The following is a 57,671-nucleotide window of genomic DNA, read 5'->3' as shown; positions in this document are numbered from 1 at the left end:
TATGCGAAAAAAATCTTAGCATTAAACGACACATTTTTTATGAAGATCACGGGCAGTGCGGTGATCCACACGCTTCGTCTTGGTTTTCCTGAAGATCTGGCATCAGGGCAAGTTACCCCTACCCTTGCCGCCTTTATGCAAGCAAACCCCAATGTGCGCTTAGAAGTCACAAGTGGTTTAAGCCGCCAGCTACATCAGCGCTATCAACATGGGGAATTAGACTTAATCATCGTTAAACAGAAAAAAGGGGAATTTAAGAGTGATTACAGCTGGCCTGAACCGTTATGCTGGCTAACTAGCAATCAACGTCAATCACTCAATAGTGATTCTGTCCCGCTTATCGTTTTCCCTGAAAATGGCTTGTATCGCAATGATATGTTTAAGTTATTAGATAACGAGCAACGCCCTTGGCACATCACTTATACTTGTTCAAGCCTGGCAGGCATTCAAAGCGCCATTACGGATGGCTTAGGGATCAGTTTACTGCCCCAGCGTGCTAAGTTGCCACAGCACCGCATTTTAACGGAAGAGGAAGGTTTCCCTGCTGCTCAAGAAATGGAAATTGCGATGCACTTTCATCGTAATGCCTCAGATACTCTCACGGAACTTGCTGAAAAATTAGCACAACAACTGGAGCAACGCTAATCGTGGAAACGTTATTTAATATCCTGATTGAGTTAGAAAAAAAACTGCATTTTTCCGCTAATCGACAAAATATCGATTTTCTTCAAGATATCCTACACCCTGATTTTTTTGAATTTGGCCGTTCTGGTGGCACAACAGATAAACCCGATACCTTAGCCTCTTTGATTGATGAGGCCCCAAAAACGATTTATTCAGAAGGCTATCACTGCACATTATTGAGTGAGCACACGGTATTGATGGCTTATATGAGTTATGAATTACAACAAGGGGAAAAAATAAGGCAAACCAATCGTTCATCGATATGGTTAAAGAATTCAGCAAATCAATGGCAACTGAGGTTTCATCAGGGGACGCCAACAGATAATCAATAAAGTGGGAAATATCTCCCACTTTATTGTTAGTTCAGCATTAATTAACTCCGTTATTTTTTATCAAAATACCCTGCTCGAATAGATGCCCCTATTAAATTCACCACAAAGCGCCCAGCAGTAACGCCTGTTAGTTTAGAGGGGATATCTTTTGCAGGCGTGATTTCAACGATATCCATACCCACAACCCGACCTTTTTGCACTAAACCGTGAATTAAGCTACGCGCTTGTAAGTAAGTTACTCCACCTGGTGCAGGGCCATCTACACCTGGCATAATGCTTGGGTCGATACCATCTGCATCAATACTGATATAGTAATTTGAGTTATCTGGGATACGGTCTAAAATTGCCTGCATTCCTACTTCATGCAGTTCATAGGCAGGAATAACATGAGCACCATGATCTTTAGCTGCTTGATAATCTGCGGGACGTCCACTCCCTTGAGCACGTAAACCTATCTGAAAAATTTCACCGATATGTTTCATTTCCGATGCACGACGAATTGGACTAGACAAACCTGTATTTACACCATTAACTTCTTCACGCCAATCTAAATGAGCATCAATATGAACTAAAGTGACTGGGCCAACTTCATCAAATCCCTGTAAAATCGGCGTAGTTATACCGTGGTCACCACCTAAAATAATCGGCAACGCATTCACCCTTAATAATTGCCTGATTGCTTCTGCGGCTCTTTCATGATGTTCACCCAGTGGTTGAGATAAATCAGGGATAACGTCACCGCAATCAACGAATTTAATATCTTTACGTCCCTGCAATAGTGGACCATCAATATCAAAGTCATAATGATCTGGATGCCGAACAATTCGGTCACTCATATCACGTAAATATTGTGGTGCTCTTGATTGATCATTTGTAAAAGCATGAGCGCTATAGGCAGAGCTAAATGGCATTCCAAGTATCGCAATATCGGCTTCGATATTATTTAAATCGGTCGCAAGTTCAGAATATAAAAATGTTTTATGGCCAACATGTGGCGCTGTCGTTAATTTTTTCATCTACTTTTTCCTTATTAAACTTTAAATTTATTCTTTATTTTTATTAGCCGCCAAATGTATTGGCTAAAAATACAAATAGAGGGACACCGACAATGTCAGTTAATACTGTTCCTGCAATAGGAATAATAATGAATGCTTTCCTTGAAAATAGGCCATATTTATTACAGATAGCATCCATAACAACTAAGCCATTTGGTGTTGCACCTAATCCATGACCAATAAAACCAGCAGACATCACTGCCGCATCATAATTTTTACCCAATGCACGATACACGATAAATACAGCAACAAGAATGGTAGCAATAACCTGAGATATTAATATGATCGTTAATGGCAGAGCTAGCTCATAAAGCTCCCATAATTTTAATTTCATCATTGCCATTACTAAAAACATTTCTAATGAAATAGTTGAAATTAGAGCTACCGTATTTTTTGATATTTTTATAATCGGTTTTCTTTCATTAATTGAATGAAAAACAACACCTACAAATAAACTAAAAATATGCCCTGGTATTGTAAACCCTGTAATTTCACTTATCCATTTAGCAGTTGGCATTCCTATTGCAAGAATAGTTAAAATGGCTGCACCAGCGACAATACATTTCTGTGCGCTAATTTTATCTTCCTGGGCATCAACTTCAGCTAAATTATTTAAATCAACATGGTCTGTTTCAATTTTCAATTTATTTCTTTGGATTAGCCAATTACCGACTGGCCCGCCTAATATCGAACCTGCAATTAAGCCAAATGTTGATGCAGCCAACCCAACATTAAGCGCTTGGTCATAACCAAATGACTCAACGAGTGGTGCTAATGAAGCCGCCATCCCGTGCCCTCCCTGCATTGAGGCTTGTCCTGCCATCATTGCAACCAAAGGCTCTATATCTAATATGTAGGATAACCCAATGCTGACACCGTTTTGGGCAAATGCTAGCCCCCAGCAAATAACCATATAAATAAGTAATATTTTCCCACCACTGATTAATAATTTGACTCCTGTCATGAGTCCGATAGTGACAAAAAATACATACATAGCTAAATCATATAATGTATTATCAAATCCTAATTCTACAATATTAAATTGATACGCTAACCACATCATGATAGAAAATAAAAACCCACCAATAACAGGACTAGGTATTGAATACTTCATAAAAAATGGAAACTTCTTTATGATTATATTACTAGCAATTAACAACAAAGCACCTAATGCTGTAAATGTAATCATATCTAATTTTATTGTTAACATTTCATCTGTGACCATAAATTAGAATCCTTTTGTATTTATATATATTTGGATTAATTATTATTTTGGCGCCACCTTAGTAATAATTTATTAACAACTACAACTTTAAGATATACATGTTTTTTAATAATAAAAGTGATATTTTTGACCCCTTGGTTTCATAAAATGAAACCTTTTAAAATTAATAAAAACAATTTTAATCATTAAAATAAAACAGTAAATTTAGGCTATTTGTATCTAGTTAAAAATTGAGATAGATTAGCAATAAGTGATTGAATTCACGCAATAGGTAAAAATATGCATAATAAAAAACTAACAGAAAAAGATTTAAAATCATTACGTGTTTTTATTTCTGTTGCCGAAGCTGGCGGTTTTTCGATTGCTGAAAAAAAACTCAACATGTCCAAAGCATCTATCAGTCGGCATATACGTGAAATCGAAGAAAAACTAAGTGTTCAACTTTGTGAACGAGGACCATCCGGCTTTAAGCTGACAGAATCAGGGCTATTAGTGATTAAAAAAGCCAACACTGCACTTAAGGCACTCGATAATATAAAAACAGAAGTCGATGAACTACAAGGGATCTTATCAGGCGTGCTGGTTATTGGTGTTGTTGAACATATACTGACTAACCCACAATGTCACCTTTCTTCTGCTATTGCTAAATTCACTGAAGCGGCACCACATGTAAAGCTAGAACTCATTGTGCTCAATCATAATCAATTAAATCGAGCTTTGAGTGATCGGACAATTCAAATTGGTATACGTGGTCAATTTCATGAAAATAGCCGCTTCAACTATCAATTTTTATTTATTGAAAAGCATAAACTGTATACTTCAGAAAGTAGTGCTAAAAATAAGCATAATTTGGCATTGGTTTATCGCCCACATCCGTTCACTGAAAGTGTTCTAGCTTCTGGAGAGTTTAATAAGGGCCCTGATGCAGCAGGTTTAGAAGCTGTTGCAGCATTTATCGCTTCCGGACACTATGTTGGAATTTTGCCAGAAAACTATGCCTCTCATATTAATGCACGTCATGCCCTCGTTGAAGTAGCTAATTCCCCTGTTTTCCAAAACCGTATTTGTGCGATAACCGAATCAAGCAAACCACTGGCACAAAGTGAAGCATTATTTTTAAAATTACTTTCACAGGCCAGTGAAAAACCATAAAAAATCCCCCAGCAAGTCACCTTACTGGGGGATATTCAATTCAAAACTGAGTCTGTATTAATTACAGAACATCAACACAGTTCAGTTCTTTGAAAGCTTGTTCTAAACGAACAACCATTGAATCTTGTGCTTTACGCAGCCATACACGCGGGTCGTAGTATTTTTTGTTAGGTTTATCTGCACCTTCTGGGTTACCTAACTGACCTTGCAGATAGCCTTCGTTCTTTTTGTAGTACTGTAAAATACCATCCCAAGTTGCCCACTGAGTATCAGTATCGATGTTCATTTTGATAACACCGTAGCTAACTGCTTCTTTGATTTCAGCAGCACTTGAGCCAGAACCACCGTGGAATACGAAGTCTAAGCTGTTGTGTGGCAGGTTATATTTTTCTGAAACGTAGTCTTGTGAGTTGCGCAGAATTTTTGGCGTTAATTGAACGTTACCTGGCTTATAAACACCGTGAACGTTACCGAAAGATGCTGCGATAGTGAAACGTGGGCTTACTGCATTGAGTTTCTCGTATGCGTATGCAACATCTTCTGGTTGAGTATACAGTTCAGAGCTGTCCATACCTGTGTTATCAACACCATCTTCTTCACCACCCGTACAGCCTAATTCGATTTCCAACGTCATATCGATTTTAGCCATACGCGCTAAGTATTTAGCACAGATTTCGATATTTTCTTCCAGCGTTTCTTCTGACAGGTCAATCATGTGAGAAGAGAACAGTGGTTTACCTGTTTTCGCATAGTGTTTTTCACCTGCATCTAACAAGCCGTCGATCCATGGCAGTAATTTTTTCGCACAGTGGTCAGTATGCAGAATAACTGGCACACCATAGTGCTCAGCCATTTGATGCACATGATAAGCACCAGAGATCGCGCCTAAAACCGCTGCTTGTTGACCTTCTGCCTTCAAACCTTTACCTGCGATAAATGCTGCACCGCCGTTTGAAAACTGAACAATAACAGGCGCACGCACTTTCGCGGCCGCTTCGAGTACGGCGTTAATTGAATCCGTACCAACACAGTTCACCGCTGGCAATGCAAAGTTATTTTCTTTGGCAACTGCGAAAACTTTCTGTACATCATCACCCGTGATAACACCCGGTTTAACAAAATCAAAAATTTTAGACATGTGAAAAGGTCCTGTGGTAAACAGGCAGCCTACGCTGCCTGTTGTGTATGAACAATTAATTACGCTTTAGCACGTTCTTCTAGCATCACAACGGCAGGGAGCTTTTTACCTTCAACGAACTCAAGGAAAGCACCGCCACCCGTAGAGATATATGAAATTTTGTCTGCAATACCGAATAAATCGATAGCCGCTAATGTATCACCACCACCCGCGATGGAGAATGCATCACTGTCTGCGATGGCTTTTGCAACGATCTCAGTTCCTTTACGGAAGTTAGGGAATTCAAATACACCAACTGGGCCATTCCACAGAATGGTTTTGGCATTTTTTAGAATTTCAGCCAGACGCTGCGCTGATTCATCGCCTAAGTCCAGAATTTGCTCGTCGTCTTTGATTTCAGTACTTGATTTCAGTGTCGCTTCTGCGGTTTCAGAGAACTCAGTAGCAACGCGAACATCTGTCGGTACTGGAATTTGGCAGTTAGCCAGTAATTTTTTCGCTTCAGGAATTAGGTCATCTTCATATAATGAACGACCAACATTGTTGCCTTCTGCTGCGATAAAGGTATTTGCAATACCCCCACCCACAATTAGTTGGTCAGCGATTTTAGACAGTGAATCTAACACGGTCAGTTTTGTGGAGACTTTAGAACCTCCAACAATCGCCACCATTGGGCGCGCTGGGTCACCCAGTGCTTTACCTAATGCTTCTAACTCATTGCTTAATAATGGACCTGCACATGCAACGGGTGAGAATTTTGCCACGCCATGAGTTGACGCTTGAGCACGATGAGCCGTACCAAATGCATCCATCACATACACATCACATAATGCAGCGTATTGTTTTGACAGTGTTTCGTCGTCTTTTTTCTCGCCTTTGTTAAAGCGAACGTTTTCCAGAACGACTAACTCACCAGCGGCAATATCAATGCCATTTAAATAGTCTTTGACTAAACGAACAGGGTAATCGATTTTATCTGCCAGATAGTCAACAACAGGTTGCAGTGAAAACTCTTCGTTGTACTCGCCTTCAGTCGGGCGACCGAGGTGAGAAGTGACCATGACTTTAGCGCCTTGCTTCAGAGCAGCTTCGATTGTTGGTAATGAAGCACGGATACGTGCATCAGAAGTAACTTTGCCATCTTTGACAGGAACGTTTAAGTCAGAACGAATAAAAACGCGTTTACCCGCTAAGTCTAAATCGGTCATCTTAATTACAGACATGGTGAATCCTCTTGTTGATTCTCTATAAAGTTTCCATCAACTACTGGGCAGAGGCGAAAAGGTTATCATGCCCTGCTGTCTGTCAGTAGCCAATTAGTTTAAACCTGTTGCTGCCATCGCTAGCGTTGTATCTAGCATCCGGTTAGCAAACCCCCATTCGTTATCACACCAAACTAGGGTTTTTATTAAATGTTTTCCGCTAACTCGCGTTTGCGTACCATCAATAATAGCACTGTGTGGATCATGATTAAAATCCATCGAGACTAACGGCAGTTCTGTGTAGTCCACTATACCACGAAAATGCCCCTGTGCGGCGCTTCTCAGTAGTTGGTTCACTTTTTCAACACAGACATCGTCATGTACGGTAACACTCAAATCAATCGCTGTCACATTGGTTGTCGGTACACGGACAGAGATGGCTTCAAAATGATCTTTGAACTTCGGAAAAATTCGCGTAATTCCCGCCGCTAATTTCGTATCAACTGGAATAATAGATTGGCTGGCAGCGCGCGTTCTTCGTAAATCTTTATGATAGGCATCGATAACGGGTTGGTCATTCATTGATGCGTGGATCGTCGTAACGGTTCCTGACTCAATCGTAAATGCCTCATCAAGCAATTTAATAATCGGGATAATGCAGTTAGTGGTGCAAGATGCGTTTGACACGATATTGTCTGAAGCCGTTAAGCTTTCGTGGTTAACGCCATAGACAACAGTGGCATCAAGGTCATCAGTACCTGGGTGAGAGAACAGCACTTTTTTGGCGCCTGCCGCGATGTGCATTAAGCCATCATCACGGGAGCCATATGCCCCACTGCAATCAAGGACAATATCAATACCGAGTTCTTTCCAAGGCAAATCACGGATATCGGTTTGGTGAAATAAGCGGATATTATCATCGCCGACTTGCAAGAGTGAGCCATTAAGTCTCACATCCCACGCAAAACGCCCATGGCTGGAATCATACTTCAGCAAATGCGCGATACCTTCTGGTTCAGCAAGTTCGTTAATTGCAACAACGACGATCTCTGCCCGACGGCTCGATTCATATAACGCTCTTAAAACGCTTCGACCTATTCGACCAAAGCCATTTATTGCCACCCTGATTGCCATTCCACACCTTGTATATGAGCAAAATCACACGGTTGCTAAGGATAACTGACTCACACCAACTCTACTGCTCATTTTAGCAGTTAAAGGTTAAAAGTGTGCTGTAACCTACACTTTTTAAAAATTTTTTCATTGAATTTCATTTCACTGAAACGGTTCAGCTAATCTAAGGTTAGATTAAGGGATAAAGTAACAGAACGCAATAGAAAATCATTGATTAGTGCACAAAAAAACAACGCCTAATGATTAGCTAGGCGTTGTTCAGCAAAATAAGCACATACAGGGCATTCAACGCATGAATACCCCATCATTAACTTACTTATTTCAGAAGAGATTTCGCTGCTTCAACTGCTTTTTCTACGGTGATGCCAAACTCTTTGTACAGTTCTTCCGCTGGCGCGGATTCACCGAAGGTATGCATACCGATGATAGCCCCGTTTAAGCCAGTGTATTTGAACCAGTAGTCCGCGATACCCGCTTCGATAGCCACACGAGCGCTAACATTTGCAGGTAAAACAGCTTCACGGTACGCAGCATCTTGTTTATCAAATGCATCCGTAGATGGCATTGAAACAACGCGAACTTTGCGGCCTTCGGCAGTTAGTTGGTCTGCGGCTTTCACTGCCAACTCAACTTCAGAACCTGTTGCGATAAAGATAAGCTCAGGGGTGCCTGCGCTATCTTTCAGAATGTAAGCCCCTTTCTCGATATTCGCTAATTGCTCAGCGGTGCGAGGTTGCTGCTCTAAGTTCTGACGAGAGAAAATCAGTGCACTTGGGCCATCTTTACGCTCAACTGCATATTTCCATGCAACCGCAGACTCAACTTGGTCGCACGGACGCCATGTGCTGACGTTTGGCGTCACACGCAGGCTTGCCAGTTGCTCAACAGGTTGGTGAGTTGGGCCATCTTCACCCAGACCGATAGAGTCGTGAGTGTAAACAAAGATGCTACGAATTTTCATCAGCGCAGCCATACGCACAGCATTACGCGCGTATTCAACGAACATCAGGAAGGTTGCACCGTAAGGAATGAAACCGCCATGTAATGCGATACCATTCATGATAGCAGACATACCAAATTCACGTACACCGTAATGGATGTAGTTACCCGCAGGGTCTACGTTCAGTGCTTTAGAGCCTGACCACATGGTTAAGTTACTTGGTGCTAAGTCAGCAGAACCGCCCATAAACTCAGGTAATACTTTACCGAAAGCTTCCAATGCATTTTGTGATGCTTTACGGCTAGCAATATTGGCAGGGTTTTGTTGCAGTGTTTCAACGAATTTTTTCGCTTCTGCATCAAAGTTTGCAGGTAATTCACCGTTCATACGACGGGTAAATTCAGCCGCTAGTTCAGGGAAGTTCGCCGCATAAGCTGCAAATTTCTCATCCCACGCTTTTTGTTTCGCTTCGCCTGCTTTACGCGCATCCCATGCGTCATAGATATCTTGTGGAATTTCGAAAGGACCGAATTTCCAGCCCAGTGCTTCACGTGTTGCTGCAATTTCAGCATCACCTAATGGCGCACCGTGAACAGATTCAGAACCCGCTTTATTTGGTGAGCCAAAACCAATGATGGTTTTGCACATAATCAGCGTTGGTTTATCTGCTTTTTTCGCTTCATTGACGGCAGCATTGATTTGCGATGCATCGTGACCATCGATGTCACGAATAACATGCCAGCCATAAGACTCAAAGCGCGCAGCGGTATCATCAGTAAACCAACCTTCAACTTCACCATCAATAGAGATGCCGTTGTCATCATAGAATGCGATCAGTTTATTTAATTTCAGTGTACCCGCTAAAGAACATGCTTCGTGCGAGATACCTTCCATCATACAACCATCACCCATGAAGACATAAGTGTGGTGATCAACAACATCATGGCCAGGACGGTTGAATTGCGCCGCTAATGTGCGCTCTGCAATCGCAAAGCCGACTGCGTTTGCGATACCTTGACCTAAAGGACCCGTTGTTGTTTCAACACCTGGAGTATAGCCATATTCTGGGTGGCCCGGTGTTTTAGAATGTAATTGGCGGAAGTTTTTTAACTCTTCGATAGATAAGTCATAACCAGTGAGGTGCAGCAAGCTATAAATCAGCATTGAACCATGGCCGTTTGACAGCACAAAACGGTCACGATCCGCCCAGTGTGGGTTTGCTGGGTTATGATTCATATGGTCACGCCACAGTACTTCAGCAATATCAGCCATGCCCATTGGCGCGCCAGGATGCCCTGATTTTGCTTTTTGAACCGCATCCATACTTAGAAAGCGGATAGCATTAGCAAGGGTTTTACGAGTCGTCATCAGTATACTCCAGGTAGGATAAAAACGTACTTAAACCAATTTTTACAACGCAATACGGATAGTGCTACTTTGATTTCGCTATAACGAAAAACACCAATTTACCGACACATCACCCCATGTTCCTTTTTCTAAGGGCCATAGCGTATCAACAAGAAATTGAGCATTTCACGAATAGAGCGATTGAAAGTAACCCAATTCTACCCATACCGCAATATTTGCTATGTTCATGGCAGCAGATCGCTAATAAATTGAACTGCCGCAAAGCTGAATCCATTCCATTGCGCAAAATATCCCTTAAGGCTTACATTTTTGCGCAAGTGACTAACCTTATTAAACCTGAGTTCACTGTCTGGGATCAAGGTGATTTATGCATCTAGCACATTTAGCTGCCACATTAGTGATAATTGACAAAGTTTTAAGCAAAAAAGTGCCTCAATATGCCCGAATATTTTTGTTTGAGTTTACGTAAAAACACGCCTTCCAATAACAAAAATAGCAAATAAGGTGCGATAATTCGCACCTTATTTGAAAATAAAATTTCAGAAAATAGCTCTCAGATTACGATAAACTGTAATAGAAGCTTGTATAAGCGTTTGTCAGTAAATGACTCCCAAATTTAATCCCCTCTTTAATTAAATCTTGAGCCTCTGGTTCAAGCCAATTTTCATTGACCACTTTCAAAAAATCTTCAGCATGTTCAATATCAATTTCTTTATGTAATCCATAATGAGTAATTTGGCTCTCCTCAAGCCAACCATGGTTCTTGATTGCTTCATAAATGAGAGTTGATGCATCAACAAATGTACGCTCAATACCTGCATATACCGCTGATGCAAAGCGGTAATCTGAGAACGAAGAAACACTACGGATTGTTTCGTTAAAAACACGCGCATTCAATGGCGGCTGGTGAATATTGATTTTGGCAGTATCACCACCAAGACGAGAGATTAATGTTAAGATCGTATTACCATGAACATTTTCTTTAATTCCTTGCCCATGTTCTTCCCAAAGATTTTCGACAATGGCAATACGCGGTATTGCATCAGGAACGTTTGCGATAATTTGTGCCATTGGGCGACTAAAGAAAAAAACCATTGTCGCGAACTCATTTTGCGTTTCTACAAATTGCTCTTGAGATAATTCACCTGCACATAATGCTTTAAAATAAGGGGTTTCAGGTAAATTTACTGTATTAATCGTAGATTCTAAATAATTTTTTAATTCACTATTTAATGCCATAATTATTTTCCTCCTGAATTATCAGATAAAGAAAAGCACACGATATTAAATTCAAATGAGAACCTAATAATTAGATAAAAATTAATTCTCACATAATTTTCATGCTGCGCATTAAAATGAAATATGTTAGCTATTATCAAGAAACAATGTGTAACCTGAATTGAAAAAAAAACCAGTAACAATAAGCATTACTGGCTAATCATATAATATGAAACTTTAAACAGGCTAATCGCAGTTGCCTATAGAATGGTATTTATCAAATATAACAATATACTTACGGCTTTTTTTCTTTAGAATATTATGGCGAAACTCTTGTTGTGGTAACAGATTGAGAACCAATGGCTGCTCATCATCTTTTACCTCACAGCTTTCGTGAACCAATACCCTGAAATAAGTATTCCCTGTATTTTTTAACACTCCCTCATTAGCATCCATAGCATATTGGAAATTAATATTTTTCGGTCTAACGACAAAGTAAGTTTCTAAACTCACTGTTGGATAAAATAACGATTGTTGTTTTTGTGCGAGATCGTTTTCGACATCAAGTGATGTTTCACTAATTACAATTTTATAATACCGTTCTTGATTATCTTCTTTACCTCGATAAAAAATTTTAAAATACTCTTGCTCGCCAGGTAATAAGATTTTTTTTAAGGGCGTAAAAATAATTTCGCCATCTTCTATTGGCTTTCCCTGCTCTTGAATATCTGGTTTATCTATTTGATAGGCACTAAATGTATATAAATTCACCTTTTTTGTATCATTGATGTAGGCCTTCGAAAAAAAACTTTTATTCGGCTCAAGTGCTGAAATATCTGAGCTCAAATACAGTGCATGCGCCTGACCAAAGAATGAAAATATCGCCCCAAATAATACAAAGCCGAAAATTTTTTTTGTGTTTATTCTTCTCATACTATTTTTCAATAACACCATCAATTCATGCTTATAGATGCACATCTGGCCCCGTCCAAATCGCTTTCACAACAACGGTTCCACTGGCCGATACCGTTCCTAACCAATCAATGCCATCCAAAGTAAACAACGAATTAGAGTCATTCATCGGAAAACGTAAATCTAGATAGGTTCGATAGAAGGAACCTAAATCTTGGTTAGGGATATCCCACGGCGTTTCTGCCCATAAGGCGTCATTCATCGATATTTCTGTGCCATCACAACTTGAACGATAAGATTCCTCTGTACCTGAAGCATTTTTAAATGATAAATAAGCCGAGAATGGCACGCGGAATTTATCATCGTCTGAACTGAACAGACAAAAGTTTTGACCATTCACATTTACCGTTGGGCCTTCTACTCTTGCGGTAATAGAGTCAGCCTGTCGAGGCCCACTGGTCGTCACAATATAGTTAAACTCAATCGGCGGTTCTTCTGGGCCAATCTTTCCTGTCTTTGACGGGTTTGGAATATAATCCGCAGGTACAATACTGATACTATAATCGCGTGGTTTTATCACTAGCTGGTTTGATGGCGTAAATTCATAATACCCTGACTGTGGCGCCGCTGCGGGGTTAGTAAACGAAAAGGTAAAAAAGTCTTGGCTATTGGTAAAATCCACATTATTTGTTATTAACTGCTTAAAGAAGGTATTGGAAAAAAAGATAGAAACATACTGATTCGAACTTTTAAAATACGTATTGGCAGCATATGTTGAATTATAATTACGCCAAATATTCGAGCCATCATCAGGCCCAATTTTTATTGATGCGCCCGCAACAGTAAATGGGATCAGCGTTGAGTTAACTTTTAAACTCAATATAACATTGGCAAAAACATCCCCTGATGTCTCGTGTTTTACAACTTGGCAAATCAAGCCATTGACATTAGCGACAACGCCAATTCGGCAAAATTGTTCGCCAGGGCCTAAGCTTGGGTTCCCATTGCTGTCAATGTAAACCTCTTGCATTGCCCCAGTAGAGCTGAGCTTAATATGGGCAGATTTAGTAATCGTAAATTCGTGGGATGCAATAATTCGCCCGCCAACACTTTGGCAACTTTCCCCTTTCGCTGGGTCATAATCCAAGTCGGTCATGCATGCACGATAACTGTAGGTTTCAACCGCCCCAACAGCCATCTGTCTAAAATATTGATAGGTTGATTCGCTAAAAATACCTCGCGCGTATGCCCCTTCTCCCAATGTATTGTCCTGCACAATTTTATATGCACCATTTCGACCAACGTATTGTGCAGGCCAATAACCTGTATCTCGGTTGCAATAATTACGCATACAACGGTTGCCGATAAATGGGCCATCAATAGGGGAATTTTCAAACCAAATATCCACATTCTGATTTGCTCGAATCGAAGTATTGGTGTAGCCCATATACCCTAAACTTTCTTGGTTTTTTGCTGAATAACGAGAAAATTTATTTGCGCCAGTAAAGCGGGGGTCTAACGACCTCGGTGTGACAAAATATTCATCATCCACACCATTCTCGACAAAAACAATGGAATTACTCAGTGCAACGGCACCCACCGTTGAACTGAATAAAGCACTGAATATCATGCTACTAAGAGACAGAAAAGAAATCGGTTTAATCATCATAAAATTCTCATTGCCTTAATGCGACTGTACGCTGCGGGTCGCAAGTCACATCGCCTAGCCATAACGCGCCTCGAGCACCTTCTAAATTTAAATCAGCTTCGCATATAGTTTGCTCATCCTCTTGTAAAAGAGAAATAACGGGATATCGCACATCAACATCCATTGAAAACTCACCATTGTGATCCGTTTTCGTACGACCAATATGATTACGAATAGACGCATATTTAATAAATTCACCATTAGGGGATTTCAAACGGCCAAATACCGTTACTAACTGCCTAACTTCTGGTTTATAGATAGCAATATTCCCAGGGTATAAAGTGACAGACTTATTTCGCCCAGACACAATGTCAAAACTGTCTTTAGACTTCTCATCATTCATTAATTGAATGTCATAGTCTGAATAAGGTGATAAAGGGATAAACGTGTTTTTTCCACTAATTGGGTAACTTTGCCCATTAACTCGAGCGGTCATACTCCCTGCCCCATAAATATCCGAATTAATGATGACGCCCGACTTCCCTTGTTGCCCGCTGGGCATAATGGTGCCATCGCTATAGGCTAACGAACCACGAGATGTAAAGTTACCATTCAATCTTTGATTATCAGGTCGATTAACCGTTAGCATCCCTGAGTTATATTTCGTTTCGTAGGAGGCATAACCCATCGTTGAGAAATCAGACTCTCCATTATTTTTATCGCGCACTAATTTAGAAACAGATCCCCCGATATCGGTAATAACAGAATCTTCGAAACGTTTATTCGCGTAAATATTGGCTTTCATATTGCCATTACTTGAAGATAGACCTGTACTTAACCATGTTGATAACGGTAATGAAAAATCAAGACTGATAAATTTTTCATTCAGGCTTTTTTGGTCATCATAATGGTAACGCTGGACGCCTGTTCTTAATCCAATCGTGCCATAGCGGCCTGAAAATAGTGTATTTGAATATTCATAGTTAATTGAATCACTACCAATACGTTTATCTGTTGTACTGCTAATGGTAAATGACCCTGCTCGGTCAACAAGCTTAGCAAGGTTCAACGTCGCACCATAAGATTCGCTATTTGAATCATAAATAGGCAGGTCACCTTTAATAACCGCTTTTTCTTTCGAAGCCCAAACAGAGCCATAGCCGTCTGGCACACTGGTTGATACTGTCGCAATATTCCTAAAGCTGCCATGATTCTCCACCATACCTTGCCAAGAAATTGAGACATATTGGTTCAATGAAAGGTTAATACTGCTTTCATTAATTAAATAATTGTCATAACCGTAGTTCGACATTTGAAAATTTATCCCAGACAACACTGGGAAATTTTTTGCAACAGACGCCCCGAACAAATAACTTTTTTCTAATGGTTGGCGTTCTGCTTGTTTCCCTCTGACATAACGTTTTTTATCAAAATCGATATATCCGCCATAAACTTCCCAGCTAAGCTTGTCAAAATCAGCACCACTTGAACTAAATGACTTATTAATTGTTTGACGCTGTGATGTCACAATTTTGCCATCAACAACAGTTTCAATCATTACGTCATAAATACCAAAGGGCAAAATACTGGTATCCACTTCATAACTTCCCATTGGAAAGTTCTGGATATTTAATAATTTTTCATCACGATAAATTCGCACTTCGCCTGGACTATTTAAAAAGACATAAATTGGTGTCAGGGAGTATTTTTTATTGACTACGACACTTGAAGCATTATTTCCAATAGATGCCGCATATATTTTACTGCGATTTAAGGTTGTTAAACTCGCAATAGACTGCAAGTTCCACGTACTCATTAACCCGATGGCAAAACGTAGGCCATTAAAGTCACGCTCATACATTGCCCGATAAAGCTCAATATCAGAGTTCGATTTACCAATACTGTATGCTGATGCATTCACGTTTATATGGTGCTCTGCAATCGCAAATAACGTGTCTAAGTTAAAATAGCTGCTTGATGAATTTTTTCCTTTTTTTACCTGACTTTCAAAAATACCGAGATCATAGTTCGCAACCGTCGAAAAAGTGTCAACGGAAGAATCACCTAATGCAAACTGTCTGACTTTTTCATTAGCGGCAATCGCTTCTTTATTAACATCGAGAGATAAATTAAACGAAGCAATATTCAATTGCAGCACTGCATTTTTATCAACGACAATATTATTAAGCTCATTAAAGAAAACATCTTTTTTTTGTTCTAAACTTTCAATCAGCAAAGGTTGTATTTTGGGGCCTTTATTTGTGTCGATAAAATGAATATTGGCAAGTTTAATCTTCCCTTCAGCTATAATGATGATGGCATCTGCAATTTTATCTTCACTTTGATTTTTCCCATCATCTGATTTTAAACGTAGAAACACAGGCACCGACATTCCTTCCTCTAAAGCCAAAACAAAAGCAGGAGGAATAACATACCCACCAATTTTAATTCGCTTAATATCTTTAGCAGAAAGAGTACTTGAAAAAATAAAGCTCATTATTGATAACGCGATAACACTTTTACGCATAATTAAGACCTAACCCTAATTATTTGACAACAATAAACTCCCCTTTGTGCCAAATACCAACACTTGTTTTTTTATTATTTATATCAACCAACTGAAGGTTAACGGCTAAATTAGGTAAGAGATAATAACGTTCACGACAAATACCTTCTGCGCCATATTTTAACTTTTCGGTTAAGCAAGGGCCTGATGCAACAACCCGAAAAGAGCTATTCCCTAAATTAGCTATTTTATTTTTATCATAATTATATTTAAAACTTTCAATCCTTGGTGCTACGACTAAAATTGTACTTATTGTTGCGGATGTCGTTGCAGACGCTGACTTGGTACTTTTAGTCATTCCGCTTTCACTAATTGGGTCATCTGTCCAGTTTAACCGGTAGTAACGTTCCTGTTCGTCTTTCGGGCCTTGATAGATAATTTTAAAAATATCTCGTGATTTGCCTGGAAGTATAATGTTCGCTGGTGTTGACAGTATTTCGTTAGGATCGTTAATAGGGATAACCTTTCCACCCTCAAGTGGAGAGTCTATCTTTTCAATACTTAAGTTAACCAATCTTGCCGCATCAACAGTATTTTCAATTTCTTTTGCTAAGGTTTCTTCACCTGAAGAAATAATTTCCGTAATATTACCAACGTTAACGGCAAAACTATTTTTTAACGGTAACATGGATAATAAAATAACTGTAAATGTGATTTTATTCATTATAAAAACTCAAATAGAAAACGATAAAGATCAACATCCTTATATTCTCTTTATCGTAATATAAAATTTATTATTTAATTAACGATCTAACTTATGGAGTAGTGAAGCTACCTTCCCAGTTTGCTGTAAACTGAATTTTTACATCACCATCCCAAACACCATCAGCTAAATCTTTAAATTCTGCGTCTACACCAGCTGCTTTCGCGTTAGCAATAACGAAAGTAAACTCACCGCGGTCTGTTGAACGGTCTGAAACATCCCAAGAGCCATTTGCAGCTAAGTTGTCTAAACCTGAAGTGATACCTTGTGCGACATCAATTAAAGTTGTATCAGTAGTCGAGTCTAAATCTGCACCATTCCATTTAACACCAACTTCTAATGTAGAATCATCAGTTGTTCTTGCTAAGGTATTTGCAATAATTTTTGATGTTAATTTAAAATCAGTTGCATCTGCTTGGCCTTGGATAGCAATATCAAATGCACCGTTTTGCTGGTTAAAGCTTTTTTGTCCTTCAGCGTAATTGAAAGTCAAACTTTTAAGTGGGGTAACAACTAACATACTTGTTGTGTCTTTAATTGCAGTTGCTTGCCATGTTGCTGTCGCTTGAGCAGTACGCGTATCTGCATTTGCAACAGTAGCAAAAGAAGCAGCAATAATCCCAGATAATAATACAGATGCCATTTTTTTATTAAACATATTGTTCTCTCTAATTAATATTCAAAATATAACAAATAGAAAATTACATAGTATAAAAAACACTTTCTTGTGTTTTTTATAAAATATAATCTGACCACTGAGTTTTAATTAACGCAATATAATTATTATTCTTTACTAGAGACAAAATCCATTAAGTACCGACCTAATGAGTAATTTTCCTTTTCTTCTATTTCATTTTTTAAATTATTCTCATTCTCTTTTTCATTTTGAACAAAGAGAATGAGGTCAACCCAACTTTTATCGAGTAGAGATAATAGCTGATGTAATTGATCTAAGGTTAACGGTGTTTTACCTGTTTCATAACGAGAAATTTGTTGCTGACTTACACGCATTAACTTTGCTAATTGCTTACCAGTTAGATTTTTTTCTCGTCTAGATTTTCGTAAGAAAAAACCAGCATAATAACTTAACTTATTTGATTCCATAAGCATTTCCAAAACTTTCCCAACGGTGAAATAATTCGTATAACTCTATAAAAGCTAATTATTAATATATTTATATTCTTGATTAAATAATTCAAAAATTAATTATTCGTAACTAATTTGTTCTTAATAATATAAATGGATACAAAATCGTGTAAAAATGTTTAAAGCTATTAAAAAACAAAAAACCAATAGCCCACAACTATCAAAGTATTTTTTCTGCAACATTTCCCTATCTAAAAACAACAAAAAACACGTAATCAGAGTATTAAATTAATAAGTAACTATGTGATTAATAGATTAATTTTAAATGTTGCTATTTTGTTTTTAATATGCGCGAATTAAGTTATAGATATAATTACTTATTTTTTTAAATATATATTAGAGACACCCAATTTAATAGGTATTTTCATTTTGTTACAAATTGGCATGGAATGTATTATTTGAATGGAGATTTAACACCAAATACGAGTATTAAGGTTTTTCACCTAAAAAAAATTCAATATCTAGTGTTAAGATCGAGTACGCCAAGTTTATCTTTGGGAAAGGAAAATGTACTCTTTACTTTTCAACTTTTCTAAGCATTATAAAAATGAGAATGATTGTTAGAATAACATTTCAAACTGAAATAGTTCATCAATGATATAAAAAAAAACATTTTTTAATCGTCACAATAACGCATAAAAAAGCACCTAATTACCGTCATTATATTAATAATGAAATAAAATGTGTTACTGTTCGAAATCAAAAATATGAGCCTTACTAGCAGTATGCGTTGCAAAATCGTCATATACAAAAACAATAAACGCATTCTATGCGTATAACACCAATTTGTTACGATATGAATTAATGAAACAAAATTTATGTGAAGGGCAAATTACGATAAAATGCAAAGTAGAATTCGCATAAAAAAGATAAAAAAAGCCCCGAGCAAATGCTCAGGGCTTCAATGTTTGGCGGAACGGACGGGACTCGAACCCGCGACCCCCTGCGTGACAGGCAGGTATTCTAACCAACTGAACTACCGCTCCGAATGTTCCCTGTTGGGAACGCCATGCATATTACGAACACTTCATTAAGCAGTCAATACTTTTTCTTGAAAAATCGCGCAGTTGAACAGTTTTTAGCCCAAATAATAGGATAAATCACCGCACCTTTATTACGCTTAGCAAAAACCACTCAAAACTAATGCAAAGTTTCTTCTTCATCAGACTGCCGCCAAAGGCAAGGTTTTCCACCTTTCTTATCAACAATATCAAGACGAGCTTCATGAGCAATAAGTTCTTCATCAGAAGCATATAACACAGTTAAACCACTTGAAGGTCGTTCAATACGTTGAATTTCATATGCTTGCTCATTATTTGCTGATTCGGCATCCATCGAGAATGATAACGACGTTTGCCCCCCCGTCATCGCAAGATACACGTCCGATAAAATTTCAGCATCGAGTAAAGCGCCGTGCAACGTACGTTTAGAGTTATCAATTAAATAACGGTCACATAAGGCATCTAAGTTATTGCGCTTACCTGGAAATAACTTTCGTGCCAACACCAAACTATCCGTGATAGTACAAAAATCGGCTGTGGGTGGGATCCCTCTATTCAGTTTACGGAACTCATAATCCATAAAACCGATATCGAAGGGCGCATTGTGAATAACTAATTCTGCCCCTCGAATAAATTCAAGAAACTCATCAGCAATGTCAGCAAAGACGGGTTTATCTTGTAAAAATTCATCACTGATCCCATGAACCTCAAAAGCTTCAGGATCCACTAAACGATTCGGTTTGATATAAACATGGAAATTACGACCAGTTAAGCGTCGGTTAATGACTTCAACCGCGCCAATTTCAATAATATTATGGCCTTCATAATGAACACCAAGCTTATTCATACCTGTTGTTTCAGTATCGAGGACAATTTGTCGGGTTATCGCCGTGCTCATAATGGTATTTTGTGTCAAACTAGAGGTGAATGAATATTATAGAGTGTACCAGAAATGACAAAGCAGGTAGAAATTTTCACGGATGGTTCCTGTTTGGGTAATCCAGGGCCAGGTGGATACGGTATTGTCCTTCGTTATCAACAACATGAAAAAACGCTCAGTGACGGCTATTTTATGACGACTAACAATCGCATGGAGCTGCTTGCTGCCATTGTTGCCCTTGAGTCCCTCAAAAGACCATGTGATATCATCCTAACCACAGATAGCCAATATGTTCGCCAAGGTATTACTCAATGGATCCATGGCTGGAAACGTAAGCAATGGCGTAAAGCCGATAAATCCCCAGTCGTTAATGTGGACTTATGGAAACGTCTTGATGAAGCAATCCAACCCCACACGATTGATTGGCGCTGGGTGAAAGGCCATGCAGGCCACCCTGAAAATGAAAAATGTGATGAGTTAGCACGCGAAGCTGCATCATCTCCAACAAAAGAAGACACTGGATATCAACCCGCAAAAGACTAAGCACTTGGCTTTTTCGTGCGTTTACTTAACTCTTTTGCTGCCCCTAATGCGGTGCCAATTTTCATTTTCGGTTGTTTGAATTTTAATGGTGTTGGCGTGAGCGGGTATGTTCGTTTTCTCGCCACGATGACACTAAGCACACCAATTCCACCACCGCTTTTATTGATCCACCGCTGCGGGCTCATCCATGGAATTACGTGGCAATTCCGATGATATAACACTTCATAATTTAATAGACTCAGCCAATCAAATACCCTAACCGATGGAAAGAAACGGCTACAATAAGGCTGTCTTTTACGTAAAACAGGAACTAACTTTGCTAACCCTGCGAGGCTAAATGGATTAAACCCTGTAATAATCAGCCAACCATCATCGATTAATACGCGGTCAACCTCTCTCAATAGCCAATGTGGATCATGGCTATATGCTAAACAATGTGAGACTAAACAAGCATCAATCGACTTTGCTGTAAAAGGTAAGGCATCGGGCTGCGCAATAAGGTTAAAGCGAGGGTCGTTCTCCCCCACATTGAATTGATGGGAGATTAGACATTCTTCGGTATGGATTTCAGTGCTTAAATGCCCTAACTTAAGGAGATGAAAACCAAACATTTTCGGCCACCAAGGACGAAGCTGGTTTTCCAGGGCTTGCTGGTATTGTTCGCCAAAAGGAATATCAGACCAACTAACGGGCATTTGAATTTTTTTATCAATACGCGCAGGCTTCATGACATTCCCCTATTAAACAGTTTTCGAGGTCACTATGGAGTTAATTCGAGTCCCCGCTTTAAATGATAACTATATTTGGGTTTTAGCAGATAACCAAAAACAGTGTATCATCGTTGACCCTGCGGAGGCAGAGGCTGTGCTCGAAATAATCACCCAGAGGCACTTAACCCCTGTCGCCATCTTATTAACCCATCACCATAATGATCATACTGGTGGTGTGGAAGATATTTTAAACAAATTTACAACGTTACCTGTATTTGGTTCAAAAGAAACCGCAGATAAAGGCGCTACTGAATTAGTTGCAGATGGCGATAACGTCGTCGTCAATCACTTCAACTTCCAGGTTATCTCTTTATCTGGGCATACCACTGACCATATTGGTTTCTATCAAGCACCTTATTTATTCTGCGGTGATACTTTATTTTCCGCAGGCTGCGGCCGTATTTTTGAAGGTACGCCAGAACAAATGTATCAATCTATTCAGAAAATTGCTGCCCTGCCCGATGACACTCTCATTTGTTGCGCCCACGAATATACTTTATCAAATCTAAAGTTTGCGCATCATATTTGGCCTGAAAATGAAGCAATTACACAATATTTACAAAAGATAACGCAAATGCGTGACAAACATCAACCTACAGTACCTACCACATTGAAAACAGAGAAAAAGATAAATATTTTTCTTCAGTGTGATAATCAGCAATTACAGAAAAAATTGCAAATTAATATGCAAAATCCACCTTTGAGGGCCGTTTTTACCCTGTTACGTCAATTAAAAGACCAATATTGAAGTTTATTGATTGTCATATCGGGGTGGGGTAAGTATTATTGTTCGACTTTTAAACATTAAAATGAAGAACAATAGAAAAAAATGAAGATAATCGCGACGCTTATCGCCATTGTTCTGCTGGCTGGATGCCAAACTACCCCGAAAAAAGTTAAGCAGAATAAACCCACAGTAAATCATACAATTGAAACCATTGCTTCACATAACCAAGCGGCTAGTCGACAACAATCTAAAGTTGATTATGACTTATGGGGCTATATTAGTGATGAATTAAAAATGGACATCCCTGATAACCCACAAATTAGGGAAATGGCCAACAGTTATATGAATAAACAAAGTTTTGTCTACGATGTGGCATTAAGGGCTGAGCCTTATATGTACCTCATCGTAGACGAAATTAATGAACGTAACCTCCCGATGGAACTCGCTTTAATCCCAATTATTGAAAGTTCATTTAATCCCAAAGCGACCTCCCCAGCACAAGCCGCTGGCTTGTGGCAAATAGTGCCAATCACAGCCCGCTCTTATGGGTTAAAACAAACTCAATGGGTTGATGAGCGCAGAGATGTTCTTTCATCTACCAATGCTGCATTTGATTTACTCGAGAACCTAAATGTGATGTTCGGCCATGATTGGGCACTCACTTTAGCGGCTTATAACTGCGGTGAAGGTTGTGTGCAAAACGCGATTAAAAAGAACGAAGCAGCTGGCCTTCCAACTGACTTTTGGTCACTATCATTACCGAAAGAAACTAAACAGTATGTCCCTAAAATTTTAGCACTAAGTAAAGTATTAAAAAATCCAGAGCAGTATCAAGTTAATTTACCGACAAGCAATAAAAATAGAGCACTAACACAAGTGGATGTCGGTCAACAAATTACCTTATCCCAAGCGGCTGAGCTGGCAGGGTTAACAGTTGAATCCGTCAAAACCTACAACTCTGGTTATACCCGAGGGATTACATCTCCCACAGGGCCACACTATATTATGTTGCCTACTGCAAAAGCAGAGCAATTTAAAACCTCACTAACAGACCAAGAGGTTTTAGAAACAATTCGCCTTGCCACTGTGCAAAATCAACAAATTAAAGCAATAACACAACCAACAGCGATTTCAACGGCTCGCCAAAATCGTGCCAAGGTCACCACGTATAAAGTCCGCAAAGGTGAATCTATCGCCAGTATTGCTCAAAAATTCAATACGACAGCGAAAAACATTCAGAAGCTAAATGGCCTTAAAACAGCTAGCGTGATTAAACCAGGCCAAATGCTCAAAGTTTCAGGTGCCGCACCAGTCGGTAATAGTCGTAAAAGCACAGTGTACAAAGTTCGCAAGGGTGATTCTTATTACAGTATTGCAAAACGCCACGGGATCAAGCTGAATGATTTAATGACTTGGAACTCTGGAGTCAAAATGGCAGACCTGAAACCTGGCGTTACATTAAATCTCTATCTCTAAGTTGCAACCTAATTTAAAAACCTTTACTTCATTTTGTGAAGGTTTTTAAATACCTCATCTAATAGGTTGAATAAAACTATTTAAATACTCTGAATGGAGTAATACTTTTTATAAGATGTCTTATGTCAACTTTCATCTCTGATTGTATTTAAAATACACGGGTGATTTAAATACACTATAAAATTGTGTTTAGTCAGAAAATCCCGTATCCCCTCTAAAGTAGAAAAAAGTGGTTAATAGAGGGTGACTTATGTCATAATAGTGATATTATTGCTCTTACACTGAGGCGGTTTTCACTGCTAGCCTGTATTTGAATATTACTTATGTTAATAGTATAAACCTTCAAACATTCAATGTTTTTATAATAACCTTATATTTTTCAATATATTAACAACCCATGTTTTTACATTGAACATAAGTGCTTTTAATTAGTTATTATGGCTGTATTATTGATATAAAAAGATACATAGCAAACGTCAGATTCGCCTGCGGAGGTGATTATGGATGAATACTCACCCAAAAGACATGATATAGCAGAACTTAAATACTTATGTAATAGTCTGAATCGGGACGCTATTTTAAGTTTACAACAAACAAATACACATTGGATTAATGACTTAAGCTCTGACCAAAGTGCGGCGCTTAATGAACTCATAGAGCACATCGCAGCATTTGTTTGGCGATTTAAAATCAAATATCCAAAAGAAAATCTTGTTATTTCATTAATCGAAGAATATCTCGATGAGACTTACGATTTATTTGGTAGCCCTGTCATCACATTGAGTGAAATTATTGATTGGGAAACAATGAATCAAAACCTTGTCGCTGTGCTGGATGACGATCTAAAATGTCTAACCAGCAAAACTTAAAGGCTTTATTTATCTTTAGTCTAACTATCATATTGTATATTACCGAGTTATTTCTCATAAAAGAAAGGGCGTTATGACCAAATCTGATTATCTGATGCGTTTAAGAAAATGCACAACAATTGAAACACTTGAGCGAGTGATTGAAAAAAACAAGTATGAATTATCTGATGATGAATTGGAATTGTTCTACTCAGCAGCAGATCATCGCCTTGCTGAACTGACAATGAATAAACTCTACGATAAAATTCCAGCTTCTGTTTGGAAATTTGTTAGATAATATCTTAGAAACACGCACAGATAGTAAATGGTTATAGCCGGTAACAACATTTATCGGCTGAACTCATTATTATTCAAACACAATTATTGGCATTATTTTAATGCTAATACCCCTTTTACGCTGTTTATTTTCCTCTCAAACTTAAAAAGCAACTCATTTTAACAATTAATGCGATATTTTTAACTTTGTTCTATTTATATATTAGGCATTATTTAAAAACACAAAACCACCTTAACACTTATATAAAATTTAAATGTTAAATAAATTAAAGGTAACTTTATTAGTTATTAGCACTGGGTTGAATGTATTTAAATAATATTAAAGGATAAAGTAAGAAATGAAATTTTGGGTGGGAGCCCTGCCAGCGACATCCCGGCACACACGACCCCTGCTATGGCTGCTTCCTTCCGGACCTGACCAAGTTAACAAGTTAGCGTTGCGGGAGAACCAACAGAGCCCCCATTGAATGCTTCTTTCGAAGCAAATGTATTATGCTCGATCGCCGTTTAAATAGCAAGAATACTGCGGCTAAGTGCTGATTTATTACACAAAAAAGACAACCTATTAACCGTAAAATCGAAAAATTAGGTGCGATAAAAATAACGTTAATTGGCAGGCACCATTAATAATTCAATATTTTTGGTAACACCATTATTAATCACTTCAACCACAGAATCCGTGATATAAAGTAGCTTTCCATCAGCATTAACCGTTGCATTCACAGTCAGTTTACCTTCAGGCCTTACCTCATTTTTATGATAAGTTAACTCAAAAGGTATGGTCGGGCGATTATTGAATGAATCATAGTATTTTTGAGACAAAATAAGCGCAGGCAAATCCGTTATTGAAGTATCTGCAAGCGTAACAGTCATAACCGCACCTGCAGGTATAACAGAGCTCTGCACAATCACAACACGCCCTTCGATTTTTCCTGAATCAACAGTTTGGTTGTTATGGCTAGTTTTACTATTCAGTGTTTTTTCACCTGGCTTCGTGTTATTCCCTTCACAGCCGATTAAAGAAAAAACAAATATAAAGCTAACTAAGTAGCGTAAGAACATCATAATTATGACCTATAAGGCAATGTTTAATAACATATTTAAAAAACTTGAAATTGGAGAATCTTTTTTTGATGTGGGAATTGAAAAAAGTATAACCAATTTGAATAAAATAACAAAATAATATTTCAAATTGTAACTGCAAGTAAGCGTTAGTTTACCCTTACACAATCTATCTACCTATTTTGGTAAAATAATGGGAAAATACCGACATCTCATTATTTTTAACGGTATTAAGGTAATTATGAGCCCAGAATTACAGAACTTAATTAGCCTCATTGAACTAGAAAAAATTGAAGAAGGTATTTTCAGAGGGCAAAGCGAAGACCTTGGTTTACCACAAGTTTTTGGTGGTCAAGTTGTTGGGCAAGCCATGTATGCCGCTGAACAAACGCTTCCTGAAGATCGCTTTATTAACTCTTTTCACAGTTATTTCTTACGTCCTGGCGATAGCTCTCGCCCTATTGTGTACGACGTGGAAATTTTACGTGATGGTGGAAGTTTTAGTGCACGCCGTGTCAGTGCCATTCAAAATGGCCAACCAATATTCTTTATGACGGCTTCATTTCAAACCCAAGAAGATGGATATTCACATCAAAACTTGATGCCTGACGTTCCACCTCCTTCTCAATTAATTTCTCAAGATGATATTGTGCAAGCATTGGCCGATAAATTGCCTGAAGCCGTCAAAAAATATGCCTTAAGGCCTAACCCTTTCGAATTTAGGCCAGTTGAATTCTACAGCCCATTTGATGCGCCACCTCAAGAGCCATTCCGCTATATTTGGTTTAAAGCTAAAGGGCAATTACCCAATATACCTTCACTACATCATTATTTATTAGGCTACGCTTCTGACTATAATTTTTTACCTGCCGCTTTACAGCCCCACGGTCGTGGTTTTATGGAAAGAGATTTACAAGTCGCGACCATTGATCACTCAATGTGGTTCCATCGCCCTTTTAAAATCGATGATTGGTTACTTTATGCAGTCGAAAGCCCATCAGCGTCTGGCGGAAGAGGCTTTGTGAAAGGGCAAATTTACAATCCTCAAGGTGATCTTGTTGCAACAGCTGTGCAAGAAGGTGTTATACGTCAAAGGCAACCTCGCTAGACAACATCGATTGAAAAGTAAGTGATTACTTACTCAGCAAAAAGGTAATGGCAGTGTTGTGTATACTGCCATTATCAATTTGAATAGAACACAGTTTTATCCTGAATTCATAAATAAAAGTACGTGGCAGCCTTAGTTATAAGCACTTTCACCGTGGGAAGTAATATCCAAACCTTCTCTTTCCTTTTCGACACCAATTCTTAACCCTGATGTCTTCGCTGCAACCATAAAAGCAATAAATGCAACAACAGCGGTCCATACAACACACACTAAGATGCTAAACGCTTGGATACCGACCTGTTTTAGCATCGTGATGCCTTCCGCAAAGCCACTTCCTCCTAATGAACTTGAGGTAAATACCCCTGTCAGCAAGCAACCTAAAATACCGCAGACACCATGAACGCCAAAAACGTCACAAACATCATCGACTCTCAGCTTACGTTTTAATATTACCACGCCCCATAAACCCGCAATCCCTGAAAGCAGCCCAATGATTAATGCGCCGCCAACGCCAACAGTTCCAGCCGCAGGAGTGACCCCAACAAGTCCAGCTAAGCAACCCGAGCAAGCACCAAGTAAAGACGGTTTATCCCTAAAAATCCATTCCGCCAATGTCCACGATAAAATCGCACCAGAAGCCGCTGCAACGGTGTTAACAAAGGCTAAAGCAGCTATACCATCAGCACTTCCCGCAGAGCCTGCATTGAATCCAAACCAACCAATAAATAAAATGGATGTTCCCATAAATACCATCGGCAAGTTGTGTGGTTTAATCGCCTCTTTACCAAGCCCTGTACGATGGCCAAGTAAGTAAGCACCAACTAAGCCTGCGACTGCCGCATTAATATGTACGACAGTTCCTCCCGCAAAATCCAATGCCCCATCTTGTGAAAGAATTCCGCCCCCCCAAACCATATGTGCCATAGGTAAATAAGCAAAAGTGGTCCAAATAACAGTAAAAATTAAAACGGCTGAAAATTTAATCCTCTCGCCTAAAGCTCCGATCACTAGCGCCACGGTTAAACATGCAAACGCCCCTTGGAATGCAACATGAACAAACTGCGGAATTGTTGCGGATAAGCTTTCCACTGTAATTCCCTTTAACATCACAAGGCTAAATCCACCAAAAAATGCATTCCCCTCACTAAATGCTAAGCTGTACCCATAAACAATCCAAATAACAGAAACCAACGCTAGAATTACTGTCGTCTGTGCCATAAGTGAAAGTACGTTTTTGCTTCTTAATAACCCGCCATAAAACAAAGCAATACCTGGTACAATCATGAAAATCACCAAGGCAGTGGATATCATCATAAAGGCATTATCTGCTTTATCTAATCCCTCTTGGGAAGCCAAAACAGTCATTGGAAAACTACTTGCTGCTATTAATATATATTGAAACCATTTACGCATCGCCGTTCTCCTAAAGTGCTTCATCTTGTTTTTCACCCGTACGAATTCGTACTGCTTGCTCAAGTGGCAAAATGAATATTTTTCCATCGCCAACTTGACCGGTGTGTGCCTTTCTCTCGACTGTTTCAATGACTAACTCGACTAACTCATCTGGAACGGCAATCTCCATTCGCACTTTAGGTAAAAAATCGACGGTATATTCTGCCCCTCGGTATAATTCAGCATGCCCTTTTTGTCGTCCAAAACCACGCACTTCTGTCATTGTCATCCCTTGAATGCCAATTTCGGACAACGCCTCGCGAACCTCATCTAATTTAAATGGCTTAATGATTACGATGATATATTTCATTCTCACTCCTATAAGTCATCTCAATAGCACGCTCATCCTCTATGAGCGCTACTGACTTATGAGCAAATCTCATGCCAAAAACTATTTATTGTTTAAATTCAATTAGAAACAACAAAATAAAAAACCACTCGAATGAGTGGTTTTCTAGGATGCATTATAATAGTGCAGAATAATTAGCTAGTTACAACCTCAATCCCAGCATCACAGCGGGCATTTAAGGATTCACCGACCTGTTGCAACTGGTACATTTGATAATAACGCCCTTTTTGTTGTAAAAGATGCGAGTGAGTCCCTTTCTCAACAATTGCACCACGATGCAGCACAATCACTTCATCAGCATCAACAATGGTTGATAAGCGATGCGCAATTACCACCAGCGTTGTATTTTCACGAATAACACGTAACGCCTTTTGAATCGCTTGTTCTGTGCCTGAATCAATATTTGCAGTTGCTTCATCCAAAATAAGAATTTTAGGCGTAACTACTAGCACCCGAGCCATCGCTAATAGCTGCCGCTGCCCAACAGACAGTGTATTTCCTTGCTCGCCAAGTACAGTATCTAAACCCTCCGGAAGCTGTCGAACTAAGCCTGCAAGTTGCACAGTTTCAAGCACTTCCCATACTTTACCTTGACTAACATCACGCCCTAATGCCACATTATCAAAAAATGAAGACGCTAATACGACAGGATCTTGCTGAACCATCGCAATACCGTTACGCAAAGTTTGGTGAGACAAAGTGTGTAAATCACGACCATCCAGCAATATTTCACCTTTTTGCCATGGGTAATACCCCATAATCAGGTTAGCAATCGTACTTTTACCGCTTCCAGTGTGGCCAACCAACGCAATAAAGTGGTTATTCGGCACATGCAGATTAATATCATTCAAAACTAATTTATCATCGCGATAGGCAAAAGAAAGATGATTAATGGTAATTGAGCCACCTTGTAACGGAGCAATGCTTTCGCCATAGCCTTGCTGTGGGCTATCCATTAACTCAAAAACACGCTCACCAGAAACCACGGCTTGCTGCAACATCGATTGCTGTGATGTTAATTCAATTAGCGGTTCATTTAATCGGCCTAAATAATTAATAAAAGCATATAAAACGCCTACCCCAATCGTTGTTGTCCCTTCAATGCCAAATAAGAATAGTAAACCACACAGGATAGAAGCAGAAAATAAGCTAAGTAATGGACGTAGCAACAAACCATCCAGCTTTAATGCTTTCATTCTCGCTTTATAATGCTCTTGACTCACATCCTGCATTTTTGCGCCAAACCGAGCTTGCTGCAAAAATTGTTGGATCACCGTCATACCATTAATAACTTCATTAAAACCGTTATTTATATCCGCAAGATATGAACGAACTCGACGAATAATCGGTGTGCTTAGACGTTGATAAGCTATCATCACAACAAATACAGCAGGAAAAATCATTACTGCAACTGATGCCATTCGCCATTCAAGGGAAAACATCGCGACTAACATGGCGCAAATCAGCGCTAAGCTACGAAACACCGTCGGAACAACCATAACAAAAAGGTCTTTGATCACCTCAGTATCATTAGTAACGCGAGAAATTAGCTGACCAACGGGCTGTTTATCAAATGCACTTAACGGTTGCCGAAGCGCCGCATTCATCACATCAGTACGCAAGTTTTGCACCACGCCGACAGCGGCTTTATTAAATAAAATGATTTGGTAATAATGCAGTAGCGCAGCAATTACCTGTAGCAATATAAAACCAATAACCATATACAAGGTCAGTGGCATGATAATTTCTTTTTTAGCCACCATATTATCAATAAAGTAGCTAACGAGCAGAGGCCCACTGACCTCCGCAATTGCAGCTAGCCATAACATACCAATAGCAATACCCATCGTGCCACGGTAAATTTTCCCGTAGGAGAGAAGCCGTTTTAATGCTGGCCAAAGTGGTTTTTTCTGGCTCATAGTTCACCATCCAAAGCCGCTTCAATTTGTTGATAATGATACATATCTTTATACCAGCCTGGCTGACTTATTAGAAATTCATGCTCACCTTGAGCGGTTATTGTCCCTTGAGATAGCACTAAAATAGTATCGGCCTCCACTAAGGCAGATAACCGATGAGCACTAATAATTAACGTTCGTCCTTGTCGCCAGTGGCTTAAGTTCTGCAATATAGTAAATTCTGTTTGCCCATCCACTGCGGAAAGGGAATCATCCAACACCAATATTTCTGCGTTTTGTAAAATTGCCCGTGCAATAGAAATACGTTGTTTTTGCCCCCCTGAAAGCATAACGCCCCGCTCACCCACTTGCGTCTCATAACCTTCTGGCAAACGCAAAATATCATCATGCACACAGGCAATTCGTGCCGCTTCTTCGATTTCAGCTTGCGTGGCATCTGGTCTGCCAAGAGCAATGTTTCCTGCCACAGTATCTGAAAACAAGAAAGGGGATTGGTTCACAATCGATAACCTTGCACGCCATTCATCTAGTTTGATTTCAGATAACGGCAACCCTTGATAGCAAATGTCCCCGTCAGTCACATCAAATTGTCGCTGTAATAACGTTAATAATGTGGATTTTCCTGATCCAGTCGGCCCACAAATACCTAAAAACTGTCCTGGTTTTAAGTTGAATTGGACATTGTATAGCGAGGTTCGAGCTGTTTCTGGATAGCTAAAAGCGCTAATGTTCACACTCAATTCACCTTTTTCAGGTTGCAATGAATGCGAGCCATCGTTAATCACCAGTGGCTCATTTAATAAGCTTAAAATTCGGCTATAAGCGGCACTACCGCGTTCAACAATATTAAACATCCAAGCCAGGGCTAACATTGGCCAAATCATTAGCCCTAAATACATAATAAAGCTAGTGAGTTCACCTAACGTGAGCGAACCATCTAATACCATCCAGCTCCCACCCGCGATAGCGAGTAAATTCGCCATGCCGATTGCCATAAATATCGTTGGGTCAAAACGCGCATCAATTTTTGCGACATGCATATTACGGCGGCCTGCTTCGGTCGCCACTTGCTCAAACTGGTTAGATTGATGGTCTTCAAGACCAAAAGCCTTGATCATGCGAATGCTGGTTAAACTTTCTTGTGCATGGTTGTTTAATGATGAAAATGCGCCTTGGGCATGCTTAAACCGATGGTGAAGCTGATCCCCATAGCGCTTGATGACGATAGCCATAATTGGCATCGGAATCAACGCCAGTAAGGTTAACTGCCAGCTGATCTCAACACTCATCATAATTAAAACAGCGCATCCCATAACCAACGAGTCAACTAGCGTTAACACCCCTTCCCCTGCTGCAAATACGACACGATCTACGTCATTTGTCGTACGAGCGATGAGATCCCCTGTACGATATTTCAGGTAAAATGCTTGGTTTTGCAGACTTAATTGGCGATAGAATTTCTGGCGTAGTTGAACAGCCAGTTTATAAGAGGCACCAAATAGCCAAAGCCGCCAAACATATCGCAAGCCATAAACAATTAATGCAATGAATAACATTAGCAGGACGTAGTTGACTAGTTGACTTCTCGGCATGGTTTCTTTGCTAATCCCATCAACAACCACGCCAACAATGCGAGGAGGAATGAGCTGTAAGATAGCAATGACAATCAAAAAGCAAACAGCGCCGAGATAGCGCCGCCATTCACTTAAAAAATACCATTTTAGTTGTGAAAATAATCGCACGTATTGCTGCCTTGAATGATTTTAATTAATTTATACGCCTTAAGCTGCCTTATATTGTCTTTTCTGCCGACAATCTAATCAGGGATAGGTAAAACTGTTGTATATTTGATTTTTTCCATCGCAAAGCTTGAAGTGACATCAATTAAACCCTGAACACCATTCACCAGCTTTTTATAAAAAAGGTCATAAGATTTCATATCATGCACTTCAACTTGCATCAGGTAATCATATTCCCCCGCCATACGGTAAAACATCAGTACCTCTGGCATCTGACTAACAAATGACACAAATTGCTCATACCACTCACTATTATGGTGCTGAGTTTTTATCGTTACGATAACCGTCAAGCCTAACCCCAGCTTTTCGCCGTCAAGTAGCGTAACTCGTCCACGAATGTAGCCTTCATCTTCGAGACGTTTTAGGCGCTTCCAACACGGTGTAGAGGTTAAATTAACCGCTTCAGCGAGTGTATTGAGGGATAAGCTACTGTCATTTTGCAATAAACAAAGCAGTTTTTTGTCTATTTTATCTAACATGATTGCTCTCTTGGCTTAGGTGTAAATGCTTTTTGTTATGTTTTTAATATTGGAAACCTTATTATGCAAAACATCATCATTCAAAAAAAATAATAGTGTCACCAATTCGCTTTATTATAGAATAATTTTATACAAATTAAAGAATAATAGGATAAATAGCACATCAAATAGACTAAACCTATAAAAATAAAACTGTTAATTATGTTATCACCTCGCTAACATGGAAAACTAAAACCTCATTTTCTTGAATTACATGAATTATCACCAAGGAGTGACTATGAAACGCGCGGTTGTCGTCTTTAGTGGTGGGCAAGACTCAACAACTTGTCTGATCCAAGCCTTAGAAAATTATGATGAGGTGCATTGTGTCACTTTCGATTATGGACAACGACATCGTCAAGAAATTGAAGTTGCGCTGAAATTAAGTGCATCATTAGGCGCAACAGCCCATAAAGTTTTAGATGTCACATTACTCAATGAATTAGCCGTGAGTAGTTTGACGCGAAATAACATCCCTGTCCCTGATTTTGAAAAAAGCGAGGCGAGTGGATTACCGAGTACCTTCGTACCTGGGCGCAATATCTTATTTCTGACCCTAGCAGCAATTTACGCTTATCAGGTCCAAGCAGAAGCAGTGATCACTGGCGTATGCGAAACCGATTTTTCAGGTTACCCCGATTGCCGTGATGAATTTGTTAAAGCGCTTAATCACGCTGTCACTCTTGGTTTAGCAAAGGATATTCGCTTCGAGACGCCCCTTATGTGGCTAAACAAAGCCCAAACTTGGGCGTTAGCTGATAGTTACGGTCACCTTAACACCATCAAAGAACAAACGCTAACTTGCTATAATGGTATTCAAGGCGATGGCTGCGGTGAATGTGCAGCCTGCCATTTAAGAAGCAATGGCTTAAACGAATACTTAAACCAAAAAGAAGCTGTAATGCAGTCATTAAAACAACTACAAGCTAAATAATGCAGCAAGCAAGTTTACCTACCTGATAATCAAGATCAGGTAGGCTTTCATTTAATTAACTAATAAAATCATCAATAACCGCATTAAATGACTCCAGCTTCTCACGCAGCTCTTCATCAATCACAATCGCTTTATTAGTTAGGTTATCAATAAATACGAAAGTGACATAAGCATCAGAGACGACTTCTGATTGCCCTGCTTTATTACGAATAATTTGTTGATAGCACACCGCGCTTTTAGAACCGATTTTATCCATCCGTGTCACAACAGTGAGTTCATCCCCCAGCAATACCCCCTGAATATAGTTCACATTGATATTCACGGCAGCCATGGTTAAATTGCTTTGTATTGCCCAACTGATAAAGTTGCGCTTATTCATCCACTCCCAGCGGTCTGCCTCGTAGAACTCTAAATAGCGTGCATTGTTTACGTGCTGGAATACATCAATATGATAACCATGAACTTTAATCTTTGTTGTCATAACTACTCCGACCAGTTTATATTCCGATAACATAAAAATAACAAATGTACGGGAAATATGCTGAATAAATATCACGAATAAGACTTAGCTCTCAAATTATTTACCATAAAACAGTAAATCAGATTAATAAATAGCCATATCATAAGTAGCTCCCCAATCATTCGAATGAGGAGCCATGACATCAAAGCATGAGTTTATTCTTATTTTTTTCTAAAAACGCAGGGCCAATTCCTTGGACTTCCAAAATATTTTCTATGGTATTAAACGCACCGTATTTTTCCCGGTACTCGACAATAGCTTTTGCTTTTTGTTTGCCAATACCATTCAATTTTTGAGCCAGCTCTTCTGCCGTTGCGTTATTAATACTCACTTTATTTGATTGGTTGATATCAATACCTTTTACGCTTTCTGTAGATTCAGTTGGCTGAGAGTGTGTTATTGCGTTTTTCTCTGCTGTGTTTTTTTTCGCCCATGTTAAAGATGAAAAGCCCCCCAATAATGCTAAGCATAATGCTGTCGCTAAACTACGTTTAACAATTGTTTTCCATGACATGATGTTTCTCCTATGTATGTAGAGACATCACAGTGCCAGAAAAAAATCATCTCGGCATTTTGCGAAAAATAAAAATGCGAAAGGCCACCCAAAGGTGGCCTTTTAATAATATGCTTACAACTTAAATTGCGAAGCTACTCGCAATTATTCAAGATTCAGAACTTCAATTTTCGCATTTTCACGTAAATTAAGCATCAACGCTTCATTCACAGCAGAGCTCATCACACCTTGGTATTCACGGGATAACTGTTTCAGCTCGTCTTCCGTTGGCTGGCCTAAAGTCACTTTATCCAACTGAATAACAACATAGTTGTCAGATTCATCACGTGCAATAGAGTAGGCAGGCTTACCATCAACAGGTTGAGCCATGTCCATTGCTGTGTTAATCGTCGCGGTTTGTGGCATTAAACGCGAAACAGTTTGCACGCCAGTAAATTTAACGCCCGCTGTACTTAACGCTTCTTCGCCTTTACCAGCTTTCAAGTCAGCAAGTAGCTTGTCTGCGGTTGCTTTTAGTTCTGCATCGGCTTTCTGGCGCTTAACTAATGTTTCAATCGCAGGTTTAACTGTTTCAAACGGCTCTGTGCTTTCTGGTTTGTACTCAGTCACACGAACAACAAATGCACGGTCACCTTCAACGTTAATTACGTCAGAGTTAATCCCTTTAGAACCATTTTTATCAACTAGACGGTCGCTAAAGACTTCATTGATAACTTTAGGGAAATTTAACGCCGCAGGTGGATTGTTACGATCAAACCAATCTGTTGTCACCATTTTCAAGCCAGAAACAGATTCAACTGAAACTAATGATTCCATATCGCTTGTGGCAGCCTCACTGACTTTCTGTTGTAAGTCATAGAACTGCTTGATGTTTTTATCTTGCAGCAAGCTAACTTTGATGGTTTCAGAAACTTGTTCAAACGGTTTTGTTGACTCAGGCTTAATATCATCTAAACGGAAAACAACGTAGTTATCCTGCGCTTTAACTGGTGCCGAAAGTTGGCCTTTTTCTGTTAAGTTTGCAGTGATAATTTCGCTCGGCGTTGAAGCGGCCTCCATCCAACCAATCAGGCCTTTGTTACCCGCACTGAATTTATCCGTTGATTTTTCAGCCGCTAGCGTTGCAAAATCTGCACCTGCTTTGATTTCATTGATGATGTCGTTCGCTTCTTTTTCTGAAGCTACTTGGATCATGCTGTATTGTTTTTGCTCTGCCTGAGTGTAATTTTTCAGGTTTTGCTCATAATACGTTTTCACTTCTTCATCAGAAACCGTGGCTTCTGGCATAGATGCTGCGTCCATTTCAACATAGCTGACTTTCACTTTTTCCGGTGAAATAAAACTATTTTGATTCGCATCGTAGTATGCTTTCAGCTCTTCTTCAGATATCGTTTGTTTCGCTTGCACATCAGCTAAGGACAAAGTTGCAGTGCGAATTTCACGCTCTTGCATAAATAATTCAGCATATGCTTTAACTTCTGATGGTAAAGCGAAGTCCGTCCCAGTAAAAGATTTCCCTAGCTGAGCACGTGTTAAATCTTGGCGAATTTGTGCCGCAAAACTATCCGCATTGATGTTATAACGACTTAAGATTTCGCGATATTTGTCGCTATCAAACCGACCATCAGTTTGGAAGATTGGCATAGAGAAAATGGATTGCTCAATCTGTTGATCGCTTGCTGAGAGATTCAGTTCATTAGCATATTGATTAATCAATTCATTGTTAATCAAATTATCAAGCGCTTGGCGACGCAGCAAATTCATGCTTTCTTCATTACTCGCCACTTCAGAGAATTTATCTCCCAAGTATTCTTGTAATGATTGGCGTTCCTGCTGAAAAGCCTGCTGTAACTGTTCCTTGCTAATTGGCTGCCCATTAACTTCTGCTGCTTTGTTGGCACTATTGCCACCTAAGCCGCCCATCATAACGCCTGTCAGCACGAATGACAGCATAATGAGCCCTAGCAAAATTTTAATAAAAGGACTGTTGGCCTTCGTGCGTAGATTTTCCATCATAAAAAGGCTTAACTCCGCTTTGTTGAATTCAATTTCTTAATAATACGCTAATCTTAACTCAGAAAGAAAAAAAAAAGCGCACCATGGAAATGGTGCGCTTATATATTAGCTGATTAAAGGCATTCCGTCAGTTTGAGTTTTTGCAAAAATGCAAGAAAGACAAACTAAAATACTTAATTAGCTATTAACAGCGTCTTTAAGACCCTTGCCTGGACGGAAAGCTGGAACTTTCGCCGCAGCGATTTTAATCTCTTTGCCCGTTTGTGGGTTACGGCCTGTACGTGCAGCACGCTCACGAACAGTGAAATTACCAAAGCCAACTAAAGCAACATCGTCTCCTTTACTCAAAGAACTCGTTACAGTAGCAACGAACGCGTCAACAACGCGACCTGCAGCAGCTTTAGAAATATTCGCATCAGAAGCGATTTGATCAATCAGTTGAGCTTTATTCACTCTTATCATCCCCATTATTAGTTGGACTATAAACCATCAAATTAACTATAGCAGCTAGCTTCTATTCGTACAGCTAATTAATGATTTAGCCGTTATATCAATCCTGATTACCAATGGCAAGAGAACAGATTGCATACAAACAATTATCAGAATCATCGCTAAATTAACGATGAAAAAAAAGGCTGACAAGCCCTAAATTAGCTGTCAGCCTTAGTTTTATGCAAACTTCTTGATTCAGCTCACTCTTTTCGCTTTCTTTTTAACAACCTCAACCCCGAAAGGCGGGTTAACTAAAGCTAAAGAAAGAACTTCTTCAATGGTTTTCACTGGGTGAATTTCTAAATCAGCGATCACATTTTGAGGAATTTCTTCTAAGTCACGTTCGTTTTCTTTAGGGATTAATACGGTTTTTATTCCGCCACGGTGTGCAGCTAATAATTTTTCCTTTAACCCACCAATTGGGAAAACTAACCCTCTTAATGTGATTTCTCCCGTCATTGCCACGTCTGCACGAACTGGGTTACCTGTTAAACAAGAAACCAAGGCTGTTGACATCGCAATACCTGCGCTTGGGCCATCTTTTGGTGTTGCACCTTCAGGAACGTGAACGTGGATATCGCGTTTCTCATAGAAATCGCTGTTAATACCCAGTTTTTCAGCACGAGCTCTCACCACGGTTAAGGCCGTCTGGATTGACTCTTGCATTACTTCACCTAAAGAACCTGTATAAGTCAACTTGCCTTTACCTGGTACACACGCAGTTTCAATGGTAAGTAAGTCCCCACCCACTTCAGTCCACGCTAAACCAGTCACCTGGCCGACACGGTTTTCAGTATCTGCTTGGCCGTAGTCGAAGCGACGAACCCCCAGATAATCTTTTAAATTATCTGCGTTGATTTCGATGTGTTTGAGTTTTTTATCCATTAATAATGCTTTAACGGCTTTACGACACAATTTCGAAATTTCGCGCTCTAAACCACGCACACCCGCTTCACGCGTATAGTAACGAATAATGCTCATTAATGCGCTATCATCGATCGTTAATTCGCCTTTTTTCAAGGCATTACGTTCAATTTGTTTCGATAATAAATGTTTTTTAGCAATATTCAGTTTTTCGTCTTCGGTATAACCTGAAAGGCGAATCACTTCCATACGATCCAGTAGTGGCGCAGGGATATTCATCGAGTTTGACGTTGCAACAAACATAACGTCAGACAAGTCGTAATCCACTTCTAAATAGTGGTCGTTAAACGCGATATTTTGTTCTGGATCAAGCACTTCTAATAATGCTGATGCAGGGTCTCCGCGCATGTCTGAAGACATTTTGTCTATTTCATCCAGCAGGAACAGTGGGTTTTTCACCCCAACTTTTGCCATTTTCTGGATAAGTTTACCTGGCATTGAACCAATATAGGTACGACGGTGACCACGGATTTCTGCTTCGTCACGCACACCACCTAACGCCATGCGGGTGTATTGGCGACCCGTTGCCTTCGCAATAGATTGACCCAAAGAGGTTTTACCAACCCCTGGAGGCCCTACCAAGCAAAGAATTGGCCCTTTGATTTTACTGACACGGCTTTGTACTGCCAGATACTCTAAAATACGGTCTTTAACACGCTCAAGGCCATAATGATCGGTATCCAACACTTCTTGTGCTTTAACTAAGTCTTTTTTGACTTTGCTACGCGCATGCCATGGTACTTGCACCATCCAGTCGATATAACTACGGACAACCGTGGCCTCTGCAGACATTGGAGACATCATTTTCAGCTTCTGCAATTCTGCTTCTGCTTTTTCTTGTGCCTCTTTTGGCATTTTCGCTTCTTCGATTTTACGTTTTAGCGATTCATATTCATCTGGCGCGTCATCCATTTCACCCAGTTCTTTCTGAATAGCTTTCATTTGCTCATTCAGATAGTACTCGCGCTGACTTTTTTCCATCTGCTTTTTAACGCGATTACGGATGCGTTTTTCGACTTGCAGTAATTCTGTTTCTGACTCCATCATCGCCATCAGGAACTCAACACGTTCAGCAATATTTGCCATTTCAAGAACGCGCTGTTTATCCGCTAATTTTAGCGGCATGTGGGATGCAATAGTGTCTGCAAGTTTATCAAGCTGGTCTTGCTCTATCGAGTGCAATGCAGTCAGCACTTCTGGTGGAATTTTTTTGTTGAGCTTAATATAGCTTTCAAACTGGCTCACAATGGTGCGATACAGCACTTCATTTTCTTTTTCATCAAGAATTGATGCTGGAGTGCCCGCTGTGGTTTCGTCGTAAACGGCACCTTCAGCGTGTTTATCTTGTTCGGATGCTAAATACTCAGCTTGCGCGAGGAAATACTCGCCGTTATCCGTCAAGCTAGTAATACGCGCACGTCTTAAGCCTTCAACTAAGACTTTCACTGTGCCGTCTGGCAGTTTTAGCATCTGAATAACGGATGCAACTGTACCAACAGCAAATAAATCGTTCACCCCTGGCTCATCAGTCGAGGCTTCTTTTTGCGCAACCAGCATCACTTGTTTGTCATGATCCATCGCTGCTTCCAGACTGTGAATGGATTTTTCACGTCCAACAAACAGTGGGATCACCATATGTGGGTATACCACTACATCACGCAGAGGCAATACTGGTATTTCAATGCGTTCGGAACGCTCTGGATTCATAAAGCTCTCTCTTCGTTTAGCTCACGCTAGTTTAAGGGTTTCTGTCTCTCGCTTGAAAAATATTCTCAAAAACAAGGAAACCACACCTCAGAATATAAACTATATGGGGACAAGATTTTAGCATTCAATGGGTAGTTAAACATAAAAAACAAAATGAGGGATATCCCTCATTTTGTTTGATTGTTTATTGAACGCTTTCTTAAAGATTAGTTATCACCTGAAGCTTGAGCATCTGGCTTGCTGTAGATCAACAAAGGTTCTGATTGTTCGTTAATGACATTTTCATCAACGACGACTTTTTCGACATCCGTCATAGAAGGAAGGTCATACATGGTATTTAACAGAGCAGCTTCAACAATTGAACGCAAGCCACGGGCACCCGTTTTACGTGCCATCGCTTTTTTCGCAATAGCTTTTAACGCTTCTTCTCGAAACTCAAGTTCAGTTCCCTCAAGACTAAACAGCGCTTGGTACTGTTTAGTTAATGCATTTTTCGGCTCTTGTAAAATTTGAATTAGCGCTTCTTCGCTCAGCTCAGTCAACGTAGCAACCACTGGCAGACGACCAATAAACTCCGGAATTAAACCGAATTTAATTAAATCTTCTGGCTCAGCTTGTGTTAATAATTCACCTTCTGTTGCTTTGTCTGACTCGCCTTTTACTTCTGCCGCGAACCCAATACCTGAACGGGTATTTAAACGCTGACCAATCACTTTATCTAAACCAGCAAATGCACCACCACAAATAAACAGAATCTTCGAGGTATCTACCTGTAAAAACTCTTGTTGTGGATGCTTACGCCCACCTTGTGGAGGAACAGCCGCAACGGTACCCTCGATAAGTTTCAAAAGTGCTTGCTGCACACCTTCACCCGAAACATCGCGGGTAATGGATGGGTTATCAGATTTACGAGAAATTTTATCAATTTCATCGATATACACGATACCACGCTGCGCTTTTTCTACGTCATAGTCACATTTTTGCAGTAATTTTTGGATGATATTTTCGACGTCTTCACCCACATAACCTGCTTCGGTTAATGTCGTGGCATCGGCCATAGTAAATGGCACATCCAAATAACGTGCTAAGGTCTCAGCCAGCAGCGTTTTACCACTCCCCGTTGGACCAATTAACAAGATATTACTTTTGCCTAATTCGACACCATCACTGGTTTTGTCGCCATTACGCAAGCGCTTGTAATGGTTATAAACCGCAACCGCCAAGACTTTTTTCGCTTTTTCTTGACCGATGACGTAATCATCAAGGTGTTGCCTAATTTCATGTGGCGTAGGCAGTTCACTGCGCTCACGGTGTGGCGCAAGTTCTTTAATTTCTTCACGGATGATATCAAGACATAAGTCTACGCATTCATCACAGATATAGACTGACGGACCGGCAATCAGCTTACGTACTTCGTGCTGACTTTTTCCGCAGAAAGAACAGTAAAGCAGTTTACCCGTTCCCTCTTTGCGTTTCTCTGTCATCAGTTGACCTCACTTTTATCCATATTGCCTTGTTTTTGTTTGATTAAAACAGGAAACACAGCAACGATTTTCTTAAAATAGTTTATGGTATGAATTAATTATACCAAAAGTTAACCAATTAGCGGCTACTATAAATTTGGTCGACTAAACCGTACTCTTTCGCTTCATTAGCTGACAAGAAACGGTCACGCTCAGTGTCACGGCTGATTTCTTCAATGGACTTACCCGTGTGGTGAGCCATGAGTTCATTCATACGAGTTTTCACTTTTAAAATTTCTTGTGCATGGATTTCAATATCCGTTGCTTGGCCTTGATAGCCACCTAGCGGTTGGTGGATCATTACACGCGAATTTGGCAAGCAAAAACGCTTACCTTTTGTGCCAGCAGTCAACAAAAATGCGCCCATAGAGCACGCTTGTCCCATACAAATAGTACTAACATCTGGCTTAATAAATTGCATGGTATCATAGATAGACATACCTGCCGTAATCACACCACCTGGTGAGTTGATGTACAGTTGGATATCTTTTTCAGGGTTTTCTGCTTCAAGGAATAACATTTGAGCGACGATTAAGTTCGCCATATGGTCTTCCACTTGACCCGTCAGGAAGATGATACGTTCTTTTAATAGACGTGAATAAATATCATATGAGCGCTCACCTCGAGAGGTTTGCTCAATGACCATTGGCACAAGAGCCATTTGGGATGCTAATTGTTCCTGACCGCCAAAATGTGACATCGAAATCTCCTATTAAAAACTTTCTGGTGCTTGCGCCTAACTTGCTATCTGCTAACCATCATCTTGAGCAAAGGGAGTGTTGCAAAACAACATGTTTAAAAATACCTTTTTTTGCAAACTTTCACGATCCTCTTATTTCTCTATTTTAGCCTATATTGGACTGATTACGGGTGAAATAAGAAGAAAGTGCAGTAAACTGTGCTGAAGTCAATAAGACGCTCTTTCAATAAGTCTAACACAAGTTTGTTTACTTACACGGTATTATCCCATTAGAAAACCATAATTGATTTTCAAAAATGACGAAATAACTCTTTTGGTGGAATTCGTCTCTCTTTTGATATTTGCTCTACAAAATAGTTCAAATCGCAAGCAAAACTGAATACATGCTAGATGAAGTATTAGGGATATAATTAGGGTTTAAATGTGATTTTCAAGGTTACCCTATCTTAATTCACAAAAAAGTTGTTATTCAAAAGCTTTAATTGCAAAAAAACCCGCAGTAAGACACCGCGGGTTTTTATTTTGTACAACAAGAAATAAATTAACCAGCTTGAACTTGGTTCATCAGCTCAGTGAAATTAGTTTCTTTTTCAGTGACTTTAGCAACAGCCAGAACAGTTTCAACCGCTTGTTCTTCTAATGCTAAGTTACGAACGCTGTTCATCAGCTCTTCGTTTTTGCTGTAGTATTCGATAACTTCAGCAGGATCTTCGTATGCAGATGCCATTTCTTCGATCAGCGCTTTAACACGATCTTCGTCAGCTTTCAGTTCGTTTTTGTTGATCACTTCGCCTAACAGCAGACCGATAACAACACGGCGTTTTGCTTGTTCTTCGAACAGTTCACGTGGTAATTCCATCGCTTGTTGTTCGTTGCCACCAAAACGTTGTGCCGCTTGACGACGCAGAACATCGATTTCACCATCAACCACTGCTGCTGGAACTTCGATGTCGTTCGCTTTGATCAAACCATCAAGAACTTGTGCTTTAACACGGTTACGCACCGCATTTTTCAGCTCACGTTCCATGTTTTTACGAACTTCTGCACGCAGACCGTCTAAAGTACCATCAGCGATACCGAAACGCTTGATGAATTCTTCAGTAAATTCTGGCAGTTCACGTTGTTCTACTTTCTTCAGAACGATAGCGAATTTCGCTGCTTTACCTTTCAGGTTTTCAGCGTGGTAATCTTCTGGGAAGTTAACTTCGATATCGAACTCTTCGCCAGCTTTGTGGCCAACAACGCCGTCTTCAAAGCCAGGGATCATGCGGCCTTCGCCCATAACCAGTGCGAAATCTTCTGCTTTACCGCCTTCGAACTCTTCACCGTCGATAGAGCCTGTGAAGTTGATAGTGATGCGTGAATCAGCTGCTGCTGCCTCGTCAACTTCTTTCCACTCTGCTTGTTGTTTACGCAGAGTATCTAACATGTTTTCCAGGTCTTCGTCTTTAACAGAAACCGCTGGTTTTTCAACTTCGATAGTGTCTAAACCGGTTAATTCGATTTCTGGGTAAACTTCAAACTCAACTGCGTAAACAAAATCTTTACCATCTTCCAGTTGCTCTGGCTTGTAGCTAGGCGCACCAGCTGGGTTGATTTTGTTTTCGATGATTGCATTGATGAAGTTACGTTGCATCACATCGCCCAGAACGTCTTGCATAACAGACGCACCATAACGTTGTTTAACGATGTTCATTGGTACTTTCCCTTTACGGAAACCATCAACACGTACTTTCTTAGCAACGCTAACCAGCTCGCTATTTACTGCTTTTTCAATATCAGTGGCAGGAACGGTGATTGTTACACGACGCCCAAGGCCTTGAGTCGTTTCAACAGAAACTTGCATCTTCTTACCTCAAAATAAATCTTAGTGATCGGTCTACTCCAGAGTTATGCCATTAAGCAATTAATGGCCTTCTCCCTTCCAGAACCGGGGGCGTTACTTACGTAACGGTCAATCCCTGATATCAGAAGCGTCCCGAAACCTTACTGAAAATTAGACGCAGCATTATACCGATGACAGCGCCCTGAGTCGAGAAAAGCAGATAAAAGAAGCGATTTTTCCTCTTTATTTGTGACTTTTCTGACTAAAATTTTTATTTCCTCACGAAAATTGAAGAAAAAATACCCATCAGACTCCTTTTAGGTTTGATGGATAATTCCAATCGTCCCAAGTAAAGGCCAATTGGCTACACAAATTAACGACTAACGCCACCTACACCACGACAAGCTGGCGATTTTAACGCGGTATCTGCCAATTCATCCCATTCTTTTGGTGTATAGGTATGCAGAGCAAGAGCATGGATGCCCCCCGCTAATTCATCGGCTAAAATAGCATAAATTTCACGGTGACGGCCAAGCATTCGTTTATTTTCAAATTTATCAGTGACTAAGATGACTTTGAAATGACTTTCCGAGCCAGGTAATACATTATGTTGATGGCTTTCATTAATGACATTCAAGTGACTTGGTTCAAAAGCATCTTGTAATTTTTGGCTCACACGAGACTGCATACTTTGTGATGCATTGGCGACCATAAAATACTCCTTAATAGCGACCCGCTCTAGTATTGATAAGTTCAGTAAACTATATTGCACATCTTGATTATTGCTATCTTCTTATTATAGAAATATCCGATCATGACTTGGCAATGTTATGATATCGACACGTTAGTGCGAATTTTTTCAAAAACTGTTGTCTAATAGTTCAGGATAATTTGGCCACTCGACTTTGATATCGAGTGGCGGCTACCCGCACCATAACGAAACATTTTCAATTAGGAAAGATGAACTGGAAAAAATTATGTTAAGAAAACTGTGTTTTCCACTTTTTGCGTTGTTTCTACTTGCTGGATGTGCAACTAGCAGCAATACACTCTCACTCGAACCCAAAATAGCGTTACCCGCTAAAAATCCGACGCTGAATGCAACCTCAATTAGCGTTAGCAGCGTAGACAACCGTACCAATAAATCATTAGCGGAAGTCAATCGTAATGGTAGCCTAGTGGTGCTTAATCCATCCCGTGATCCCCGCTATTTGATGCAAGAAGCCGTTGAAAAACAGATGGCTGCTCGTGGCTTTATGGTCACTTCACCCGCCAATGTTAATTTAGTCGTTCAATTGAACAAATTGGACACTAAAGTTGCTGAAGGTAGCCTACGTCATAATATTACTGTTAATTCAAGTGTAAGCATCACAGCAACTGCACCAAATGGCTCAACAAAAACGCGCTCATTCACCCGTAATTTTAATACACAAGAATTGTTAGCGGCGAATAATGCAAAAATTGAAGCTGCAATTAATAGTGCATTAGCTGATTTAATTGCCGACATGGCATCCGATCAAGAAATTACCGATTTTATCAGACAAAATTCACGCTATTAAACGAGCGAATACCATCATTTCGTATTAAGCTATCCAAGTTAACACTTGGATAGCTTTGCGCGGTCAATACCTCTGCAGCGCTATGTATTGCAGCAAAATCACCTTAGGCTTAGAGGGAATAATGCCTCGTTTCACACTACCGAATAATATTACTTTAATCCTTTTAGGCTTCGTTTCTGGCTTACCTTTAGCGCTGACTGCAGGGACATTGCAAGCTTGGTTAACGGTTGAAAACGTTGATATCAAAACAATTGGTTTCTTTTCCTTAGTCGGGCAAGCTTATGTTTTGAAGTTTTTATGGTCTCCTATGATGGACCGTTATACACCGCCTTTTTTGGGACGTCGTAGAGGCTGGCTGTTAACCACACAAATTCTTCTTATTATTAGTATTGCCGCAATGGGATTCATGAACCCTTCTGAGCATTTATGGTATCTCGCTGCATTAGCCGTTACCGTCGCTTTTTGTTCTGCATCCCAAGATATTGTATTTGATGCTTATAAGACTGACTTGCTAAGCGCAGAAGAACGCGGAATTGGTGCTGCAACCTCAGTGATGGGCTATCGAATCAGCATGTTAGTTTCTGGTGGGTTAGCCCTTTGGCTCGCCGATAAGTTCCTTACATGGAAACAGCTTTACCTTGTCATGGCAGGGTTAATGGTCATCGGTGTTATTGCGACTTTGCTAGCCAAAGAGCCCGAAGAAAATAGCGTCCCGCCTACCTCGTTAAAAAAAGCCATCTATGAACCTCTAGCCGAGTTTTTTAGCCGTAACAACGCATGGCTCGTCTTATTATTATTAGTGTTTTATAAATTGGGCGATGCTTTTGTTATGGCGCTCAATACTAACTTTTTACTAAATGCGCTGGGCTTTAGCCTTAGTGAAGTCGGTACAGTGAATAAAACTGTCGGAATGGCTGCTACTATCATTGGTGCATTATTAGGTGGTTACTTAATGAAAAACATGAGCTTGTTTAAGGCTCTGTTTCTTTTTGGCTTGCTCCAAGGTGGGTCGAACATTGGTTATTGGTTCCTCGCTGTCACCCCGCCTCATATCATGACGATGGGCTCCATTATTTTCCTTGAGAATATTTTTTCAGGGATGGGTACCGCAGCATTTGTTGCACTGCTAATGACGCTGTGTAATAAATCCTTATCCGCAACGCAGTTTGCACTCCTCTCTGCCCTTTCTGCGGTAGGACGGGTATATATTGGCCCAGTCGCCAGTATTTTCGTCAGTAACTATGGCTGGCCACTGTTTTATTTGATCTCCATTGGCGTTGCCGTTCCAGGGATCTTATTGTTATTAGCCTGTCGCAGTTCTTTGCTATATACCCAGGCTACAGGGCTGTTCCAGCGCCGTGAGCTATACGCAAATGGCTATCGTTTCGCTGTTTATGCCCTACTTGCTGCAGTAACTTGCCTTGCGATTTGGCTACTTTCTCTATTGGCATTTTCTTTTAGTGGAATGAAAGTTTACCTATTCACCACGCAAATTGAATTTTGGCTGGCTATCCCTAGTTACCAAAATATTTTGTTTAATGCTGGGATTAGCATTGGTGCCATCAGTTTAATTATTGGGGGGAGTTTAGATTTCCTCGCTGTGCGTAAAACTGTCAAACAATAATTCTTTTTTCTCTCACATTTACTTATCTATTTAATTGATTCCCTAAGACTAACTTATTAGTTTAGGGAATCTGATCATTTAAATAAAATAGCCCTTAATCACAAAACACCTCAAAATCACCTTATGATCGTGATTGTGATCACTCATCCAATGAAAAATATTTCTTAATTGCAACTTTAAAGCCTAATATATCACATGTTAGAGACTAGTTAGATAACACGTTAACGAATAGTGCACTACTCAACCCCATTAATTAATTAATGAAAATAATCTATTATGAAAAAACTCCTTTATATTGCCGCCTTAGCTTCTGTGGCAGGTACGGCATATTCTGATGATCTTTTAGGCTATCAAAATGGTTTTGCTGATATCAACATTAACTATTTAGACTGGTCTCACCGTACTGAGACCAAAACGGAGAAAACGACTCGTAAAAAAGATTTTGCTTATGTTGAATTAGAAGGTGGAGCTAATTTTAATTGGGGTGAACTCTACGGTTTCTTTGATGTGGAAAACCCTCTCCATACACAGCATACCGATTCAGGACGTAATAAACGCTACACCATCAAAACAACAGGCCGTTTTTATTTAGGTGATACTGGTTTTAATCTGTACGGTCACGTTTACGGTACATGGTCATTGCCAGGAACAAAATATGGCGGGAATTTCCATGATGTGAATACATTATATGGTATCGGTTACAACACCGCTTTTGGTGACTTGTGGTTTAAGCCTTTTATCGCCCTAAACTATACTGATCAAACATTCTATTCTGGTAACAACGGTTATACCGCTGGGTGGGTAGCGGGTTATAATTTCAGCGCGTTTGAAGAAAACTTCATGATAACCAACTGGCACGAAATGGAATTTGCACGCAATAAACGCTACAACGGAGGAAAGCGAAATGGCATTAATGGTGCCATGGCTTTTTGGTGGAATGCGACGCCACATTTAGCTGCGGGTGTGCAATATCGCTATGCTGACAATAAATTAGGCGATACATTTTATCAAGACGCAATCATTTATACATTAAAGTATACGTTCTAATGCGTTATTGAAAATTGTATGGCGATTTATTAATTTTCTTTTTAAATCAAAATAGTAATAATTTTTCTAAACTATTTTGCCGATAAAGCGACTTAAATAGCTTTATCGGCAATAAAAAACGTAATTTCCCTTACCATATTGCTTATGATTCATATCAGTTTTGTCATTTTTTCACTTCTTTTGTATATATTTTTCTTTGAAAAATTACTAAGATAATTTAGTATTAAAGGGCTTTTATCAATATATACTTATAATCCGTATCAATTTTAACTTTTTCTTTATAAGTTCTTTACATGTGATCATATTAACATAAAGAGCTAACAATTCCGTTTCTTTGCCTTACAATCATTTACACTCGCATAACCTTACCGTAAAATGCCCGCACTGATGAAACGACAATTAGAATCTTGTCATTTGGGGTCGTGGATGAGACTTATGAACTACAAAAAAAGTATCGGAGCAATCTCACTCGTTGTAGCAACCTTATTATTAGGTGGTTGCGACATGGTGTTGATGGATCCAAAAGGCGCCGTAGGCGTAAAACAAAAAGAGCTAATTCTTATTGCAATTGGCTTAATGCTGCTTGTTGTTATTCCCGTTATTTTTATGACGATTATCTTCGCCAGAAAATATCGTGAATCCAACACGTCTGCTACATACCGTCCAAACTGGGCTCACTCAAATAAAATTGAGTTAGTCTGCTGGACTGTTCCTATCATCATTATCATCATTCTGGGTGCTATCACTTGGAAGACGACACATGAGCTGGACCCGTATCAGCCATTAGTGAGTGATCAGGAACCTGTCACAATCGAAGTTATTTCAGCTGACTGGAAATGGATCTTTATCTATCCAGAGCAAGGTATTGCTACAGTTAACGAAATCGCATTCCCTACTGGTGTGCCAGTTAACTTCAAAATCACGTCTGATTCGGTGATGAACTCGTTCTTCATTCCATCTTTAGGTGGCCAAATCTACGCGATGGCAGGTATGCAAACTAAACTTCACTTAATCGCCAATGAACCAGGCACCTATAAAGGCTTCTCTGCAAGCTACAGTGGCCATGGCTTCTCTGATATGAAGTTCAATGCGATTGCAACCCCTGACCGCCAAGGCTTTGATGAGTGGGTACAAAAGGTAAAAGCGTCTCCTAAGACAATGGATACAATGCAGGCATTCGACGAAGTCGCTAAGCCAAGCACAAATGTTCCTGTTACCTACTTCTCTAGCGTGAAACCTAACCTTTATAACGATATCGTTCTGAAGTTTGGTCATGAGCACCATAAAGGTCACGCTCCTGTAGAAACCAAAGAAGAATCTACAGGTCATTCTATGCATATGAGCCATAATGCTCATGCAGCAGGCGCTGAGGAATAAGGGCATGTTCGGAAAATTAACACTAGATGCAGTTCCGCTCCACGAGCCGATCATCGTTGTCACACTGATTGCTATTGTCCTTGGTGGGCTTGGCTTAGTCGGTGTGATCTCCTATTTCGGTAAATGGAAATGGCTGTGGAAAGAGTGGTTAACCTCGGTTGACCATAAAAAAATTGGTGTCATGTACATCATTGTAGCGATGGTTATGTTGTTCCGTGGTTTTGCGGATGCCATCATGATGCGTGGTCAGCAAGTGCTTGCTTCTGCTGGGCAAGAGGGCTTTTTAAACCCTCATCACTATGACCAAATCTTTACCGCACACGGCGTTATCATGATTTTCTTCATGGCAACTCCATTTGTTGTCGGTTTGATGAACCTCGTTGTACCTCTGCAAATTGGTGCGCGCGACGTTGCCTTCCCATTCCTTAACTCATTGAGCTTCTGGTTCTTTGTAGTTGGTGTTGTCTTAATCAACATCTCTTTAGGGGTAGGTGAATTCGCACAAACAGGTTGGTTAGCTTATCCGCCATTATCAGGCTTGGAGTACAACCCAGGGGTCGGGGTCGATTACTGGCTCTGGAGTCTCCAGATATCGGGTATTGGTACGTTATTAACAGGGGTTAACTTCATCGCCACGATTATCCGTATGCGTACTCCGGGTATGTCGATGATGAAAATGCCTGTATTCAGCTGGGCTGCGTTATGTACTAACGTATTGATTGTTGCTGCTTTCCCTATTTTAACCGTCACTCTGACGCTTCTGACGTTAGACCGTTATTTAGGTACCCATTTCTTCACTAACGATATGGGTGGCAACATGATGATGTACATCAACCTGATTTGGGCATGGGGTCACCCTGAGGTGTATATCCTTGTTCTACCAGTGTTCGGTGTGTTCTCTGAAGTTGCAGCAACCTTCTCGAAAAAACGTTTATTCGGTTATACCTCATTAGTTTGGGCAACAATCGTTATCACCGTTATGTCCTTCATCGTATGGCTGCACCACTTCTTTACGATGGGTTCAGGTGCGAACGTAAACGCCTTCTTCGGTATCGCCACCATGATTATCGCAATCCCAACAGGGGTTAAGATCTTCAACTGGCTGTTTACTATGTACCAAGGTCGCATTGAGTTTAAATCACCAATGCTGTGGACTATTGGTTTCATTATCACCTTCTCTGTAGGTGGTATGACAGGTGTTCTGTTAGCTGTACCGGGTGCAAACTTTGTTCTGCACAACAGTCTATTCCTGATTGCTCACTTCCATAACGTTATCATTGGTGGTGTGGTGTTCGGATGCTTCGCGGGTATGACTTACTGGTTCCCGAAAGCTTACGGCTTTACACTGAATGAAAAATGGGGTGTCCGTGCATTCTGGTTCTGGATCATCGGTTTCTTCTTAGCATTCATGCCGTTATACATTCTGGGCTTTATGGGGATGACTCGTCGTTTAAGCCAGAATATTGACCCGACCTACCACACAATGTTGGTTGTTGCTGCAGGCGGTGCTGCGTTAATCGCTATCGGTATTGCATGCCAAGTTATCCAAATCATTGTGAGTATTCGTGACCGCCATGAAAACCGTGATTTAACGGGAGATCCATGGGGTGGACGTACTCTTGAGTGGGCAACTTCTTCACCACCACCATTCTATAACTTTGCGATTGAACCACACGTTCAAACTCGTGATGCTTGGTGGGATTTGAAAGAAAAAGGTCTTGCTCATAAGAAACCAACTTCATATGAAGAAATTCATATGCCGAAAAATACTGGCGCTGGCGTTATCATCGCAGCATTTAGCTTAGTTTTAGGTTTCGCAATGATCTGGCACATCTGGTGGATGGCAATCATTGGTTTCGGTGGAATGATCGTAACTTGGATTGCAAAAAGCTTCGACGAAGATGTTGATTACTACGTACCTGTGGCTGAAATCGAAGAAATCGAGAATAAGCACTTTGAAGAATTACGTAAGGCAGGTGTGAACGATGTCAACTAATACAATGACTAACCAAAATATCGCCCATGCTGAGCATGGGCACCACGATGCAGGTGGCACTAAAGTATTCGGTTTCTGGCTCTATATCATGAGCGACTTGATCCTGTTTGCTTGTTTGTTTGCAACCTATGTTGTTTTGGCTGATGGAACTGCTGGCGGTCCCGCTGGTAAAGATATCTTCAGTCTGAAGTTCGTATTAGGCGAAACCTTCTTACTGTTAGTAAGTAGTATTACTTACGGCTTCGCTATGATTGCGATGCATAAAGGAAAAATCGGTGCAGTTAACTTATGGCTGTTCGCGACATTCCTGTTAGGCCTTGGCTTCGTTATCATGGAAGTCTATGAGTTCCACGAACTGATCGCTGAAGGCTTTGGCCCTGACCGTAGTGGTTTCTTATCTGGTTTCTTTGCACTGGTTGCAACGCACGGTCTGCACGTTTCTGCGGGTCTGATTTGGATTGTTATCATGATGATTCAAGTCACTCGTCGTGGTTTGACTGACGTTAACAAAACACGTTTGAACTGCCTGAGCCTGTTCTGGCACTTCTTAGACGTGGTTTGGATCTGTGTATTTACCGTTGTTTATCTTCTGGGGGCTATTTAAATGAGTCATGCAAAAGATGCTCACACTGGAGCAAGCCACGGTAGCGTTAAGACATACCTGATTGGCTTTATTCTGTCAGTTATCCTAACGGTTATCCCGTTCTGGATGGTGATGGAAGGCACAGCGACGACGTCAACAATCCTTTGGACTGTTGTCGGTATGGCAGTCGTGCAAATCTTCGTTCACTTAGTATGTTTCTTACATATGAATACCTCATCTGATGAGCGTTGGAACTTGGTTGCATTTCTGTTCACCATGCTTATTGTCGGCATCGTTGTTGTCGGCTCGCTGTGGATTATGTACAACCTGAACATCAATATGATGCTCGACTAAAGAGTTGCCGATATGTTTAAGCAATACCTGCAAGTGACCAAACCAGGAATTATATTCGGAAACTTGATTTCTGTGATCGGCGGTTTTCTTTTGGCCTCAAAAGGGTCAATTGATTACCCGCTGTTCGTTGCGACTTTGCTGGGTGTATCACTGGTCGTGGCTTCTGGTTGTGTTTTCAACAACTACATCGACCGTGATATCGACCGTATCATGGAAAGAACTAAGAATCGCCCTTTAGTTAAAGGGCTGATTGACCCGAAAGTTAGCCTGATTTACGCCGCTGCATTAGGTATTGCTGGTATGGTGCTGCTACTCGTAGCAGCCAATGCCTTGGCAATGCTACTTGCAGTCATCGGTTTCATTGTTTATGTAGGCATTTATAGCCTGTATATGAAACGTAAGTCAGTCTATGGCACGCTAATTGGCAGCTTGTCTGGCGCAGCACCACCCGTTATCGGTTACTGCGCTGTCACCAATGAATTTGATGCAGGGGCTCTAATCCTGTTATTAATTTTCAGTTTGTGGCAGATGCCTCACTCGTATGCCATTGCCATTTTCCGCTTTAAGGATTACAAAGCCGCGAACATTCCCGTGTTACCGGTGATTAAAGGAATTTCTGTCGCTAAGACACATATTTTCCTGTACATCCTTGCGTTTATGGTTGCAACGTTAATGTTAGCTATCAGCGGATACGCGGGCTATAAGTATTTGGTCGTGGGTGCAGCAGTTAGCTTGTGGTGGCTGGGTATGGCGATTTCAGGTTTCAAAACCGAGAACGACGACCGAGTCTGGGCAAGAAAACTATTCATTTTCTCAATCGTAGCAATTACTGCATTGAGTGTAATGATGTCTGTTGATCCTACCGTTTCAACCGATACTGTTATAGCTCTCGTCAGATAACCTATCTGCTCTCTGATGATAACAATGTCTAAACGGCGGGCTTTCCCCGCCGTTTTTATTTGTCTCTGATGGCTTTTACAACTCACTTTTACGCATTCTGCCTATCCTTATGAATCTATTTTATGGTTAAATAGCCCCTTGCTATTATAAGCTAGATATAAAATGCACTATTAAAAATGGCTAATAAGCTGATATTTCAACATATTTTTAATGTAATCAGACACTATCTAAAATAGTTTGAATTACTAATATGTGAGACCTAGCTAGCTAAGAGAAGCCAATACCGCTACAGCTCGAAATATGAAGAATAAAAATGAACGATAACAAAATGACATCAGCAGAGCTCAGATCCACGTGGGGATTAGGTTCTGTGTTCTCCTTGCGAATGCTTGGTATGTTTATGGTTTTACCCATTTTGACCAGCTATGGAATGCACTTACAAGGGGCAAATGAATTTTTAGTGGGCATTGCCATTGGTATTTATGGCCTTAGCCAAGCACTTTTTCAGATCCCTTTTGGCTTGATGTCAGACAAAATCGGTCGTAAGCCACTCATTGTTATTGGCTTAATCATTTTTATTATTGGGAGTATTATTGCAGCGCTCAGTAACTCAATTTGGGGTATTATTATTGGCCGCGCATTGCAAGGCGCTGGTGCGATTTCAGCAGCTGTCATGGCGTTACTATCTGATTTAACCCGCGAACAAAATCGCACCAAAGCAATGGCATTTCTAGGGATAAGCTTTGGGTTAACTTTTGCGATTGCGCTTGTTTTAGGGCCTATCATTACCCATCTAATTGGGCTAAATGGTTTATTTTGGGGGATAGCCCTACTTGCCGTTGGCGCGATTGCACTCACCATTTTTGTTGTACCAAACACCAACACCCATGTTTTGAACCGTGAATCTGCCTTTGTGAAAGGCAATTTAAAAACCGTTTTAGCTCAGCCTCAATTATTAAAATTAAATATCGGTATTTTGTGCCTACATACATTGCTAATGTCGAGCTTTGTTGCTCTGCCACTGATTATGACAAAAGCAGGCTTTCTCGCCCAAGATCACTGGAAAGCCTATTTGGTCACAATGCTAATTTCCTTTGTGACTGTTTTGCCTTTTATAATCTACGCAGAAAAATATCGTAAAATGAAGCAAGTCTTCCTGGCCTGCATCGCACTATTGGCAGTTGCAGAAATCACATTGTGGTTCTCAGGTAGCCAGTTATGGATCATCATCCTTGGCTTACAGATCTTTTTTATTGGCTTCAATATTATGGAAGCCATTTTGCCATCATTGATTAGTAAGGAAGCACCCGCAGGCTATAAAGGAACCGCGATGGGGGTTTATTCCACCAGCCAATTTTTAGGTGTCGCACTTGGGGGGATTGTCGGTGGATGGTTATATAATTTTGAAGGGGCAAATACTGTCTTTATTGGTGGTTTGATCCTGACAATCCTTTGGTTTGTCGTTAGTCTAACCATGAAACAACCGCCATACGTCAGTAGTATTCGTATCGAATTGCCCACACACTTAAAAAATACTCGCGCCCTAGAACAAAAGCTACGAGCTCAAAATGGGGTTATGGAAGCTTTAGTTGTCGACGAGGAATTAAGTGCCTACGTTAAAGTTGATCGAAAAATCATTAATCGCGAGCAACTGGAAGCGATTATTCAGCAATAAAAAATAGGCCTGCAAAATTGTAGGCCTATTTTTATTGATAACTTACTCGTCGTAATTAATCACGGAAGTTATTAAATTGGAAAGGCTGGCCTAAATTCCCGCCACGCACTAGTGCCATAACCGACTGTAAATCATCGCGTGCTTTACCTGTCACTCGCACTTGGTCACCCTGAATTTGCGCTTGGACTTTCAGTTTGCTGTCTTTGATTAACTTAATGATTTTTTTAGCAATAGCCGCATCGATGCCTTGTTTGAACGTCACTTCAACGCTATAAGTTTTCCCACTATGAACAATATCGTCAGGGACATTTAGCACTGCGCCATCAATACCACGCTTCGCCATTTTCTCCCTTAAAATATCGACCAGTTGGAGGACTTGGAAATCCGATTCACTGGTGATTTTTACTGATTCATTTTTATCGTTAAGTTCAAAGCTTGCTTCAACATTTTTAAAGTCCCAGCGGCTCGTAAGCTCGCGCTGCGCATTCTCTACCGCGTTACGCACTTCATTCATTTCAACTTCAGACACAATATCAAATGATGGCATTGTTCAGACCTCTAAGGATATTTTTTGTTGCATGCATGATAACGTTTTTAGCCACTGCACTTCAAGTTATCAGGGCTCTCTCCTTCCTTACGCTATAATTAACGCACACTAAGGTATATACTTGGTTAGATAGCCAATGTCAGAGATGACAAGGTGTCAGAGCACATATTTCAGAGGGACACTATGAAAATAACCCTGATCGGTTGTGGTGCTATCGGTAAGCTTTGGCTTGCTGGCCTCACCTTACAAGGCCATGATACTCAAGGCTGGCTGCGTGTGGCTCAGCCCGATTTGTTTGTCGATGTGAATGAACCTGGTGGACGTACTTTTCGCGAACTCATTCCTTGTAATAATATCAATCATCTACAAACCAGTGAACTGGTGATTGTCTGCTTAAAAGCATGGCAAGTTTCCGATGCCTTATTGCCTCTACTTGGCAATATTCCTGAAAAAACACCCATTTTACTCCTCCATAATGGAATGGGGACAATAGAAGAGCTGGCACCTTTGCGACACCCCGTTTTAGCAGGTGTGACAACCCATGCGGCTTGGCAAGAAAACAACCAAGTATTTCATGTTGCTCACGGAATGACACATATTGGGGCAATCAATTCACAAGCACAAGCTTATTACCCTATTGCAGATATCCTACATGAAGCACTTCCTGACGTTGCTTGGCACAATCAGATTTTGACCACCTGTTGGCGAAAACTGATCGCTAATTGTGCTATCAACCCTCTCACGGTAGAACATAATTGTAAAAATGGTGAATTAACTTACCACACAGAGCAAATTTCACGGGTTATTGATGAAATCTGCCACGTTATGGCAGCAGAAGGGTTACACACCGATAAAACAGAACTGACTGAGTATATTAATGGCATTATTCAAAATACCGCTAATAACTACTCGTCCATGTTACAGGATATTCGCAATAATCGTCGCACAGAGATTGATTACATCACGGGATTTTTAATCAAACAAGCCCGAGCTCATGGCCTAAATACCCCTGAAAATGACCGTTTATATCATTTAGTCAAAAATAGAGAACAACAATATGACGACTTCCGTTCTAATTTGCATCACCCATGGTAGTGAAGAGATTGAAATTGTCACTACTGCGGATTTATTAGTCAGAGCAGGCATTCAAGTCACTCTTGCTAGTGCTAATGAAGACGGCTCCCTGCAAATCACCGCCTCACGGGGTATGAAAATCGTCGCAGACATCCCATTAATTAAAGTGGCTGATGAACCTTTTGACGCTATCGTTCTACCTGGCGGCATCCAAGGCGCTGAAATATTTCGTGATAGCCCATTAGTCGTTGAAAAAGTTCGCCGTATGCATCTGGACGGTAACATTGTTGCAGCAATCTGTGCTGCCCCTGCCATTGTATTAGAACACCACCAACTATTTCCCCTTGGTAATATGACCTGCTATCCGTCGATGAAAGATAAAATTCCTGCGAGTAAATGGGTTGATCGCCGAGTTTACTTTGATGAACGCGTCAATTTGTTGACCAGCCAAGGGCCCGCTACGTCCTTTGATTTTGCATTAAAACTAATTGAATTATTAGTTGGTCGAGAAATCGCAGGAATCGTTGCTGGGCAGCTTGTTTTACCGAATGGAATCAACGACTATTTGGAAGATAAACCCTCTATTCATACCCACCATGAATAATTGG

Annotated in this window: 52 protein-coding genes, 1 tRNA gene and 1 other RNA gene (1 of these 54 running past the window's edge); 21 read left to right on the top strand and 33 right to left on the bottom strand. The window is 40.2% G+C overall.

The features are described from left to right. Both PSF27_RS18250 and PSF27_RS18245 read left to right on the top strand, forming a co-directional pair. Positions 1–645 carry the 3' portion of a LysR substrate-binding domain-containing protein gene (locus tag PSF27_RS18250; RefSeq protein WP_272681978.1) on the top strand. Its footprint begins 210 nt before the window's first position, so only the last 645 of its 855 coding nucleotides appear in the window; the start codon falls outside the window, past its left edge; it ends in the stop codon at positions 643–645. A 2-nt stretch (positions 646–647) separates the two neighbouring features. Continuing rightward, complete coding sequence (locus PSF27_RS18245; RefSeq protein WP_272681977.1) at positions 648–1,016, top strand: nuclear transport factor 2 family protein; 369 nt, start codon at positions 648–650, stop codon at positions 1,014–1,016. Between the two features lie 50 nt (positions 1,017–1,066). Here the strand turns inward: PSF27_RS18245 and PSF27_RS18240 are convergent, their stop codons facing one another. Then, positions 1,067–2,032 (bottom strand): agmatinase, encoded by a 966-nt coding sequence (locus PSF27_RS18240; protein WP_272681976.1) that lies wholly within the window; start codon positions 2,030–2,032, stop codon positions 1,067–1,069. A 43-nt stretch (positions 2,033–2,075) separates the two neighbouring features. Beyond that, positions 2,076–3,296 carry a sodium/glutamate symporter gene (locus tag PSF27_RS18235; protein ID WP_272681975.1) on the bottom strand — a complete coding sequence of 407 codons (1,221 nt, stop codon included), beginning with the start codon at positions 3,294–3,296 and terminating at the stop codon, positions 2,076–2,078. A gap of 279 nt (positions 3,297–3,575) precedes the next feature. Here PSF27_RS18235 and PSF27_RS18230 point away from each other — a divergent pair, with 279 nt between their 5' ends. Further along, a complete protein-coding gene (locus PSF27_RS18230) occupies positions 3,576–4,448 on the top strand; it encodes a LysR family transcriptional regulator (protein ID WP_206084652.1) in 873 nt (290 codons plus the stop codon). Between the two features lie 61 nt (positions 4,449–4,509). Here the strand turns inward: PSF27_RS18230 and fbaA are convergent, their stop codons facing one another. The 13 genes from fbaA to dnaQ form a co-directional block, all read right to left on the bottom strand. Next, the gene (gene fbaA / locus PSF27_RS18225) at positions 4,510–5,586 is read right to left on the bottom strand and encodes a class II fructose-bisphosphate aldolase (RefSeq protein WP_206084651.1); all 1,077 of its coding nucleotides are present in this window, start codon (positions 5,584–5,586) and stop codon (positions 4,510–4,512) included. A 59-nt stretch (positions 5,587–5,645) separates the two neighbouring features. Beyond that, complete coding sequence (pgk, locus tag PSF27_RS18220; protein ID WP_272681974.1) at positions 5,646–6,809, bottom strand: phosphoglycerate kinase; 1,164 nt, start codon at positions 6,807–6,809, stop codon at positions 5,646–5,648. 93 nt (positions 6,810–6,902) lie between these two features. After that, positions 6,903–7,922: an erythrose-4-phosphate dehydrogenase gene (gene epd, locus PSF27_RS18215; protein ID WP_206084649.1), complete on the bottom strand. Its 1,020-nt coding sequence runs from the start codon at positions 7,920–7,922 to the stop codon at positions 6,903–6,905. Between the two features lie 316 nt (positions 7,923–8,238). After that, positions 8,239–10,230, bottom strand: coding sequence for a transketolase (gene tkt / locus PSF27_RS18210; RefSeq protein WP_206084648.1), 1,992 nt, complete (start codon positions 10,228–10,230; stop codon positions 8,239–8,241). A 558-nt stretch (positions 10,231–10,788) separates the two neighbouring features. Further along, the gene (locus PSF27_RS18205) at positions 10,789–11,469 is read right to left on the bottom strand and encodes a TenA family transcriptional regulator (RefSeq protein WP_272681973.1); all 681 of its coding nucleotides are present in this window, start codon (positions 11,467–11,469) and stop codon (positions 10,789–10,791) included. 225 nt (positions 11,470–11,694) lie between these two features. Next, positions 11,695–12,381, bottom strand: coding sequence for a fimbrial protein (locus tag PSF27_RS18200; protein ID WP_206084646.1), 687 nt, complete (start codon positions 12,379–12,381; stop codon positions 11,695–11,697). A 31-nt stretch (positions 12,382–12,412) separates the two neighbouring features. After that, positions 12,413–14,029, bottom strand: a complete 1,617-nt coding sequence (locus PSF27_RS18195; RefSeq protein ID WP_241017468.1) for a fimbrial protein — start codon at positions 14,027–14,029, stop codon at positions 12,413–12,415. Between the two features lie 7 nt (positions 14,030–14,036). Beyond that, entirely contained in the window at positions 14,037–16,535 is a 2,499-nt protein-coding gene (locus tag PSF27_RS18190) for a TcfC E-set like domain-containing protein (protein ID WP_272681972.1), read from the bottom strand. A 19-nt stretch (positions 16,536–16,554) separates the two neighbouring features. After that, positions 16,555–17,238 (bottom strand): hypothetical protein, encoded by a 684-nt coding sequence (locus tag PSF27_RS18185; protein WP_272681971.1) that lies wholly within the window; start codon positions 17,236–17,238, stop codon positions 16,555–16,557. A 91-nt stretch (positions 17,239–17,329) separates the two neighbouring features. Further along, positions 17,330–17,935 (bottom strand): common pilus major fimbrillin subunit EcpA, encoded by a 606-nt coding sequence (gene ecpA, locus PSF27_RS18180; RefSeq protein ID WP_272574216.1) that lies wholly within the window; start codon positions 17,933–17,935, stop codon positions 17,330–17,332. Between the two features lie 125 nt (positions 17,936–18,060). After that, complete coding sequence (locus PSF27_RS18175) at positions 18,061–18,381, bottom strand: helix-turn-helix domain-containing protein (RefSeq protein ID WP_272681970.1); 321 nt, start codon at positions 18,379–18,381, stop codon at positions 18,061–18,063. A 951-nt stretch (positions 18,382–19,332) separates the two neighbouring features. Further along, positions 19,333–19,409 (bottom strand) — tRNA-Asp (locus PSF27_RS18170). A 154-nt stretch (positions 19,410–19,563) separates the two neighbouring features. Continuing rightward, on the bottom strand, positions 19,564–20,322 hold the full coding sequence (gene dnaQ / locus PSF27_RS18165; protein ID WP_206084632.1) for a DNA polymerase III subunit epsilon: 759 nt from the start codon (positions 20,320–20,322) through the stop codon (positions 19,564–19,566). Between the two features lie 54 nt (positions 20,323–20,376). Here dnaQ and rnhA point away from each other — a divergent pair, with 54 nt between their 5' ends. Further along, positions 20,377–20,847, top strand: a complete 471-nt coding sequence (gene rnhA / locus PSF27_RS18160) for a ribonuclease HI (protein WP_272681969.1) — start codon at positions 20,377–20,379, stop codon at positions 20,845–20,847. Here the strand turns inward: rnhA and PSF27_RS18155 are convergent. Then, positions 20,844–21,575, bottom strand: a complete 732-nt coding sequence (locus tag PSF27_RS18155) for a class I SAM-dependent methyltransferase (protein ID WP_206084626.1) — start codon at positions 21,573–21,575, stop codon at positions 20,844–20,846. The two genes, rnhA and PSF27_RS18155, sit on opposite strands and share 4 nt — an antisense overlap. Positions 21,576–21,609: 34 nt before the next feature. Between PSF27_RS18155 and gloB the strand changes: the two genes are divergently transcribed. The 4 genes from gloB (at position 21,610) to PSF27_RS18135 (ending at position 24,966) form a co-directional block, all read left to right on the top strand. Then, positions 21,610–22,365, top strand: a complete 756-nt coding sequence (gene gloB, locus PSF27_RS18150; protein WP_206084624.1) for a hydroxyacylglutathione hydrolase — start codon at positions 21,610–21,612, stop codon at positions 22,363–22,365. Between the two features lie 81 nt (positions 22,366–22,446). Then, positions 22,447–23,820, top strand: coding sequence for a murein transglycosylase D (gene mltD, locus PSF27_RS18145; protein WP_272681968.1), 1,374 nt, complete (start codon positions 22,447–22,449; stop codon positions 23,818–23,820). 500 nt (positions 23,821–24,320) lie between these two features. Next, entirely contained in the window at positions 24,321–24,689 is a 369-nt protein-coding gene (gene tomB / locus PSF27_RS18140; RefSeq protein WP_225820328.1) for an Hha toxicity modulator TomB, read from the top strand. A gap of 73 nt (positions 24,690–24,762) precedes the next feature. Then, entirely contained in the window at positions 24,763–24,966 is a 204-nt protein-coding gene (locus tag PSF27_RS18135; RefSeq protein WP_004905417.1) for an HHA domain-containing protein, read from the top strand. Between the two features lie 356 nt (positions 24,967–25,322). Here PSF27_RS18135 and ffs read toward each other — a convergent pair. Both ffs and PSF27_RS18125 read right to left on the bottom strand, forming a co-directional pair. After that, positions 25,323–25,419: signal recognition particle sRNA small type (gene ffs / locus PSF27_RS18130), an RNA gene on the bottom strand. A 152-nt stretch (positions 25,420–25,571) separates the two neighbouring features. Further along, entirely contained in the window at positions 25,572–26,030 is a 459-nt protein-coding gene (locus tag PSF27_RS18125; RefSeq protein WP_206084618.1) for a YbaY family lipoprotein, read from the bottom strand. A 238-nt stretch (positions 26,031–26,268) separates the two neighbouring features. Here PSF27_RS18125 and tesB point away from each other — a divergent pair, with 238 nt between their 5' ends. After that, positions 26,269–27,135, top strand: coding sequence for an acyl-CoA thioesterase II (tesB, locus tag PSF27_RS18120; protein ID WP_206084617.1), 867 nt, complete (start codon positions 26,269–26,271; stop codon positions 27,133–27,135). A gap of 132 nt (positions 27,136–27,267) precedes the next feature. Here the strand turns inward: tesB and amtB are convergent, their stop codons facing one another. The 5 genes from amtB to PSF27_RS18095 all read right to left on the bottom strand — a co-directional run bounded on the left by amtB (position 27,268) and on the right by PSF27_RS18095 (position 33,133). Continuing rightward, the gene (amtB, locus tag PSF27_RS18115; RefSeq protein ID WP_206084616.1) at positions 27,268–28,548 is read right to left on the bottom strand and encodes an ammonium transporter AmtB; all 1,281 of its coding nucleotides are present in this window, start codon (positions 28,546–28,548) and stop codon (positions 27,268–27,270) included. 10 nt (positions 28,549–28,558) lie between these two features. After that, complete coding sequence (locus PSF27_RS18110; protein WP_206084614.1) at positions 28,559–28,897, bottom strand: P-II family nitrogen regulator; 339 nt, start codon at positions 28,895–28,897, stop codon at positions 28,559–28,561. 173 nt (positions 28,898–29,070) lie between these two features. Beyond that, positions 29,071–30,855, bottom strand: coding sequence for a SmdB family multidrug efflux ABC transporter permease/ATP-binding protein (locus tag PSF27_RS18105; RefSeq protein WP_206084613.1), 1,785 nt, complete (start codon positions 30,853–30,855; stop codon positions 29,071–29,073). Beyond that, complete coding sequence (locus PSF27_RS18100) at positions 30,852–32,597, bottom strand: SmdA family multidrug ABC transporter permease/ATP-binding protein (protein WP_272681967.1); 1,746 nt, start codon at positions 32,595–32,597, stop codon at positions 30,852–30,854. The genes PSF27_RS18105 and PSF27_RS18100 overlap by 4 nt, the downstream gene beginning before the upstream one ends. Before the next feature lie 74 nt (positions 32,598–32,671). After that, the gene (locus PSF27_RS18095; RefSeq protein WP_206084610.1) at positions 32,672–33,133 is read right to left on the bottom strand and encodes an Lrp/AsnC family transcriptional regulator; all 462 of its coding nucleotides are present in this window, start codon (positions 33,131–33,133) and stop codon (positions 32,672–32,674) included. A 277-nt stretch (positions 33,134–33,410) separates the two neighbouring features. Between PSF27_RS18095 and queC the strand changes: the two genes are divergently transcribed. Then, positions 33,411–34,106: a 7-cyano-7-deazaguanine synthase QueC gene (gene queC, locus PSF27_RS18090; RefSeq protein WP_272539001.1), complete on the top strand. Its 696-nt coding sequence runs from the start codon at positions 33,411–33,413 to the stop codon at positions 34,104–34,106. Between the two features lie 55 nt (positions 34,107–34,161). On the opposite strand, the gene PSF27_RS18085 is transcribed toward queC, so the two are convergent. From PSF27_RS18085 to bolA, 9 genes are all read right to left on the bottom strand, one after another. Continuing rightward, positions 34,162–34,587, bottom strand: a complete 426-nt coding sequence (locus PSF27_RS18085) for an acyl-CoA thioesterase (protein WP_225820320.1) — start codon at positions 34,585–34,587, stop codon at positions 34,162–34,164. A 181-nt stretch (positions 34,588–34,768) separates the two neighbouring features. Beyond that, the gene (locus PSF27_RS18080; protein WP_272539000.1) at positions 34,769–35,140 is read right to left on the bottom strand and encodes a ComEA family DNA-binding protein; all 372 of its coding nucleotides are present in this window, start codon (positions 35,138–35,140) and stop codon (positions 34,769–34,771) included. 144 nt (positions 35,141–35,284) lie between these two features. Further along, the gene (ppiD, locus tag PSF27_RS18075) at positions 35,285–37,156 is read right to left on the bottom strand and encodes a peptidylprolyl isomerase (protein WP_206084606.1); all 1,872 of its coding nucleotides are present in this window, start codon (positions 37,154–37,156) and stop codon (positions 35,285–35,287) included. Between the two features lie 177 nt (positions 37,157–37,333). Further along, complete coding sequence (gene hupB, locus PSF27_RS18070; protein ID WP_206084605.1) at positions 37,334–37,609, bottom strand: nucleoid-associated protein HU-beta; 276 nt, start codon at positions 37,607–37,609, stop codon at positions 37,334–37,336. A 234-nt stretch (positions 37,610–37,843) separates the two neighbouring features. Further along, positions 37,844–40,279, bottom strand: coding sequence for an endopeptidase La (lon, locus tag PSF27_RS18065; protein WP_206084604.1), 2,436 nt, complete (start codon positions 40,277–40,279; stop codon positions 37,844–37,846). A 206-nt stretch (positions 40,280–40,485) separates the two neighbouring features. Beyond that, positions 40,486–41,763: an ATP-dependent protease ATP-binding subunit ClpX gene (gene clpX / locus PSF27_RS18060; RefSeq protein ID WP_206084603.1), complete on the bottom strand. Its 1,278-nt coding sequence runs from the start codon at positions 41,761–41,763 to the stop codon at positions 40,486–40,488. Positions 41,764–41,881: 118 nt separating this feature from the next. Beyond that, the gene (clpP, locus tag PSF27_RS18055; RefSeq protein ID WP_206084602.1) at positions 41,882–42,502 is read right to left on the bottom strand and encodes an ATP-dependent Clp endopeptidase proteolytic subunit ClpP; all 621 of its coding nucleotides are present in this window, start codon (positions 42,500–42,502) and stop codon (positions 41,882–41,884) included. Positions 42,503–43,043: 541 nt separating this feature from the next. After that, positions 43,044–44,348, bottom strand: a complete 1,305-nt coding sequence (gene tig / locus PSF27_RS18050) for a trigger factor (RefSeq protein ID WP_206084601.1) — start codon at positions 44,346–44,348, stop codon at positions 43,044–43,046. Between the two features lie 352 nt (positions 44,349–44,700). Beyond that, positions 44,701–45,039, bottom strand: coding sequence for a transcriptional regulator BolA (bolA, locus tag PSF27_RS18045; protein WP_206084600.1), 339 nt, complete (start codon positions 45,037–45,039; stop codon positions 44,701–44,703). A 265-nt stretch (positions 45,040–45,304) separates the two neighbouring features. Between bolA and PSF27_RS18040 the strand changes: the two genes are divergently transcribed. The 9 genes from PSF27_RS18040 (at position 45,305) to PSF27_RS18000 (ending at position 55,442) form a co-directional block, all read left to right on the top strand. After that, complete coding sequence (locus PSF27_RS18040; protein ID WP_206084599.1) at positions 45,305–45,886, top strand: YajG family lipoprotein; 582 nt, start codon at positions 45,305–45,307, stop codon at positions 45,884–45,886. Between the two features lie 121 nt (positions 45,887–46,007). Next, positions 46,008–47,510 carry an AmpG family muropeptide MFS transporter gene (locus tag PSF27_RS18035; protein WP_206084598.1) on the top strand — a complete coding sequence of 501 codons (1,503 nt, stop codon included), beginning with the start codon at positions 46,008–46,010 and terminating at the stop codon, positions 47,508–47,510. 276 nt (positions 47,511–47,786) lie between these two features. Beyond that, complete coding sequence (locus PSF27_RS18030) at positions 47,787–48,557, top strand: nucleoside-specific channel-forming Tsx family protein (protein WP_206084597.1); 771 nt, start codon at positions 47,787–47,789, stop codon at positions 48,555–48,557. A gap of 426 nt (positions 48,558–48,983) precedes the next feature. Continuing rightward, positions 48,984–49,934, top strand: a complete 951-nt coding sequence (cyoA, locus tag PSF27_RS18025; RefSeq protein ID WP_206084596.1) for a cytochrome o ubiquinol oxidase subunit II — start codon at positions 48,984–48,986, stop codon at positions 49,932–49,934. A gap of 4 nt (positions 49,935–49,938) precedes the next feature. Further along, positions 49,939–51,930, top strand: a complete 1,992-nt coding sequence (gene cyoB / locus PSF27_RS18020; protein ID WP_206084595.1) for a cytochrome o ubiquinol oxidase subunit I — start codon at positions 49,939–49,941, stop codon at positions 51,928–51,930. After that, positions 51,920–52,534, top strand: a complete 615-nt coding sequence (locus PSF27_RS18015; protein WP_206084594.1) for a cytochrome o ubiquinol oxidase subunit III — start codon at positions 51,920–51,922, stop codon at positions 52,532–52,534. The genes cyoB and PSF27_RS18015 overlap by 11 nt, the downstream gene beginning before the upstream one ends. Further along, complete coding sequence (locus PSF27_RS18010; RefSeq protein WP_206084593.1) at positions 52,535–52,867, top strand: cytochrome o ubiquinol oxidase subunit IV; 333 nt, start codon at positions 52,535–52,537, stop codon at positions 52,865–52,867. A 12-nt stretch (positions 52,868–52,879) separates the two neighbouring features. Continuing rightward, positions 52,880–53,767, top strand: a complete 888-nt coding sequence (gene cyoE, locus PSF27_RS18005) for a heme o synthase (RefSeq protein ID WP_206084592.1) — start codon at positions 52,880–52,882, stop codon at positions 53,765–53,767. 313 nt (positions 53,768–54,080) lie between these two features. Further along, positions 54,081–55,442, top strand: a complete 1,362-nt coding sequence (locus PSF27_RS18000) for an MFS transporter (RefSeq protein ID WP_272681966.1) — start codon at positions 54,081–54,083, stop codon at positions 55,440–55,442. Positions 55,443–55,497: 55 nt separating this feature from the next. On the opposite strand, the gene PSF27_RS17995 is transcribed toward PSF27_RS18000, so the two are convergent. Continuing rightward, positions 55,498–55,989, bottom strand: a complete 492-nt coding sequence (locus PSF27_RS17995) for a YajQ family cyclic di-GMP-binding protein (RefSeq protein WP_042846924.1) — start codon at positions 55,987–55,989, stop codon at positions 55,498–55,500. 183 nt (positions 55,990–56,172) lie between these two features. Between PSF27_RS17995 and panE the strand changes: the two genes are divergently transcribed. Together panE and yajL are read left to right on the top strand one after the other, a co-directional pair. Beyond that, complete coding sequence (gene panE / locus PSF27_RS17990) at positions 56,173–57,084, top strand: 2-dehydropantoate 2-reductase (RefSeq protein WP_206084590.1); 912 nt, start codon at positions 56,173–56,175, stop codon at positions 57,082–57,084. Then, positions 57,047–57,667, top strand: coding sequence for a protein deglycase YajL (yajL, locus tag PSF27_RS17985; RefSeq protein WP_272681965.1), 621 nt, complete (start codon positions 57,047–57,049; stop codon positions 57,665–57,667). The genes panE and yajL overlap by 38 nt, the downstream gene beginning before the upstream one ends. The last annotated feature ends 4 nt before the right edge of the window (positions 57,668–57,671 follow it).

The sequence above is a fragment of the Providencia sp. PROV129 genome (assembly GCF_028482245.1).
GTDB lineage: Bacteria > Pseudomonadota > Gammaproteobacteria > Enterobacterales > Enterobacteriaceae > Providencia > Providencia vermicola.
This window is presented reverse-complemented; position numbering and strand designations above follow the sequence as displayed.

Excerpts from the sequence above, each read along its gene's own strand:
- amtB (WP_206084616.1), bottom strand. The coding sequence starts at position 28,548 with ATGCGTAAATGGTTTCAATATATATTAATAGCAGCAAGTAGTTTTCCA.
- PSF27_RS18190 (WP_272681972.1), bottom strand. The coding sequence starts at position 16,535 with ATGCGTAAAAGTGTTATCGCGTTATCAATAATGAGCTTTATTTTTTCA.
- cyoE (WP_206084592.1), top strand. The coding sequence starts at position 52,880 with ATGTTTAAGCAATACCTGCAAGTGACCAAACCAGGAATTATATTCGGA.
- PSF27_RS18200 (WP_206084646.1), bottom strand. The coding sequence starts at position 12,381 with ATGAGAAGAATAAACACAAAAAAAATTTTCGGCTTTGTATTATTTGGG.
- tomB (WP_225820328.1), top strand. The coding sequence starts at position 24,321 with ATGGATGAATACTCACCCAAAAGACATGATATAGCAGAACTTAAATAC.
- PSF27_RS18155 (WP_206084626.1), bottom strand. The coding sequence starts at position 21,575 with ATGAAGCCTGCGCGTATTGATAAAAAAATTCAAATGCCCGTTAGTTGG.
- tesB (WP_206084617.1), top strand. The coding sequence starts at position 26,269 with ATGAGCCCAGAATTACAGAACTTAATTAGCCTCATTGAACTAGAAAAA.
- dnaQ (WP_206084632.1), bottom strand. The coding sequence starts at position 20,322 with ATGAGCACGGCGATAACCCGACAAATTGTCCTCGATACTGAAACAACA.
- PSF27_RS18040 (WP_206084599.1), top strand. The coding sequence starts at position 45,305 with ATGTTAAGAAAACTGTGTTTTCCACTTTTTGCGTTGTTTCTACTTGCT.
- bolA (WP_206084600.1), bottom strand. The coding sequence starts at position 45,039 with ATGGTCGCCAATGCATCACAAAGTATGCAGTCTCGTGTGAGCCAAAAA.
- clpX (WP_206084603.1), bottom strand. The coding sequence starts at position 41,763 with ATGACAGAGAAACGCAAAGAGGGAACGGGTAAACTGCTTTACTGTTCT.
- PSF27_RS18230 (WP_206084652.1), top strand. The coding sequence starts at position 3,576 with ATGCATAATAAAAAACTAACAGAAAAAGATTTAAAATCATTACGTGTT.
- PSF27_RS18030 (WP_206084597.1), top strand. The coding sequence starts at position 47,787 with ATGAAAAAACTCCTTTATATTGCCGCCTTAGCTTCTGTGGCAGGTACG.
- PSF27_RS18095 (WP_206084610.1), bottom strand. The coding sequence starts at position 33,133 with ATGTTAGATAAAATAGACAAAAAACTGCTTTGTTTATTGCAAAATGAC.
- gloB (WP_206084624.1), top strand. The coding sequence starts at position 21,610 with ATGGAGTTAATTCGAGTCCCCGCTTTAAATGATAACTATATTTGGGTT.
- fbaA (WP_206084651.1), bottom strand. The coding sequence starts at position 5,586 with ATGTCTAAAATTTTTGATTTTGTTAAACCGGGTGTTATCACGGGTGAT.
- PSF27_RS18110 (WP_206084614.1), bottom strand. The coding sequence starts at position 28,897 with ATGAAATATATCATCGTAATCATTAAGCCATTTAAATTAGATGAGGTT.
- PSF27_RS18010 (WP_206084593.1), top strand. The coding sequence starts at position 52,535 with ATGAGTCATGCAAAAGATGCTCACACTGGAGCAAGCCACGGTAGCGTT.
- mltD (WP_272681968.1), top strand. The coding sequence starts at position 22,447 with ATGAAGATAATCGCGACGCTTATCGCCATTGTTCTGCTGGCTGGATGC.
- PSF27_RS18035 (WP_206084598.1), top strand. The coding sequence starts at position 46,008 with ATGCCTCGTTTCACACTACCGAATAATATTACTTTAATCCTTTTAGGC.
- queC (WP_272539001.1), top strand. The coding sequence starts at position 33,411 with ATGAAACGCGCGGTTGTCGTCTTTAGTGGTGGGCAAGACTCAACAACT.
- PSF27_RS18195 (WP_241017468.1), bottom strand. The coding sequence starts at position 14,029 with ATGATGATTAAACCGATTTCTTTTCTGTCTCTTAGTAGCATGATATTC.
- PSF27_RS18015 (WP_206084594.1), top strand. The coding sequence starts at position 51,920 with ATGTCAACTAATACAATGACTAACCAAAATATCGCCCATGCTGAGCAT.
- panE (WP_206084590.1), top strand. The coding sequence starts at position 56,173 with ATGAAAATAACCCTGATCGGTTGTGGTGCTATCGGTAAGCTTTGGCTT.
- PSF27_RS18135 (WP_004905417.1), top strand. The coding sequence starts at position 24,763 with ATGACCAAATCTGATTATCTGATGCGTTTAAGAAAATGCACAACAATT.
- PSF27_RS18185 (WP_272681971.1), bottom strand. The coding sequence starts at position 17,238 with ATGAATAAAATCACATTTACAGTTATTTTATTATCCATGTTACCGTTA.
- ecpA (WP_272574216.1), bottom strand. The coding sequence starts at position 17,935 with ATGTTTAATAAAAAAATGGCATCTGTATTATTATCTGGGATTATTGCT.
- cyoA (WP_206084596.1), top strand. The coding sequence starts at position 48,984 with ATGAGACTTATGAACTACAAAAAAAGTATCGGAGCAATCTCACTCGTT.
- yajL (WP_272681965.1), top strand. The coding sequence starts at position 57,047 with ATGACGACTTCCGTTCTAATTTGCATCACCCATGGTAGTGAAGAGATT.
- epd (WP_206084649.1), bottom strand. The coding sequence starts at position 7,922 with ATGGCAATCAGGGTGGCAATAAATGGCTTTGGTCGAATAGGTCGAAGC.
- PSF27_RS18105 (WP_206084613.1), bottom strand. The coding sequence starts at position 30,855 with ATGAGCCAGAAAAAACCACTTTGGCCAGCATTAAAACGGCTTCTCTCC.
- PSF27_RS18080 (WP_272539000.1), bottom strand. The coding sequence starts at position 35,140 with ATGTCATGGAAAACAATTGTTAAACGTAGTTTAGCGACAGCATTATGC.
- tig (WP_206084601.1), bottom strand. The coding sequence starts at position 44,348 with ATGCAAGTTTCTGTTGAAACGACTCAAGGCCTTGGGCGTCGTGTAACA.
- PSF27_RS18085 (WP_225820320.1), bottom strand. The coding sequence starts at position 34,587 with ATGACAACAAAGATTAAAGTTCATGGTTATCATATTGATGTATTCCAG.
- PSF27_RS18235 (WP_272681975.1), bottom strand. The coding sequence starts at position 3,296 with ATGGTCACAGATGAAATGTTAACAATAAAATTAGATATGATTACATTT.
- PSF27_RS18000 (WP_272681966.1), top strand. The coding sequence starts at position 54,081 with ATGAACGATAACAAAATGACATCAGCAGAGCTCAGATCCACGTGGGGA.
- PSF27_RS18125 (WP_206084618.1), bottom strand. The coding sequence starts at position 26,030 with ATGATGTTCTTACGCTACTTAGTTAGCTTTATATTTGTTTTTTCTTTA.
- ppiD (WP_206084606.1), bottom strand. The coding sequence starts at position 37,156 with ATGATGGAAAATCTACGCACGAAGGCCAACAGTCCTTTTATTAAAATT.
- tkt (WP_206084648.1), bottom strand. The coding sequence starts at position 10,230 with ATGACGACTCGTAAAACCCTTGCTAATGCTATCCGCTTTCTAAGTATG.
- rnhA (WP_272681969.1), top strand. The coding sequence starts at position 20,377 with ATGACAAAGCAGGTAGAAATTTTCACGGATGGTTCCTGTTTGGGTAAT.
- PSF27_RS18240 (WP_272681976.1), bottom strand. The coding sequence starts at position 2,032 with ATGAAAAAATTAACGACAGCGCCACATGTTGGCCATAAAACATTTTTA.
- PSF27_RS17995 (WP_042846924.1), bottom strand. The coding sequence starts at position 55,989 with ATGCCATCATTTGATATTGTGTCTGAAGTTGAAATGAATGAAGTGCGT.
- PSF27_RS18175 (WP_272681970.1), bottom strand. The coding sequence starts at position 18,381 with ATGGAATCAAATAAGTTAAGTTATTATGCTGGTTTTTTCTTACGAAAA.
- pgk (WP_272681974.1), bottom strand. The coding sequence starts at position 6,809 with ATGTCTGTAATTAAGATGACCGATTTAGACTTAGCGGGTAAACGCGTT.
- clpP (WP_206084602.1), bottom strand. The coding sequence starts at position 42,502 with ATGTCACATTTTGGCGGTCAGGAACAATTAGCATCCCAAATGGCTCTT.
- lon (WP_206084604.1), bottom strand. The coding sequence starts at position 40,279 with ATGAATCCAGAGCGTTCCGAACGCATTGAAATACCAGTATTGCCTCTG.
- PSF27_RS18205 (WP_272681973.1), bottom strand. The coding sequence starts at position 11,469 with ATGGCATTAAATAGTGAATTAAAAAATTATTTAGAATCTACGATTAAT.
- cyoB (WP_206084595.1), top strand. The coding sequence starts at position 49,939 with ATGTTCGGAAAATTAACACTAGATGCAGTTCCGCTCCACGAGCCGATC.